This is a genomic window from Nonomuraea sp. NPDC049152 (assembly GCF_040648355.1).
GTDB lineage: Bacteria > Actinomycetota > Actinomycetes > Streptosporangiales > Streptosporangiaceae > Nonomuraea.
The window spans coordinates 1-56423 of sequence record NZ_JBEZDO010000006.1 but is presented as its reverse complement, the minus strand read 5'-3'; the positions used below and the strand labels follow the sequence as shown (position 1 = coordinate 56423).

The 56423-nt window shown below is 70.6% G+C and carries 50 protein-coding genes, 2 pseudogenes and 1 riboswitch; of the genes and pseudogenes, 24 read left to right on the top strand and 28 right to left on the bottom strand.

Going from position 1 to position 56423, the window contains the following annotated elements; genetic code table 11:
* The first annotated feature begins 43 nt into the window (after window positions 1-43).
* Both AB0B45_RS13510 and AB0B45_RS13505 read left to right on the top strand, forming a co-directional pair.
* Window positions 44-547 (top strand): helix-turn-helix domain-containing protein, encoded by a 504-nt coding sequence (locus AB0B45_RS13510; RefSeq protein ID WP_358129560.1) that lies wholly within the window; start codon window positions 44-46, stop codon window positions 545-547.
* An 81-nt stretch (window positions 548-628) separates the two neighbouring features.
* Window positions 629-2335: a protein kinase gene (locus AB0B45_RS13505; protein ID WP_358129557.1), complete on the top strand. Its 1707-nt coding sequence runs from the start codon at window positions 629-631 to the stop codon at window positions 2333-2335.
* Window positions 2336-2341: 6 nt separating this feature from the next.
* On the opposite strand, the gene AB0B45_RS13500 is transcribed toward AB0B45_RS13505, so the two are convergent.
* From AB0B45_RS13500 to AB0B45_RS13490, 3 genes are read right to left on the bottom strand one after another with little or no spacing between them, the layout of a single operon-like run.
* Complete coding sequence (locus tag AB0B45_RS13500) at window positions 2342-4528, bottom strand: bifunctional polysaccharide deacetylase/glycosyltransferase family 2 protein (protein ID WP_358129554.1); 2187 nt, start codon at window positions 4526-4528, stop codon at window positions 2342-2344.
* On the bottom strand, window positions 4525-5061 hold the full coding sequence (locus AB0B45_RS13495) for a hypothetical protein (RefSeq protein WP_358129551.1): 537 nt from the start codon (window positions 5059-5061) through the stop codon (window positions 4525-4527). Before AB0B45_RS13495 ends, AB0B45_RS13500 begins: the two co-directional genes overlap by 4 nt.
* 11 nt (window positions 5062-5072) lie before the next feature.
* Window positions 5073-5561 carry a MarR family transcriptional regulator gene (locus AB0B45_RS13490; protein WP_358129549.1) on the bottom strand — a complete coding sequence of 163 codons (489 nt, stop codon included), beginning with the start codon at window positions 5559-5561 and terminating at the stop codon, window positions 5073-5075.
* Between the two features lie 53 nt (window positions 5562-5614).
* Here AB0B45_RS13490 and AB0B45_RS13485 point away from each other — a divergent pair, with 53 nt between their 5' ends.
* A complete protein-coding gene (locus AB0B45_RS13485; protein WP_358129547.1) occupies window positions 5615-6004 on the top strand; it encodes a PPOX class F420-dependent oxidoreductase in 390 nt (129 codons plus the stop codon).
* On the opposite strand, the gene AB0B45_RS13480 is transcribed toward AB0B45_RS13485, so the two are convergent.
* From AB0B45_RS13480 to AB0B45_RS13470, 3 genes are read right to left on the bottom strand one after another with little or no spacing between them, the layout of a single operon-like run.
* Window positions 5994-6869, bottom strand: coding sequence for a PfkB family carbohydrate kinase (locus tag AB0B45_RS13480; RefSeq protein ID WP_358129544.1), 876 nt, complete (start codon window positions 6867-6869; stop codon window positions 5994-5996). The genes AB0B45_RS13485 and AB0B45_RS13480 overlap by 11 nt on opposite strands.
* 38 nt (window positions 6870-6907) lie before the next feature.
* Window positions 6908-7933 (bottom strand): LacI family DNA-binding transcriptional regulator, encoded by a 1026-nt coding sequence (locus tag AB0B45_RS13475; RefSeq protein WP_358129542.1) that lies wholly within the window; start codon window positions 7931-7933, stop codon window positions 6908-6910.
* A 10-nt stretch (window positions 7934-7943) separates the two neighbouring features.
* Entirely contained in the window at window positions 7944-9449 is a 1506-nt protein-coding gene (locus tag AB0B45_RS13470; RefSeq protein WP_358129539.1) for a glycoside hydrolase family 13 protein, read from the bottom strand.
* 370 nt (window positions 9450-9819) lie between these two features.
* Here AB0B45_RS13470 and AB0B45_RS13465 point away from each other — a divergent pair, with 370 nt between their 5' ends.
* Window positions 9820-11103: an ATP-binding cassette domain-containing protein gene (locus AB0B45_RS13465; RefSeq protein WP_358129536.1), complete on the top strand. Its 1284-nt coding sequence runs from the start codon at window positions 9820-9822 to the stop codon at window positions 11101-11103.
* 84 nt (window positions 11104-11187) lie between these two features.
* Here the strand turns inward: AB0B45_RS13465 and AB0B45_RS13460 are convergent, their stop codons facing one another.
* Window positions 11188-11805 carry an amino acid-binding protein gene (locus AB0B45_RS13460; protein ID WP_358129534.1) on the bottom strand — a complete coding sequence of 206 codons (618 nt, stop codon included), beginning with the start codon at window positions 11803-11805 and terminating at the stop codon, window positions 11188-11190.
* 184 nt (window positions 11806-11989) lie between these two features.
* Between AB0B45_RS13460 and AB0B45_RS13455 the strand changes: the two genes are divergently transcribed.
* Window positions 11990-13150 (top strand): thiolase family protein, encoded by a 1161-nt coding sequence (locus AB0B45_RS13455; RefSeq protein WP_358129532.1) that lies wholly within the window; start codon window positions 11990-11992, stop codon window positions 13148-13150.
* Entirely contained in the window at window positions 13147-13797 is a 651-nt protein-coding gene (locus tag AB0B45_RS13450) for an SDR family oxidoreductase (RefSeq protein WP_358129529.1), read from the top strand. Before AB0B45_RS13455 ends, AB0B45_RS13450 begins: the two co-directional genes overlap by 4 nt.
* A gap of 6 nt (window positions 13798-13803) precedes the next feature.
* Here AB0B45_RS13450 and AB0B45_RS13445 read toward each other — a convergent pair whose 3' ends face one another.
* Genes AB0B45_RS13445 through AB0B45_RS13425 form a run of 5 tightly spaced genes read right to left on the bottom strand, consistent with a single transcriptional unit; the run spans window position 13804 to window position 20590 of the window.
* The gene (locus tag AB0B45_RS13445) at window positions 13804-15045 is read right to left on the bottom strand and encodes a right-handed parallel beta-helix repeat-containing protein (RefSeq protein ID WP_358129528.1); all 1242 of its coding nucleotides are present in this window, start codon (window positions 15043-15045) and stop codon (window positions 13804-13806) included.
* A gap of 59 nt (window positions 15046-15104) precedes the next feature.
* Window positions 15105-16892: a glycoside hydrolase family 13 protein gene (locus AB0B45_RS13440; protein WP_358129526.1), complete on the bottom strand. Its 1788-nt coding sequence runs from the start codon at window positions 16890-16892 to the stop codon at window positions 15105-15107.
* A gap of 9 nt (window positions 16893-16901) precedes the next feature.
* The gene (locus AB0B45_RS13435) at window positions 16902-17741 is read right to left on the bottom strand and encodes an ABC transporter permease subunit (protein WP_358129524.1); all 840 of its coding nucleotides are present in this window, start codon (window positions 17739-17741) and stop codon (window positions 16902-16904) included.
* Window positions 17738-19306: an ABC transporter permease subunit gene (locus AB0B45_RS13430; protein WP_358129521.1), complete on the bottom strand. Its 1569-nt coding sequence runs from the start codon at window positions 19304-19306 to the stop codon at window positions 17738-17740. Before AB0B45_RS13430 ends, AB0B45_RS13435 begins: the two co-directional genes overlap by 4 nt.
* Window positions 19307-19309: 3 nt before the next feature.
* Window positions 19310-20590 (bottom strand): maltose ABC transporter substrate-binding protein, encoded by a 1281-nt coding sequence (locus tag AB0B45_RS13425; RefSeq protein ID WP_358129519.1) that lies wholly within the window; start codon window positions 20588-20590, stop codon window positions 19310-19312.
* A gap of 278 nt (window positions 20591-20868) precedes the next feature.
* Here AB0B45_RS13425 and AB0B45_RS13420 point away from each other — a divergent pair, with 278 nt between their 5' ends.
* From AB0B45_RS13420 to AB0B45_RS13410, 3 genes are all read left to right on the top strand, one after another.
* Window positions 20869-22374: a glycoside hydrolase family 13 protein gene (locus AB0B45_RS13420; RefSeq protein ID WP_358129516.1), complete on the top strand. Its 1506-nt coding sequence runs from the start codon at window positions 20869-20871 to the stop codon at window positions 22372-22374.
* A 92-nt stretch (window positions 22375-22466) separates the two neighbouring features.
* Window positions 22467-23603: an FAD-dependent oxidoreductase gene (locus AB0B45_RS13415; protein WP_358129513.1), complete on the top strand. Its 1137-nt coding sequence runs from the start codon at window positions 22467-22469 to the stop codon at window positions 23601-23603.
* Between the two features lie 113 nt (window positions 23604-23716).
* Window positions 23717-25045, top strand: a complete 1329-nt coding sequence (locus AB0B45_RS13410; protein WP_358130253.1) for a HAMP domain-containing sensor histidine kinase — start codon at window positions 23717-23719, stop codon at window positions 25043-25045.
* Between the two features lie 29 nt (window positions 25046-25074).
* On the opposite strand, the gene AB0B45_RS13405 is transcribed toward AB0B45_RS13410, so the two are convergent.
* A complete protein-coding gene (locus AB0B45_RS13405; RefSeq protein ID WP_358129510.1) occupies window positions 25075-26406 on the bottom strand; it encodes a cation:dicarboxylase symporter family transporter in 1332 nt (443 codons plus the stop codon).
* A 105-nt stretch (window positions 26407-26511) separates the two neighbouring features.
* Here AB0B45_RS13405 and AB0B45_RS13400 point away from each other — a divergent pair, with 105 nt between their 5' ends.
* The 5 genes from AB0B45_RS13400 to AB0B45_RS13380 all read left to right on the top strand — a co-directional run bounded on the left by AB0B45_RS13400 (window position 26512) and on the right by AB0B45_RS13380 (window position 33113).
* Complete coding sequence (locus AB0B45_RS13400; protein ID WP_358129507.1) at window positions 26512-28065, top strand: sensor histidine kinase; 1554 nt, start codon at window positions 26512-26514, stop codon at window positions 28063-28065.
* Window positions 28062-28736 carry a response regulator gene (locus tag AB0B45_RS13395; protein WP_358129504.1) on the top strand — a complete coding sequence of 225 codons (675 nt, stop codon included), beginning with the start codon at window positions 28062-28064 and terminating at the stop codon, window positions 28734-28736. Before AB0B45_RS13400 ends, AB0B45_RS13395 begins: the two co-directional genes overlap by 4 nt.
* Window positions 28737-28818: 82 nt before the next feature.
* On the top strand, window positions 28819-30879 hold the full coding sequence (locus AB0B45_RS13390; RefSeq protein WP_358129502.1) for an N-acetylneuraminate synthase family protein: 2061 nt from the start codon (window positions 28819-28821) through the stop codon (window positions 30877-30879).
* Between the two features lie 6 nt (window positions 30880-30885).
* Window positions 30886-31848, top strand: a complete 963-nt coding sequence (locus AB0B45_RS13385; RefSeq protein ID WP_358129499.1) for a glycosyltransferase family 2 protein — start codon at window positions 30886-30888, stop codon at window positions 31846-31848.
* A complete protein-coding gene (locus tag AB0B45_RS13380; protein WP_358129497.1) occupies window positions 31845-33113 on the top strand; it encodes an alpha-2,8-polysialyltransferase family protein in 1269 nt (422 codons plus the stop codon). The genes AB0B45_RS13385 and AB0B45_RS13380 overlap by 4 nt, the downstream gene beginning before the upstream one ends.
* Before the next feature lie 128 nt (window positions 33114-33241).
* On the opposite strand, the gene AB0B45_RS13375 is transcribed toward AB0B45_RS13380, so the two are convergent.
* Window positions 33242-34411 (bottom strand): DUF6716 putative glycosyltransferase, encoded by a 1170-nt coding sequence (locus tag AB0B45_RS13375; RefSeq protein WP_358129495.1) that lies wholly within the window; start codon window positions 34409-34411, stop codon window positions 33242-33244.
* Window positions 34408-35376 carry a hypothetical protein gene (locus tag AB0B45_RS13370; RefSeq protein WP_358129493.1) on the bottom strand — a complete coding sequence of 323 codons (969 nt, stop codon included), beginning with the start codon at window positions 35374-35376 and terminating at the stop codon, window positions 34408-34410. The genes AB0B45_RS13375 and AB0B45_RS13370 overlap by 4 nt, the downstream gene beginning before the upstream one ends.
* 69 nt (window positions 35377-35445) lie before the next feature.
* On the opposite strand from AB0B45_RS13370, the gene AB0B45_RS13365 reads away from it, so the two are divergent.
* Both AB0B45_RS13365 and AB0B45_RS13360 read left to right on the top strand, forming a co-directional pair.
* On the top strand, window positions 35446-36270 hold the full coding sequence (locus AB0B45_RS13365) for an aldo/keto reductase (RefSeq protein WP_358130250.1): 825 nt from the start codon (window positions 35446-35448) through the stop codon (window positions 36268-36270).
* Between the two features lie 92 nt (window positions 36271-36362).
* A complete protein-coding gene (locus AB0B45_RS13360) occupies window positions 36363-37322 on the top strand; it encodes a Gfo/Idh/MocA family oxidoreductase (protein WP_358129491.1) in 960 nt (319 codons plus the stop codon).
* Here AB0B45_RS13360 and AB0B45_RS13355 read toward each other — a convergent pair.
* The gene (locus AB0B45_RS13355) at window positions 37303-37743 is read right to left on the bottom strand and encodes a hypothetical protein (RefSeq protein WP_358129488.1); all 441 of its coding nucleotides are present in this window, start codon (window positions 37741-37743) and stop codon (window positions 37303-37305) included. The genes AB0B45_RS13360 and AB0B45_RS13355 overlap by 20 nt on opposite strands.
* A 130-nt stretch (window positions 37744-37873) precedes the next feature.
* A riboswitch (cyclic di-AMP (ydaO/yuaA leader) is annotated at window positions 37874-38008 on the top strand.
* Between the two features lie 15 nt (window positions 38009-38023).
* On the opposite strand from AB0B45_RS13355, the gene AB0B45_RS13350 reads away from it, so the two are divergent.
* From AB0B45_RS13350 to AB0B45_RS13340, 3 genes are all read left to right on the top strand, one after another.
* Window positions 38024-38731 carry a CHAP domain-containing protein gene (locus tag AB0B45_RS13350; RefSeq protein WP_358129485.1) on the top strand — a complete coding sequence of 236 codons (708 nt, stop codon included), beginning with the start codon at window positions 38024-38026 and terminating at the stop codon, window positions 38729-38731.
* A 159-nt stretch (window positions 38732-38890) separates the two neighbouring features.
* Window positions 38891-39013 (top strand): hypothetical protein, encoded by a 123-nt coding sequence (locus AB0B45_RS13345; protein WP_358129482.1) that lies wholly within the window; start codon window positions 38891-38893, stop codon window positions 39011-39013.
* 586 nt (window positions 39014-39599) lie between these two features.
* Window positions 39600-40370, top strand: coding sequence for an SDR family oxidoreductase (locus AB0B45_RS13340; protein ID WP_358129479.1), 771 nt, complete (start codon window positions 39600-39602; stop codon window positions 40368-40370).
* Window positions 40371-40655: 285 nt separating this feature from the next.
* Here AB0B45_RS13340 and AB0B45_RS13335 read toward each other — a convergent pair whose 3' ends face one another.
* From AB0B45_RS13335 to AB0B45_RS13315, 5 genes are all read right to left on the bottom strand, one after another.
* Window positions 40656-41654, bottom strand: coding sequence for a DMT family transporter (locus AB0B45_RS13335; RefSeq protein WP_358129476.1), 999 nt, complete (start codon window positions 41652-41654; stop codon window positions 40656-40658).
* A gap of 261 nt (window positions 41655-41915) precedes the next feature.
* Window positions 41916-42455 carry an RNA 2'-phosphotransferase gene (locus tag AB0B45_RS13330; protein ID WP_358129474.1) on the bottom strand — a complete coding sequence of 180 codons (540 nt, stop codon included), beginning with the start codon at window positions 42453-42455 and terminating at the stop codon, window positions 41916-41918.
* A 65-nt stretch (window positions 42456-42520) separates the two neighbouring features.
* Window positions 42521-43507, bottom strand: coding sequence for a hypothetical protein (locus AB0B45_RS13325; RefSeq protein ID WP_358129471.1), 987 nt, complete (start codon window positions 43505-43507; stop codon window positions 42521-42523).
* A gap of 4 nt (window positions 43508-43511) precedes the next feature.
* On the bottom strand, window positions 43512-44474 hold the full coding sequence (locus AB0B45_RS13320; RefSeq protein ID WP_358129468.1) for a hypothetical protein: 963 nt from the start codon (window positions 44472-44474) through the stop codon (window positions 43512-43514).
* Between the two features lie 78 nt (window positions 44475-44552).
* Window positions 44553-45236 carry a GntR family transcriptional regulator gene (locus AB0B45_RS13315; RefSeq protein WP_358129466.1) on the bottom strand — a complete coding sequence of 228 codons (684 nt, stop codon included), beginning with the start codon at window positions 45234-45236 and terminating at the stop codon, window positions 44553-44555.
* A 101-nt stretch (window positions 45237-45337) separates the two neighbouring features.
* Here AB0B45_RS13315 and AB0B45_RS13310 point away from each other — a divergent pair, with 101 nt between their 5' ends.
* Window positions 45338-46621 carry an MFS transporter gene (locus tag AB0B45_RS13310; protein ID WP_358129463.1) on the top strand — a complete coding sequence of 428 codons (1284 nt, stop codon included), beginning with the start codon at window positions 45338-45340 and terminating at the stop codon, window positions 46619-46621.
* A 423-nt stretch (window positions 46622-47044) separates the two neighbouring features.
* Window positions 47045-47287 (top strand): hypothetical protein, encoded by a 243-nt coding sequence (locus tag AB0B45_RS13305; protein ID WP_358129461.1) that lies wholly within the window; start codon window positions 47045-47047, stop codon window positions 47285-47287.
* A 1-nt stretch (window position 47288) separates the two neighbouring features.
* On the opposite strand, the gene rbsD is transcribed toward AB0B45_RS13305, so the two are convergent.
* Complete coding sequence (gene rbsD, locus AB0B45_RS13300; protein WP_358129458.1) at window positions 47289-47678, bottom strand: D-ribose pyranase; 390 nt, start codon at window positions 47676-47678, stop codon at window positions 47289-47291.
* Window positions 47679-47845: 167 nt separating this feature from the next.
* Here rbsD and AB0B45_RS13295 point away from each other — a divergent pair.
* Window positions 47846-48229, top strand: a pseudogene (locus AB0B45_RS13295) (transposase); the annotation flags it as partial.
* A 269-nt stretch (window positions 48230-48498) separates the two neighbouring features.
* On the opposite strand, the pseudogene AB0B45_RS13290 reads toward AB0B45_RS13295, so the two are convergent.
* The 6 genes and pseudogenes from AB0B45_RS13290 to AB0B45_RS13265 all read right to left on the bottom strand — a co-directional run.
* A pseudogene (locus AB0B45_RS13290) lies at window positions 48499-48669 on the bottom strand (PfkB family carbohydrate kinase); the annotation flags it as partial.
* A gap of 2 nt (window positions 48670-48671) precedes the next feature.
* Window positions 48672-49622 carry a D-ribose ABC transporter substrate-binding protein gene (locus AB0B45_RS13285; protein WP_358129455.1) on the bottom strand — a complete coding sequence of 317 codons (951 nt, stop codon included), beginning with the start codon at window positions 49620-49622 and terminating at the stop codon, window positions 48672-48674.
* Between the two features lie 14 nt (window positions 49623-49636).
* On the bottom strand, window positions 49637-50578 hold the full coding sequence (locus tag AB0B45_RS13280) for an ABC transporter permease (RefSeq protein WP_358129454.1): 942 nt from the start codon (window positions 50576-50578) through the stop codon (window positions 49637-49639).
* Entirely contained in the window at window positions 50568-52073 is a 1506-nt protein-coding gene (locus tag AB0B45_RS13275) for a sugar ABC transporter ATP-binding protein (protein WP_358129452.1), read from the bottom strand. Before AB0B45_RS13275 ends, AB0B45_RS13280 begins: the two co-directional genes overlap by 11 nt.
* Window positions 52067-53068 (bottom strand): LacI family DNA-binding transcriptional regulator, encoded by a 1002-nt coding sequence (locus AB0B45_RS13270; RefSeq protein ID WP_358129449.1) that lies wholly within the window; start codon window positions 53066-53068, stop codon window positions 52067-52069. The genes AB0B45_RS13275 and AB0B45_RS13270 overlap by 7 nt, the downstream gene beginning before the upstream one ends.
* A 96-nt stretch (window positions 53069-53164) precedes the next feature.
* Window positions 53165-54454 (bottom strand): MFS transporter, encoded by a 1290-nt coding sequence (locus AB0B45_RS13265; protein WP_358129447.1) that lies wholly within the window; start codon window positions 54452-54454, stop codon window positions 53165-53167.
* A gap of 171 nt (window positions 54455-54625) precedes the next feature.
* On the opposite strand from AB0B45_RS13265, the gene AB0B45_RS13260 reads away from it, so the two are divergent.
* Entirely contained in the window at window positions 54626-55393 is a 768-nt protein-coding gene (locus AB0B45_RS13260; protein ID WP_358129444.1) for a hypothetical protein, read from the top strand.
* Between the two features lie 42 nt (window positions 55394-55435).
* Complete coding sequence (locus AB0B45_RS13255) at window positions 55436-55993, top strand: GNAT family protein (protein WP_358129442.1); 558 nt, start codon at window positions 55436-55438, stop codon at window positions 55991-55993.
* Window positions 55994-56423 lie beyond the last annotated feature (430 nt).

The following is a 56423-nucleotide window of genomic DNA, read 5'->3' as shown; positions in this document are numbered from 1 at the left end:
AACGCAGGGTCGGTCCGGATATCCAACGCAGTAGTCTGAAGGCATGACGAAAGCCCGCCCCTGCTCGATCGCGGACACCCTCGCCGTGGTTGGCGAGAAGTACTCTCTGCTGGTGCTGCGCGAGGTGTTCTTCGGCGTGCGGCGCTTCGAGTCGATGGTGCGCAACATCGGCGCTCCCCGCGACATCCTGGCGGCGAGGCTGCGCAGGCTCGTCGAGGCGGGCGTGCTGGAGAAGGTCGCCTACAGCGACAGGCCGCGCAGGTACGAGTACCGGCCGACGGAGGCGGGGCTCGACCTGCAGAACGTGCTCCACCTGCTGCGCCAGTGGGGCGACAGGCATCTGGCCGAGACGCCGCCCGTGGTGTTCGAGCACTCGTGCGGCGCGTCCTTCGACGCGGTGGTGACGTGCGCCTCCTGCGGCGAGGCAATCAGGCCCGGATCGCAGACCGCCCACTTCCAGGTCGAGGGCTGGGGCCTGGCAGGCGAACGCCCCGCCGACGCGGCCGCTGGAGCGCAGTCGAGCCCCTCGCAGGCCGTTCTCGGTTAGAGTTCCGGGTGAATACGGTCATGCCGGGCGAAGGACGGTCGGTTGGGACGGCGGGAGCACGAAAGCGAGGGGGCAGCGACGGTGGGATCGCCGCTGGCTCCTGAGGACCCGGTCTCGATCGGGCCCTACCGGCTCGAGAGCCGCCTGGGCTCGGGTGGCATGGGCACGGTCTTCTTCGCGCTGGCGCCCGACGGGGCCAAGGTCGCGGTGAAGGCGATCAGGCGCGATTTCGCCGCCGACCCCGTCTACCGGGCGCGCTTCCACGAGGAGGTGTCCAACGCGAGGCGCGTGGCCTCCTTCTGCACCGCCCGCGTGCTGGACCACGGCGACGACGACGGCCTGCTCTACCTGGTCACCGAGTACATCGACGGCGTCTCGCTCGAGGACCATCTCATCGAGCACGGCGCGCTGTCGCCCTCGGTGCTGCACTCGGCCGCGGTCGGGGTGGCGGCGGCGCTCACGGCGATTCACGCGGCGGGCCTGGTCCACCGCGACCTCAAGCCCGCCAACGTGATGCTGACGCTCGCGGGCCCCCGCGTGATCGATTTCGGCCTGGCGCGTTCCACGCAGGTGGGCTCGCGGCACACCAACGTCGGCCTGGTCATGGGCACGCCCGGCTGGATCGCCCCCGAGCAGGTCTTCGAGGGACGCACCAGCCCCGCGGCCGACGTGTTCGCGTGGGGCTCGCTGATCGCCTACGCGGGGCTCGGCGGGCACCCGTTCGGATCGGGCGACGCCTACGTGATGGCGGCGCGCGCCCGCACGGCCCCGCCCGACCTGCGGGGGCTGCCCGCGCCGCTCGACCGGCTGGTGGCCGCGGCCATCCACCCCGATCCCGCGCGCCGTCCGCAGGCCAGGGAACTGCTGCTGGAGCTGGTGGGCGCGCCCGACGTGGCGGGGGCGCAGCTGGCGGCCACCCGCCACCTGACGAACTCCTGGAATCCCGCCGATTTCGGGGTACGGCAGCCGCCGCCCCCTCCCGGCTGGACCCCGCCGCCCGACCACCGCCCCGCCGGCGCGCCGCACGCACCTCCTCCGCCGCCGCCGCGGGCCCATCAGGGTCCGCCCGCTCGCGGGCCGCAGCCCGTGGCGCCCGACCGGCAGCCGCGGCCGCCCGCGCCGCAGATGCCGCAGGTGCAGCAGGTGCCGCCCGCGGAGACGACGATCCCGCCCACGCGACGCGGGCCGATCCCGCCCGCCGCCAATCCGGCCGAGACGACGGGCCCCGGGTCCCTGGCCGCCTACAACCGCACAGGGCAGGGGCCGCGCCCGCCGTACCAGGCGACGGGGCAGGGGCCGCTGCCCCGCCCGCCCGCGCGCAGAGGCGGGGTGCTCACCGGGTGCCTGGTGGCCGCCGCCGTGGTGGTGGGCCTGGCACTACTGCTGATCATGGCCATGGCGTGGATCTTCAAACCGGCCGCCATCGGGGCGGAGGGCCCCGTGCAGGACGGCAAGCTGCGCTTCACGGTGGTCGGGCACAAGTGCGCGAAGGCCGCGAAGGCCGCGACCGTGCGCGTGTGCAGGGTCACGCTGAAGGTCAGCAACATCGGCCAGGAGGGCAGGGTCCTCTATCCGGGCCAGCAGAAGCTGCTCGACGACGACGACGTCCCGCACACCGCGGCCAAGCTGCTCGACAAGGCGGGCAAGGAGATCCAGCCGATCAGGATCGGCCCCGGCGAGTCGTTCACCGGTGGGCTGGTGTTCGAGCTGCCGAAGGCGGCCGACGCGGCCGAGGTCGAGCTGCACGACTCCGGCCTGAGCCGCGGCATCAGGGTGACGCTCGGCTAGCGCGCCTCATGGCGCCGCCTGTCGCGGGAGCGCTCCGCCGAATGTGCCCTCCCTTCGCACCGTGTGCCAGCGCAGCCGTACCCCGAGTATCGCGGTGGCCAAGGACTGGATCACCACGAGGTACATGAGCTGCCGATACACGAACTGCTGTAGAGGCAGCACCCACAACGCGGAGGCGCGCTCACCGTCGAGCCGCAGCGCGTACCAGCCCGTCAGTGCCTGCACGACGACGAATCCCGCCCACACCGCGACGACGGGGAGCGGGTCGCCGACGGCGGTGTTGTAGAGGGCCATGAGATCGACGACCGGTGCCAGCAAGGGCAGCACCACCTGGAACAGGGTCAGGTAACCCAGGCAACGCCGCCCGAACGGGCCGCGCTCGATCAGCGCGCGCCGGTGCTTCCACATCGCCTGAAGGGTGCCGTAGCACCATCGGTAGCGCTGCTTCCAGAGCTGGCCGAGCGAGTTGGGCGCCTCCGTCCATGCCAGCGCCTTCTCCTCGTAGACCACGCGCCATCCCGACCTGCACAGCGCCATCGTCAGATCGGTGTCCTCGGCCAGGGTGTCGACACTGACCCCGCCCAGCGCGACCAGGGCCGATCGGCGGAAGGCCCCGATCGCCCCCGGCACCGTCGCCATGCAGTCGAGCAGTTCGAAGGCGCGCCTGTCGAGGTTGAAGCCGATGACGTACTCGATGTGCTGCCAGCGTCCGATCATGCCCCGCCTGTTGCCCACCTTCGTGTTGCCGCTGACCGCGCCGACCGCGGGATCGGCGAGCTGACGCACCAGATGCCCGATGGTGGCGGGCTCGAAGACGGTGTCGCCGTCCACCATGACGAGCAGCTCGTGGCGGGCGTGCGCGATGCCGGTGTTGAGCGCCGCCGGTTTGCCGCCGTTGGGCTGTCGCACGACCCTGACGTTGGGCAGGCCCAGCGCCGCGGCGAGATCGGCGGTCGCGTCGGTGGAGCCGTCGTCGACGACGATCACCTCCAGCTCGCCCGTATAGCTCGTCCGCACGAGCGACAGCACGGTCGCCTGAATGCCCGCCTCCTCGTTGTAGGCGGGCACGATCACGGTCACCGGAGGTGGCGCTTCCCAGCGCGCGACCCCTCTACGGCGTCTGCCTCGCCGGGTTCTACGGGCGTGCATCCACGCGAGCGCCGCGAAGAGGCCCAGCCGCGCCAGGGTGAGCGTGCCCGCGGCGAACAGCACCCACGACAGCGCGGCGGTGAGCGTGCCGGCGGCACGCTGGGCCGTGTTGAGGGCCCAGCCGGTGAAGCGCTCCACCCCTGCAGCCGGTTGGTGCGCGGACGGCATACCGAGGGCGCCCGTCACGGTGACCGCCCGGTATCCCCTACTGCCGAGTTCCTTCAGTGCCAGGTCCAGCCCCTTGACCGTCCGGCTCCGGTCGCCGCCCGAGTCGTGCATCATGACGATCGCGCCGCGCCCCTTGGCGGGAAGCGCGCTCTTCGCGATCCGTCCTGCCGTCACCTGACTCCAGTCCTTGGTGTCCAGGTCCGTCAGCGCGATCAGATATCCCTCTGCGGCGACGGCGCGCAGGCTCTGCCACTGCGGCTGCGTGACGGCCGCGGGGGTCGAGGAGTACGGCGGGCGGACGAGGGTGGTGTGCAACCCTGTCGCGCCCGCCAGCGCCTTCTGCGTCAAGGAGAGCTCCAGCCGCAGGCGCCATCCGGGAACGGCCGTGAGGTCGGCGTGGGCGTAGGTGTGGTTGCCGATCTCGTGTCCCTCGGTGACGATCCGCCGCGCGAGGTCCGGGTACCGGGCGACCTTCGAACCGACGGTGAAGAAGGTCGCCTTCGCCCCATGGCGCCTGAGCACGTCGAGGACCTGCGGCGTCCAGGTGGGGTCGGGTCCGTCGTCGAAGGTCAGGGCCACGCTCCTGGCGGGCGGCCTGGCGCTGGCCGCCGCACCCGCCGTGAGGTTCAGCACGGGGCCGCCTCGCCGTACCCCTTCCAGCTCGGGCGTGGAGACGTCGATCGCGGGCGGAGGCGTCTGCGTTTCGCCGACGACGTTGGTGACGTAGCCGTTGAGCACCAGCGCGCAAGCGATCAGAACCATCCCGACGGCGAGGAGGAGCCAGTGGCCGCGGGGGTCTGCCGCCTTCGCGCTACCCATGGTGATCGTCGGGTCCGCGGCGCCGGCGGCGCGACGCCTGTCGGTGGGAACGCTCACCCCTTCGGGCCCTTCGTCCTGTCGGGGTCATGACCCGGTGGCGTCTTGCCGTCCAGGCCAGGCGGCGTTTCAGGGGCGGTCGGCTCGGCCGTGATGGTGGGATCGGATACCGGGTCGGGCCGGGCGCTCGGGGCGGAGGGCGACTCGTCGTGTCCTTCGACACCGTTGGAAGGTCGTGCCATCCGCACGCTCTGCTCGGGCCGAGACGTGCGCGAGGGTGTGGGCGGCCGCTCGGCGCTGGGCGTGGGCCGGATCCTGGCACGCGTCGCGGTCGGCGTGGGCGACTCGCGCGTGGCCTTGCTCCTGGACGGCTGCGGCGAGGCCGTGTCCTCCGCCGGTGAGCCACCCCCCGGCCAGCCGCTCACCGAGAGCGTCGTGCCGGTGAACAGGCCGCCGAGCACGACGACCAGCAGGGCGAAGGCCAGCGAGCTCGCGACGATGGAACCAACCATGATCAGCCGCCTGCGGCGGCCGCTGTGGTCGACGAACACCGCCTGTGGCGGGGGTGTGGAACGGTGGCGCTGAGAGGACACGCCGAGCGATCCTAGTGACCCTCGGTCACGTGTTGGGAACATCCGGGTTCATTGCGTTCTTCCGGGCCCGCTGAGGGCGCCAAGGCGCGCCCGAAGCGGGTCAGCAGATCGCGTAGCAGGTCGCGCTCTTCCGACGTGAAGGCGGCGGCGATCCTGCGCTCGATCGTCACGGCGGCGGCGTCGGCCAGCTCCAGCGCCCGCCTGCCCTCGTCGGTGAGGTGGGTCTCGAGCATCTGGCGGTGCCACGGGTGCGGACGGCGCTCGACGAGCCCGCGCTCCATGAGGTTCTTGAGCACGACGTTGGACGCCTGAGGGGTCACCAGGCACTGCCTGGCCAGGGCCGCGTTGGAGATGCCCGGATTGCCGGCCAGCACGAGCAGGGCCGCGTACTGCGGCACGGTGAGGCCCGCCTTCTTGACGGCCGCGTGCTTGGCCGCCATCAGCAGCTGCTCGGCGCGTTTCACATCGAGCCCGAGGCGCTCCTCAGCCGGCATTCCCATGCCCGAACTATACAGACATTGAGAACCATCAATACTTTGATAGTGTGCGCGCCATGAGTGTGATTCCAGACAGCCATCTCGATCTGCTGACCCGGCCGCTGTTCGCCCACCTGGCGACGTTGATGCCGGACGGGACGCCCCAGGTGACGCCGGTGTGGACGATCTGGGACGGGGAGTTCCTCCGCTTCACCACCACCACGGACCGGCGCAAGGGCAAGAACGCGGCCGAGCGTCCTTCGGTCAGTCTGTCGATCAACGACCCCGACGCGCCGTACCGCTACCTGGAGGTGCGCGGCGTGGTGGAGCGGGTCGACCCCGACCCCGAGGGCGACTTCTTCGACGTGCTGGCCAGGCGGTACGGATTGGACTACGAGCGCCCCGTGGGCGACGCCGAGCGGCGGGTGGTCCTGGTCGTGCGCCCGACCAGGTGCACTAAGCAGTAGCCGCGCGGGCCAGCAGCGTGTCCTCGGTGATCGGGTTCTCGTGCGTGCCCTCGGAGACGCAGGCGTGGGCTCCCGCGATGGCGCCGAGGCGCGCGCACGCCTCCACGAATTCGCCGCGCAGCATGCCGTACAGGAAGCCGGAGACGAAGGCGTCGCCCGCGCCGTTGGAGTCGGCGACCGGTGCCGGCAGCGGCGCGGCGGGGAAGGCGCGCACGTCGCCGTCTCCCGTCAGGACCAGGCAGCCGCGCGCCCCGTCGGTGCAGACGACGGTGTGGGCGCGCCCGTGGCGCCTGATGTGACGCATCGTGGCGCGCGGGTCCTCCAACGCGGTGGCCGACAGGAAGACCAGGTCGGAGCCGTAGGCGAAGTCCTTGTGGTAGTCGGACAGGCCGTCCCAGTCGTGCAGGTCCGTGGAGATGGGGACGTCGGTGAGGTCGGGGTAGACGTGGCGGGCGAAGTCGGTGATCGAGACGTGCACGTGGCGGGCGGGGTGCAGGTAGAGCTCGCGCGGCAGCCGCTCCCCCTCCACCTGGCGCGCGTCGAAGAGCGAGGTGCGCCGGCCGTCGGGGCCCACGAGCAGGAGGCTGCGCCTGGTGCCCGCGGCCGCCGGCGCCCACGCGAAGTCGACGCCCTTGGCTGCCAGGTGCTCCCTGATGAGCCTGCCCTGGGGGTCGTCGCCGATCAGGTCGGCGAACCTGGTCCGCAGCCCCAGGGCGGTGCAGCCGAGCGCCACACCGGCCCCCGTGTTGCCGATGCGGTCGACGACGGGAGGCACGTGGTAGGTGTCGGCGTATGGCAGGGGCAGCGCGGGCACGTAGGCGGTGGAGTCGATCCCCGCGCCACCGATGACCAGCACGTCGTACATTTCTCGACCTCCAGGAATTCGGCCTTCGGCGAGCCGCGTCAGCGGTTGACCAGTGGCCCCGAGCCCGTCGAGCCGCGGACCACGAGCTCGGGCTGGAAGATCAGCTCGAGGTGCCGTCCCGGCGTCCCGTGGACCTCTTCCAGCAGCGTCTGCACGGCCGCCGACGCCATCGCCCCGATCGGCTTGCGGACGGTGGTCAGCGGCGGATCGGTGAAGGCGATCAGCGGCGAGTCGTCGAACCCGACCACCGAGACCTCGCCGGGCACCGACCTGCCCCGTTCCCTGCACGCCCTGATCGCGCCCAGCGCCATGAGGTCGCTCGCGCACACGATGCCCGTGCAGCCGCGGGCCAGCAGCTGCGCGGCGGCGGCCTGCCCGCCCTCGACGGAGAACAGGGAGTGGGCGATCAGGTCGTCGACGTCGTGGACCCCCAGCAGCTGGGCCATCGCCTGCCGGTAGCCCTCGATCTTCCTGATCACCGGCACGAACCTGCGCGGCCCCAGCGCCAGGCCGATGCGCTCGTGCCCGAGATCGACCAGATGCTGGACGGCCAGCCTGGAGGCCAGCCTGTCGTCGGGCGAGATGAACGGCGCGTCGACGTTCTCGTTGTAGCCGTCGACCAGCACGATCGGCAGCCCACGGTCGGTCAGCCGGGTGTAGCGGTCCATCCGCGCGGTGGTGTCGGCGTGCAGGCCCGAGACGAAGACGATGCCGCTGACGCCCCTGTCGACCAGCAGCTCGGTGAACTCGTCCTCCGGCGCGCCGCCGGGCAGCTGCGTGCACAGCACGGGCGTGTAGCCGTGGTGCGTCAGCGCCTTCTCGATGGCCTGCGCGAACGCGGGGAAGATCGGGTTGTCCAGTTCGGGCGTGACCAGCCCGATGAGCCCGTTGCTGCGCTGGCGCAGCCGCTGCGGCCGTTCGTAACCCATGAGGTCGAGCGCGGTCATGACGGCCTGGCGGGTCGCGGAGGAGACCCCCGGCTTGCCGTTGAGCACCCGGCTGACGGTGGCCTCGCTCACCCCTGCCTGGGCGGCGATGTCGGCGAGACGGGCGTGACCGTTCATGGTGGACACTTTACGCACCCTTGGCCCGCCACCACGTGGTGGAATCGGGAGCGAGACGGCCCTGCTCGACGGGGCCGCTGGACAGGATCGGCCGGCCGTCGACGGCGTGGGCGACGGGCTCGCCGGTGAGGTTGACCGTGCAGACGAAGCCGTCGTCGCGGCTGAAGACGAGCGTGCCCGCGGGCGAGTCGTGCCAGCGCAGCTCGCCCGACACGGTACGGCGCAGCCGCAACGCCTCCCTGTAGAGGGAGAGCATCGAGCCGGGGTCGCCGGTCTGCGCCTCGACCGAGAGGCGGCCCCAGTCGCCGGGGACCGGCAGCCACGGGCGGTGCCAGCCGTAGCCGTCGGAGGAGGTCCACGGCAACGGCACCCTGCAGCCGTCGCGGCCGCTGTCGGGGTCGCGCAGCCGCTGGGGGTCGAGACAGACCTCGGCGGGCAGGTCGAGCACCTCCGGCAGGCCGAGCTCCTCGCCGTTGTAGACGTAGGCCGAGCCGGGCAGCGCGAGCATGAGGAGCGCGGCGGCGCGGGCCCTCTCGAGGCTGCCGAAGCGGGTGACGTGCCGCTTGACGTCGTGGTTCGACAGCACCCACGTGGAGGGCGCGCCGACGGAGTCCGCCGTCTCCAGCGACTCGGTGATCACCTCGCGCAGTGCGCCTGCGTCCCATCGCGCGTTGAGGTAGTGGAAGTTGAAGGCCTGGTGGAGCTCGTCGTCGCGGACGTAGCGGGCCAGCCTGGCCGGCGTGGGCGCCCACGCCTCGGCGACGCCGATGCGCTCGCCGGGGTAGGAGTCGAGGACCTTGCGCCACGAGCGGTGGATCTCGTGGACGGCGTCGTTGTCGAAGTACGGCACGACGTCGTTGCCGATGAGGCGGACCTGGTCGGAGTGGCCGATGTCGGGCAGCCCCTCCGGCTTGACCATGCCGTGCGCGACGTCGACGCGGAAGCCGTCGACGCCCAGGTCGAGCCAGAAACGCAGGACCGACTCGAACTCGGCGCGCACCTCGGGGTTGTCCCAGTTGAGGTCGGGCTGCGAGGAGTCGAACAGGTGCAGGTACCACTGACCGTCCTCGACCTGCGTCCACGCGGGCCCGCCGAAGATCGACTCCCAGTCGTTCGGCTCGTCGCGGAAGATGTAGCGGTCGCGGTTGAGGCCGCGCAGCGCCTCCTGGAACCACGGATGGGCGGAGGAGGTGTGGTTGGGCACCACGTCCACGATCACCCTGATGCCCAGGCCGTGCGCCTCGTCGATGAGCGCCTTGGCGTCGGCCAGCGTGCCGAACAGCGGGTCGACGTCGCGGTAGTCGGCCACGTCGTAGCCGAAGTCGGCCATCGGCGAGGTGTAGAAGGGGGTCAGCCAGATGGCGTCGACACCCAGGTCGGCGAGGTAGCCCAGGTGGTCGCGCACGCCCATCAGGTCGCCGACGCCGTCCGCGTCGCCGTCGGCGAAGCTGCGCACGTACACCTGGTAGATCACCGCGTCCCGCCACCAGCGGGTCGGTGTCGAAGAGTGGGTCATGTGACGTCCCCCGGAACAACTAACAGGTCCCGCCGCACGACAGGACCACTACATATGAAAGGGCTTGCCGCAAGTTTACGCAAGCCTTTCCAAAGTGGGATTTTTCGCAATAAGTCAAGGCAGGGGATGGTTGCGGGCATACCCAAACCCGACCAGGGAGAGCACGAAAGTCGGCGGCGCCGGGGCTGGGCTTGAATCAGGAACGCGACGGTTACAGATTTTTCATGTCAAGTCTGGACAGCGCAGTGAACACGCGATGTACTACCTCAACATTCAGCCCCGTCACAGGTGACGTCTCATGCCCGCCAAGCAGCGATGACTCCCTCAGCCCCGGGAGTCTGATGCGTATCGACAAGCGTGGAGCAGACCCATGAGCACGGTCGTCCTGGACAAGGTAACCAAGGTCTACCCCGGGGGATACCTGGCGGTCGACCGGCTGAACCTGCGTGCCGCCGACGGGGAGTTCCTCGTCCTGCTCGGACCGTCGGGTTGCGGCAAGTCGACACTCCTGCGGATGATCGCGGGCCTGGAGGAGGTCACGGACGGCGACCTGTGGCTCGACGGCCAGCTCGCCAACCACCTGCCCCCGCGCGACCGCGACGTCGCGATGGTCTTCCAGAACGGCGCGCTCTACCCCCACCGCACCGTGCGCGGCAACATGGCCTTCCCCCTGGAGATCGCCAAGGCCGACCCCGCGCTGGTCAAGGAGCGCGTGACGGAGCTGTCCAAGGCCTTACACATCGACGAGACCCTGGACCGCAGGCCGGGCACCCTTTCCGGCGGTCAGCGCCAGCGGGTGGCCATGGGCCGCGCCATCGTCCGCCAGCCGAAGATCTTCCTCATGGACGAGCCGCTGTCCAACCTCGACGCGGGCATGCGCACCGAGCTGCGCATGGAGATCTCCTCGCTGGTCCGCTCGCTCGGCGTCACCACCATCTACGTCACGCATGACCAGGTCGAGGCGCTCACGCTGGCCGACCGCATCGCCATCATGAACAGGGGCGTGCTGCAGGACGTCGGAACTCCCGGCCAGATCTACAACGACCCCGCGACCGCGTTCGTGGCGGCCTTCCTCAGCTCCCAGCAGCTCAACCTGCTGCCCGCGACCGTGCGGACGCCCCAGAACCAGTACGTGCTGCTCGACTTCGGCCCCCACCAGCTGGTGATCCCCTGGAGCGACCCCAGGGCGTACGCGATCTCCCAGCACACCGGCGGCCAGATCATCGTGGGGCTGCGGCCCGACGGGCTCGCCCCGGTGGCGGAGTCGTACGACGGGCCGAGCTTCTACGGCAGGGTCAGGGCGCTGGAATACCACGGGCACGAATGGCTGGCGTACGTCGAGTGCGGGGTGCCTGCGGTGGCCGTGCCCGAGCCGCCCGACCCCAGGCGCAACGCCAACGGCCACCAGAACGGGAACGGCGGGCTGCGCGGAATGGTGCGGCGGCTGTTCGGGGCGCCGGAGGAGGAGCACGCGGAGCAGGAGCAGGTCGGCCACAACCTGCGCGACGGCAGCCACCGCAGGGCCGACCTGATCGTACGGCTCGGCGTACGGCCCGCGTGGCGGACCGGAGACCCCGCCAAGATCGGCGTGGACATCAGCAGGCTCATGCTGTTCAAGCTGGACGGCGCGCGCATCGACCCGCCTCGCCGCTGAGTCGCCCTCCGATCGCCCTGGTGATCGGGTTGGGCCCGCGCGGGTGGCGGCCGCTGCCCTGAGACCCGCGCGGGCGGCCGGCGGTCAGTCGGCGACCGGCTCGAAGCGAGCGGCCACGCGAGAGACGACCTCGACGATGCGTGCGGCGCGGTCGAGTTCGGCCCGGTGGAAGGGCGGGCCCTCGGAGCGGGCGACGACGACGTGCATGGCCGTGCTGGCCACGGGGAGGACCATCAGGCGCTGTTCGCCTGTCACGTGGGAGGCGGCCCTGAGCGGCAGTTCCCCCAGCTCGAAGGCGGGGGGCGCGGCGGGGCTGGCGTGCCGTACGACGCCGTCGGCCATGGCGAGCGCCCATTCCCCTCCGCACAGCGAGGGCAGGGCGTCGACCATCGTGGCGAGCCCGCGCGCGGGCTCGGTCGCGACGTGCAGCAGGAGATCGTAGTCGGGTGCCGAGCCTGGGACCTCCCTGGTCGGCCACACGCCCTCTATCCGCATGCCGGGAACGGCCGACAGCTTCTCGCGCACTGACGCCGGGGTGGCGGTGCCTGGCCACGACACGGTGAAGTCGTCGACCGCTCGGCCCATCTCGCGTTCGAGGACGGTCACCTGGAGTATGTCGGCTCCAAGCGCGCCGAGCGCCTTGGCGATCTGACCCAGACCGCCTGGGCGGTCCGGCAATGAAACCCTGAGTCTCAGCAACATCGCATCTCCCCCTTTCGAAGGCTCAACACAGTGCCGCAGGGAGATTTCGCGCGCGTTTCCGGGCTATGTACAGAATGCTGCCCAATCACCCGTTTTGTCGACAGTTGGGCGATGGACGCCCCCGAGTGCGTTGGAAAATCAAATGGTAGAGTGCATCCAGTTTTCCAACTAACTAGGAGGCGCGATGCGTGACGCCGTGATCGTGCAGGCCGTACGGACGCCCATAGGCAAGGGCAGAGCCACCGGCGCGCTGGCGCACGTCCACCCTGTCGAGTTGCTGGCGCACACCCTGCGGGCGCTGGTCGAGCGCAGCGGTGTGGACCCCGCACTCGTGGACGACGTGATCGGCGGATGCGTCGACCAGGTCGGCGAGCAGGCGATGAACACCACTCGCTACGCGTGGCTGTCGGCGGGCTTTCCCGACGAGGTGCCCGCGGTCACCGTGGACAGGCAGTGCGGGTCCTCCCAGCAGGCGGTCCACTTCGCCGCCCAGGGCGTCATGTCGGGCGCCTACGACCTGGTCGTCGCGTGCGGCGTGGAGTCGATGAGCAGGGTGCCCATGTGGTCGAACGTGCCTCAGGGCACCGACCCCTTCGGTCCCGGCATCGCCGCGCGCTTCCCCGAGGGCCTGGTCCCGCAGGGGATCAGCGCCGAGCTGATCGCGGCCAAGTGGGGCCTGACCCGTGAGGCGATGGACGCCTTCTCCATGGACTCGCACCTCAAGGCGGCCGCCGCGGACTTCTCCGCCGAGATCGCCCCGATCGACGGCCACGACAGGGACGAGTCCGTACGGCCCGGCACGACGATGGAGGTGCTCGCCGGGCTCAAGCCCGCGTTCGCCGACCCCGGCTACGCCGAGCGCTTCCCGCAGATCAACTGGTCGGTCACGGCGGGCAACACCAGCCCGACCAACGACGGCGCGGCCGCCGTGCTGATCGCCAGCAGTGAGACGGCGGCGAGGCTCGGCCTGCGTCCGCTGGCCAGGCTGCACTCCTTCGCCGTGACGGGCTCCGACCCGCTGCTCATGCTCACGGGCATCATCCCCGCCACGGAGAAGGTGCTCAGGAAGGCGGGCCTGAGCCTGGCCGACATCGACCTGTTCGAGGTCAACGAGGCCTTCGCCAGCGTCGTGCTGGCCTGGCTGCAGGAGACCGGCGCCGACCCCGCGAAGGTCAACGTCAACGGCGGCGCCATCGCGCTGGGCCACCCACTCGGGGCCAGCGGCGCGCGCATCATGACCACCCTCGTCAACACCATGCGCCAGCGGGGCTCCCGCTACGCGCTGCAGACCATGTGCGAGGCCGGCGGCCTCGCCAACGCCACCATCCTGGAGCGGATCCAATGAAGATCGACGGCAGTGTCGCCCTGGTCACGGGCGCCAACCGCGGGCTCGGCGCGGCCTTCGCCCGCGCCCTCGTCGAGCGCGGAGCGAAGACCGTCTACGCGGGCGTCCGCGACCCCTCGACGGTGACCGACCCGGGGCTGGTCCCCGTACGGCTGGACGTCACCGACCCGGCCCAGGTCGCCGCGGCCGCCGAGCTGTGCGGCGACATCGACCTGCTGATCAACAACGCCGGGGTGCTCGGCACGCCCGAGCGGGAGATGGCGACGAACTACCTGGGCGTGATGGCGATGAGCCGCGCCTTCGCCCCCGTGCTGGCGCGCAACGGAGGCGGCGCGCTGGTCAACATGCTGTCGGTGCTGTCGTTCCTGACGTTTCCCCAGGTGGCCACCTATGCGGCGTCCAAGGCCGCCGCGTGGTCGCTGACGAACGCGCTGCGGATGGAGCTGCGGGAGCAGGGCACGCTGGTGGTCGGCGTCCACGCCGGCTACATCGACACCGACATGGCGGCAGGCGTGACGGTGCCCAAGCTGGCCCCCGCCGAGGTGGCCGCGCTGGCGTTGGACGGCCTCGAGGCCGGCCTGACCGAGGTGCTGGCCGACGAGCTGAGCAGGACGGCCAAGGCCGCACTCTCGCAGCCACCTTCCTGAGACGGCTCAGTGCTGGTAGGCCCCGGCGTCGGGTGCGGCGCCGAGGGCCTTGCCCGCGAAGTCCTTGGTGATGGCGGTGCCGCCGAACCACACGGGGCTCAGCACGGCGGCACGGCCCAGCGCGGGCGAGCCAGGGCGCAGGCGCAGGTCGGTCTTGGAGACGAAGCGCGGGTCGGCGATCACCGACTTGGGGCCGAGCGTGAACCGCTTCCTCCTGCCCTGGTAGACGCTGCCCGCGTCGTCCGCGCCCTTCCCATCCTCCCAGCCCATCTCGCCGCCGACCGCGATCACGTTGTTGCGCAGCTTGAGGATGTCGGGCGCGCACCCGTCGTGGCACGACCAGCCGATGGTCTTGGCCGCGGGCAGGGAGACGGAGTTGTGCACGGCGAGGGTCCCCTTCACGGGCCCGACGATGTGTCCCGAGCCGCGCGTCACCAGGAACGAGCCCAGCTTGCGGCTGGAGGTCACCACGTTGAAGGCGAACACGTTCCCCGTCGCCGTGCTGCCCTTCCGCGCGCCGAGCTCGGTGAAGGTGACGTTGTCGCGGGAGAGGTTGTGCGTGATCCTGTTGCGGTCGCCGTTGAAGATCTCGATGGCCGCCCCGTCGAAGCCGTAGTCCTTGCTGCTGGCGTAGCTACCGGTGATCGTGTTGCCGGTGATGAGGTTGTCGTCGCCGTTGACCAGGACGCCGAAGGCTCCGGAGTCGTTGTCGCCGCCGTCGTCGTTGACGCTCATCCGGTCGTTGCCGGTGAGCGTGCTGTTCCTGATCGTGTTGCGGCTGCCCTCGGGGGTGACGTGCACGCCCGCGATGTTGCGGTCGGCCGCCACGCCGGTGAGCTCGTTGCCGTCACCGCTGATCTCGAACCCGGCCCACTGGCAGTTGCTGGCCCTGATCCCCTCGACCTTCCAGTGGTCACCGGTGATCACGACGCAGGCCTGCTCCTGGCCGCTGAGCTTGGGGGCGGCGCCCGTGCCGTACGGCTGGAGCGTGATCGGCCTGGCCGCGGTCCCCTTGGCGGCGAGGGTCAGCGTCTCGCTCCAGCCACTGCCCCGCTTGAGGTTGACCGTGTCGCCGGGCTTGAGAGTGGCGGCGTTGAGCGGGGCCAGGCTCTTCCACGCCTTGGCGGCGCTGGTGCCCGCCGCCGCGTCGTCGCCCGCCTTGGAGTCGACGTAGTACGCCGTCCCCGCGATGTTGCTCTCCAGGTGTCCGGCGGGCAGCAACAACAGGGCCACGACCAGCGACTTCATCGGCGCACCACTCATCTGGTTGAAAGACGAACCTTAGGTAGGTGCATACCGTAGCGTGATCAGCCACGCACGGCGAGACGCCATACCTTGAAGGATGGCCCTTCTCCCGGTAGGACCAGAGAGTCAAGGTCGTCGGCGTCGTGGACGCCGCGTGCCGTGCCCTCCAGTGGCAGGGTGACCGGCTCGCCAGGCGCCCTGCGCGCGCACACCAGCAGCGACTCGACCGGGGTCTCCCTCAGGAACACCAGGCAGTCGGCGGAGACGTGCGCCCAGCGCAGCCCTCCCCTGCGCAGCGCGGGCTCGGCCCTGCGCAGGCCCAGCAGCGCGCGGTAGGCGGCGTGGGTCTCCTCGTCGCGGTCGGCGGGCCTGTTCCACGGCATCGGGGTGCGCGAGTACTCGCCGTTGTCGCCGGTGAGCCCGAACTCGCTGCCCGCGAACACCATCGGCGTGCCGGGCAGCGTGGCCTGCAGGCCGAGCGCGACCAGGTGCCGTTCGGGCGAGCCCGTGACGGTGCGGATGCGAGGCGAGTCGTGGGAGTCGAGCAGCTGCCAGGAGTGGACGAGCGAACGCCACGACATGTGCGCGGCGAACTCCCTGAAGGTGGCGACGGTCGCCGCGCCGTCACGGGTGGGCACGCCGCCCGGAACCCCGAGGAAGTGGGTCAGGCCGAGCGACTCGCCGCGCAGCCACGCCCACACCGGGCGGGTGAAGCCGCCGTAGTTCATGGTGCCGTGCCAGCCGTCGGCGTCCAGGTCGGCGGAGGCGTCGTGGTTGTGCTCGGCGATGAAGGCGGCGCCGCGCGGCCTGAGCAGCCTGGCGACCTCGTGGTTGTGGTCGTCGGCGCCACGCCTGCCCGTCATGTTCGCCACGTCGACGCGCCAGCCGTCCAGCGGTCCCAGCCACGTGGAGAGCACGGCGGCCATCCTGTCGCGGACGAGGTCGCTGCCCCAGTTGAGCTTGGGCAGCGTCTTCACGCCCCACCACGACTCGTACTCGCCGCTGTCGTCGTCGAAGTAGTACATCTCCCGCTCGGGCGCGTCGACGTCGGAGACGGCGGCGGTGAACCACTCGTGCGAGTCGCCCGTGTGGTTGGTGGTGATGTCGCCGAGCAGCCGCATCCCGCGCTCGTGCAGCGCGGCCGAAAGCCGCTCCAGCGCCTCGTCGCCGCCGAGCAGCGGGTCGACGGCGTCGAAGCGCGCCGCGTCGTAGCGGTGGTTGGAGCGGCCGGGGAAGATCGGCGTGAGATAGACGGTGTCGGCGCCGAGCGCCTGGATGTGGTCCAGGTGCTCGACGATGCCGTCGAGGTCGCCGCCGTAGAACTGCTCCTGGGTGCCTGGACCCTGCCCGATGACCTCGTCGGTGTCCCACTCGGCGGGCAGCGCCCACGCGGGGGGCTCGCCGCGCTCGCGCGAGCGGGCGAACCGGTCGGGGAAGATCTGGTAGACGATCGCGTCGGCCATCCAGGCGGGCGGCGCCTCGTGGGCGACGAGCCTGAAGTCGGTCGAGTCGGTCACGTCGTGACCGGTCAGGCCGCGCGCGGTCAGCCACCGCTGCCCGCCGGGCGACAGGAGCAGGAAGCGGTACGGCACGACGGGGTTGACGGCCGTGATCGTCGCCTTCCACCAGGTGTCGGCGGTGCCGTACCCGCCGAGGCCCTGCCTGGACGGGTCGGGCGCGGCGGCGCTGTAACGCGGCTCGCCGTCCTGGACGGTGCGGACGTGCACCGCCTCAAGCGGGAAGCCCGGGGGAACGCGCAGCCACACCGTCACCTCCTCCCCCAGTGCCGGGGCGAGAGTGGAGACATAGAGGGGCGAGCCGTCGTGGTGCGGCTGGTGGAGCAGGTGCACGGAGCGTCCTTAGCCCTTGACCGCGCCCGCGGTCAGTCCTGAAACGATGAACTTCTGCAGCCAGAGGAACACGCTGACGGTCGGGACGGCGGTGAGCAGCGTGGCCGCGGCGAACATGCCGAAGTTGGCGTTGCGCCCGTCGCCCGCGATCATGCCGTACATGCCCACGGCCAGCGTCTTGCTCTCGGGATCGCGCAGGAAGATGTTGGCCATCAGGAACTCGCTCATCGTGCCGATGAAGGCCAGCAGCGCGGTGACGGCGAGGATGGGTGTGACCAGCGGCAGGATGATCTTCCAGAAGACCTGCGCGTGGGTGGCGCCGTCGACCGTGGCCGACTCGTCGAGCTCCTTCGGGATGGTGTCGAGGAAGCCCTTCATCAGCCAGGTGTTCACGCCGAGCGCGCCACCCAGGTAGAGCAGCAGGATGCCCCACGTGGTGTTGAAGCCGAACGCCGGGTACAGCTCGGTGACCCTGGTGAAGATCATGAAGATCGTCACGATGGCCAGGAACTGCGGGAACATCTGGATCAGCAGCAGCGCGAGCAGGCCGACCCTGCGTCCGGCGAAACGCATGCGGCTGAAGGCGTAGGCGGCGAACATCGACAGCAGCAGGCTCGCCGAGGAGGCCGCGAGCGCGATGAACACCGAGTTGATGAACCAGCGGCCGAAGGGGTAGATGTCGGAGCCGAACAACTTGACGAAGTTGTCGAGCCCCGCGCCGTTCGGCAGCAGGTCGGAGGAGGCGAGCGTGCCCAGCGGGTTGATCGCCGCCGAGACCACGAACAGGATGGGGAACAGCGCGAACGCGCACACCAGCAGCACGTAGGCGTGCCGCAGGGCCAATTTCATGCGTACACATCCTCCTGCTTGCGGGTCCGCCTGAACGTGATCGCCGAGATGGTGGCGACGATGGCGAAGATGAACACCGACATGGTGGCCGCCAGGCCGAACTGCGCCGATCCCGTGCCGAACGCGAGCCTGACCGTGTAGCTGATCAGCAGGTCGGTGCCGCCCACCGTTGGGCTGTCGGCGGGGAAGGGCCCGCCGTCGGTGGTGAGCGCGATCGCGTTGTAGTTGTTGAAGTTGAAGGCGAAGGAGGAGATCAGCAGCGGGCTGAGCGCCACCAGCAGCAGCGGCAGCGTCACCTTGCGGAAGGCGTAGGACGGCGGCGCGCCGTCGATGGAGGCCGCCTCGGTCAGCTCGCGCGGGATCGCCTGCAGCGCGCCGGTGGTGACCAGGAACATGTAGGGGAAGCCCAGCCACAGGTTGACCAGGATGACGGCGACCTTGGCCGACACCATGCCGCCCATCCAGTCGACGTCGAGCCCGAACAGGTTGTTGATGAGGCCGAAGTCGCGGTTGAACATGTCGCGCCAGACCAGCAGCATCGCGAAGGCGGGCATGGCGTAGGGCAGGATCAGCACGATCCGGTAGATCTTGGTGCCGCGCATCCTGGGATGGTGCAGCGCCAGTGCCACGGACATGCCGAGCGCGAAGGTGGCCAGCACCGACAGCAGCGCGAAGGCCACGTTCCAGGTGAACATGCCGAGGAAGTGGGCCGAGAGCGTCGGGTCGGTGACGACGCGGGCGAAGTTGGCCAAGCCGACGTTGACCTGCCAGCCCTGGGCGAGGTGCTCGCCCTTGGCGTTGACGAAGTAGCCCTGCGACTCGTCGGCCTTCCAGGTGTCGCCGTTGCCGTTGACGCAGTCGCAGGCGGCGTCGTAGGCCAGCGCCGCCCTGCCCTCGACCGCCCTGCTCAGGCCGTTGGCCTTGATCAGCCCGCCCTGCGTGGGCACGGCCAGCTCGGCGATCTGCTTCGCGCGGGCGGCGGCCTCCTGCGTCTTGAGCACGGTGTAGCCGGGCGCCTCGAGGACCTTGCCCGTCACGCCGAGCTTGGCGCCCTGGACGGGGGCTAGCCCGTCGGCCGTGCCCGCCTGTACCTGCTTGGTCTTGGGGTCGACCAGCAGGAAGACAAGCGCGTCGTCCTTGAGGGCGGCGCTCAGGCCGTACTCGGGCGAGCCTGGCGCCTGCCGTACGGAACCCGTCTCGATCGCGGTGATCGCGGCCGCCTTGTCGCCGCGGTGGCCGTCGCCGAAGTTGGTGAACGAGGTGCTCACGGTGTAGAGCACGGGGAAGACCTGGAAGGCGATCAGGAAGAGCGTGCCGGGGACCAGGTACTTGGCCGGCACGAAGCGGCGGGTCAGGTAGAGGTAGCCGATGACCGCGCTGGCCAGGCCGAGCAGGGTCAGCGAGACCCACGACTCGGCCGCGACCAGCGGCGGCACGGCGTAGAGGAGGATCGCGGCGGCCACGGCCAGCACGGCGATCCTGCTCACCACGAACGCGGTCGTCAGCTCGCGACGGGGCCGCGGAGTGGACCTGACCTCCGCGGCCTCACGCACGTCCAGGGACATCGGCTAGTTCTTCAGCGAGCCGTCGATGGTCTTCTGCGCCGACTCCGCGGCCTTGACCGGGTCGCTGCCCTTGACGACGGCGGCCTCGGCGATGCCGAACGGCTCCCAGATGGCCGACATCTCGGGGATGGCGGGCATGGGGATGCCACCGCTGCCGGCCTCGAGGAACTTGCCCGCGTCGGGGTCGTTCGCCTTCACGGCCTCCAGGGCGGCGGTCAGGGCCGGCGGCCGCGGGTCGGCGTCGTACAGGGCCTTGGCGACGTCGGCGTTGGTCACGTAGTTGGTGACGAACTCCTGGGCGAGGGTCTTGCTGGCGCCCTTGGAGGCGACGAAGAAGGACTGCACGCCCACGAACGGCGTGGCGGGCTTGCCGTCCTTGAAGCCGGGGACGGCGCTGATGTCGTAGGCGACGCCGCTCTTCTTGACGTCGGCCATGGCCCACGGACCGGAGACGAGGAAGGCGCACTTGCCGCCCGCGAACGACGGGATGCTGTTCTCGTTGGTGAGCGAGGTCTTCAGCGCCGCGTCGCCCTTCTCGCCGAGCTTGGCGAGCTTCTCGAAGGCGGCCTGCGACTCCTTGGAGCCGACCAGCACCTGCTTGGGGTCGGGGTCGCCGCCGGAGGTGGTGCCGAAGATGGCGCCGCCCGCGGAGGAGAAGAGCGGGTAGACGTGGTAGGCGTCGCCCTTGGCGGTGACGGGCAGGCAGAGCACCTCGTCGACCTTGCCGGCCTTCTTCAGCTCCTTGCCCTTGGCGATCACGTCGTCGAAGGTGGCGGGGGCGTCGGGGGCGAGCTTGGTGTTGCGGATCAGCGCGACGTTCTCCACGGCGTACGGCGCGCCGTACACCTGGCCGTTGAAGGTGACGGCCTTGAGCGCGATCGGCGAGAAGCTCGCCTTCTGCTCCTCGGTCAGGTTGACGGGCTCGATGGCGCCGTTCTGCACCAGGTTGCCGATCCAGTCGTGCGCGCCGATCATGACGTCGGGGCCGCTGCCCTGCTGGGAGGCGGTGAGGAAGGTCTGCTGGTTGTCCTTGCTGATCTCCTTCACCTCCACCGTGACACCGTTCTCCTTGCCGAACTGGTCGGCGAAGGGCTTGAGCGCCTTGGTGCGGTTGGGGTCGGCCCAGATCACGAGCTTGCCGCTGCCCTTGTCGGCGGTCGCCGAGGCCGTGGCCGAGGTCGCCGAACTCGGCGCCGCAGACGGCGCGGGCTCTGAGCCGCCGCACGCCGCGGCGCCGAACGCCACAGTCGTCAGCGCGGCCACACCCAGTGCTCGGATGCGCATGGGACCCTCCTGAGGTCAAGCGGCGCATGTGGGGGAGCGCCGCTGAAAGATCCTGAAACAGCCGCCTTTGCGGCTTATGTTTCGGGGACGTTAGCGAGTCTTTGCAAGAATTGGAAGAACTTGCGTAAGAGAGTTACCTCACCGCTACCTGCCACGAAGCGGCATATGGGGGACGTCCAAGACGATCGACGCTCTTGCAACTTTCCGAAACTTGCGCTTGACCATCTTCACGCGGGATCCTCTTTCCGACATCGTGGACATCGGGGAAGGACGGCTCCATGCTCGGCAACGACGACTGGTGGCGCGACGCTGTCGTGTACCAGGTGTACCCCCGCAGCTTCGCCGACGGCAACGGGGACGGGACAGGCGATCTGATCGGGCTTCGCGAGCGCCTGGGATACCTGTCGGAGCTCGGCGTGGACGCCATCTGGCTGAGCCCCTTCTACACCTCGCCGCTCAACGACGGCGGCTACGACGTGGCCGACTACCGTGACGTCGACCCGCGCTTCGGCACACTCGCCGACTTCGACGCGATGATCGCCGACGCTCACGCGCGGGGCATCAGGGTGCTCGTGGACATCGTGCCGAACCACACCTCCTCGGAGCACCCGTGGTTCAAGGCGGGGCTGCGCGACCGCTACATCTTCCGCGACGAGCCGAACGACTGGGAGTCGATCTTCGGCGGGCCCGCGTGGACGCAGGTCGAGGACGGTCAGTGGTACCTGCACCTGTTCGACCCCACCCAGCCTGACCTCAACTGGGAGCACCCCGCCGTCCGCGAGGAGTTCCGCGACGTGCTGCGCTTCTGGCTGGACAGGGGCGTCGACGGGTTCAGGATCGACGTGGCCCACGGCATGGTCAAGGCGGAGGGGCTGCCGTCGGTGGGGCACAAGGACGGGCGCCAGGCCGAGATGCTGGGCGACGAGAGCGTGCCGTACTTCGACCAGGACGGCGTGCACGAGATCTACCGCGAGTGGCGGCCCATCCTCGACTCCTACCCGGGCGGCCGGATGGCGGTCGCCGAGGCATGGGTCTCCTCCCCCGCCAGGCTGGCCCGCTACATCGGCCCCGACGAGCTGCACCAGGCGTTCAACTTCGAGTTCATGATGGCCGCCTACGGCGCCAAGTCCTTCCGCGACGTCATCGACAAGGCGCTGGCCGAGGCGGAGCTGGTTGGCGCGCCGACGACGTGGGTGCTGTCCAACCACGACAAGCCGCGCCACGTGACCAGGCACGGCGGCCTGGCCCGCGCCCGCGCCGCCACCCAGCTGATGCTGTCGCTGCCGGGCTCGGCCTATCTCTACAACGGCGAGGAGCTCGGCCTGCCCGAGGTGCTCGACCTGCCCGACGAGCTCAAGGAGGACCCGGCCTTCCTGCGCACGGGCGAGAGCCGCGACGGGTGCAGGGTGCCGCTGCCGTGGACCGCCTCCGACGGGTACGGCTGGCGGCGGCCGTGGCTGCCGATCCCCTCCACCTGGGGGCCGCTGAGCCGCGAGGCGCAGGAAGGCGACCCCGATTCGACGCTCGCCTTCTACAGGACCGCGCTGCGGCTGCGCAAGGAACACCCCGCGCTCGGCGGCGGCGAGCTGACCTGGATCGACTCGCCGAAGGACGTGCTGGCCTTCCGGCGCGAGCCCGGGCTGCTCGTGCTGGTCAACTTCGGCGAGGTCCCCGTCCCCGTGACGGGCCGGGTGCTGCTGTCGAGCGGTCCGCTGGCCGCCGACGGCTCGGTGCCCTCGGACACCGCGGTCTGGGTCGCCACGCAGGAGAGCCCGCTCGGCTGAGCCGGGCCCCACGCGGACCCGAGCCTCATGACTGAGCGATACTGCCGATCGGGTCAGGCGGGTGACGGTTTCGCGAAGGAGGACGCGCGGGCGTGGAGACGCATGACGTCGTCGTGATCGGGGCCGGCGCGATGGGCTCGGCGGCCAGCCGTGCCCTGGCCGCCGCGGGCCGCCAGGTCGTGACGCTGGAGAAGTACGAGCTCGGCCACGACCGCGGCGGCTCGCACGGCGGGACGAGGCTGTTCAGGCTCGCCGTCGACGACGAGGACTACCTGCTCGGGGCGCGGCGGGCCGGGCGGCTGTGGGCCGAGCTCGAGGACGAGTCCGGTCAGCGGCTGCTCGAACTCACCGGCGGCCTCGACCATGGCGTCGACGAGCGGACCGTCGAGGCGTTCGGCTCCCTGTTCTCCCGCCATGGCCTGGCCCACCAGGTGCTCGACCCGGGCGAGGCCGCCGAGCGGTGGCCCGGCATGCGCTTCGAGACCCGCGTGCTGTACCAGCCGGGGTCGGGGCGGCTGCTCGCCGACCGCGCCGTCGCGGTGATCCAGCGGCTGGCCCGCGACCGCGGCGCCGAGTTCCGCCCCCGCTGCCCGGCGACGTCGCTGCGGGTCGTCAGGTACGGCGACGGCGTCGCCGACGGACTGGTGGAGCTGGACACGCCGGACGGCGCCGTGCGCGCCCGACAGGTCGTCGTCACGGCGGGACCGTGGGCGCCCAAGCTGCTCGGCGGACACGTCGAGCTGCCGGACATCGTGGCGACCCAGGAACAGCCCAGGTTCTTCGCCCCGCACCGAGGCGGCGATCCGTGGCCGAGCTTCGTGCACTGGCGGCAGGGCCGTGACCGGCTCTCGGCGGCCGGGGCGTACGGGCTGTTCGAGGAGGGCTCCGGCGTCAAGGTCGGGCTCCACGGCACCGGCCCCGTCGTCGATCCCGACCGTCGCGACTTCGCGCCCGAGGCGCGGGCCGACGAGGCGTTGCTGGCCTACGTCAGGGACTGGTTCCCCGGGCTGGACGCCGACGACTCGGTGCCGATCAGCTGTCTGTACGACAACACGGCACGCGACACGTTCGTGATCGACCGGCGGGGGCCGGTCAGCGTCGCCACGGGCTTCTGCGGACAGGGCTTCAAGTTCGTCCCGCTCGTCGCGCGCTATCTCACCGACCTCGTCACGGGTGAGGGATCGGTCCCTGACTCCTACGGACTGGCGGCCCACGCCCTCCGGATCTGATCGCCGGGGCGGGTGCCGTCCGCGTCGGCGCAGCCGTAAAGGATGACCTAATCTTTCCCTCTTTGCGGCATTTGGGAAAGTGGTCGCTCGTTAACCTCGTGGGCGTGTCACGCATGTGGGCGAGCTCCCTCCGCGGACGGGTCACGCTCATCGCTGTGGCCGTCGCGGTGTTCGTTCTGGTTCCCGCCGGGACCGGGGGGGTCGCCGTGACGCGGTCCGCCGTGACCGCGGGGGCGTGGAAGGACACCAGGGACGCCGCCGCCGCCGTCACCGCCTCGCTTCGCGAAGGACACCTGGTCACCGGCACGATCCCCGTCACCATCGACCAGGTGGACCTGCTGCAGGTCGTCACCAGGGGAGGCAGGGTGGTGGCCAGCAGCAGCGCGGCCGCGCACCTGCCTCCGCTTGCGAACGTCATGCCGCCGCCCGGCAGGCGCGCCTTCAACCTGGCCACCTGCGGAGCGGCGGGCTGCGTGCACCTGACCGCGATCAGGCTTTCGATGGCCCCCGACTCCGTGGTGGTCTACGCGGCGCAGCCGACGCCCAGCCTGCTGACCACCCGCACGCTCGAGATCGCCATCGCCGCCCAGGTGGCCCTGGTCATAGCGCTCGTGGGCTGGGTGACGTGGCTCGTCGCCGGTCGCACGCTGCGCCCCGTGGCCACGATTCTCACCGAGCTGGACGCGGTCAACGCCACCGACCTCAGCAGGCGGGTGACCGTACCGCCTGGCGAGCACGAGGTGGCGCAGCTGGCCAGGTCGATCAACAGTACGCTCGACCGGCTCGAACGCTCCGCCGAGCAGCAGCGGCAGTTCGCCTCCGACGCCTCGCACGAGCTGCGCACCCCGATCGCGGGGCTGCGCGCGCAGTTGGAGAGTGCCCAGCTCTACCCCGACGACACCAGCCTGGAGACGCTGGTGGACAGCGCCCTGCACGACACCGACAGGCTCGAAGCGATCATGACGGACCTGCTGCTCCTGGCCAGGATCGGCTCGCGGGTGGACGTGGTCAAGGAGCGGATCGACCTGCCTGAGCTGGTGCGCGAGGAGTTGGCCGGCCGCGTGGACAAGATTCCCGTCCGGCTCGAGATGACCGAGGGCCTCGTGGTCGAGGGCGTCCTGACACAGCTGCGCCGCGCGCTGACCAACCTGCTGGACAACGCCCAGCGCCATGCCGAGAGCTCGGTGGCCGTGTCGGTCCACAAGGTCGACGGCTACGCCGTGCTCGCCGTGCAGGACGACGGGGCGGGGATCTCGCCCGCCGAGCGGGAGCGGGTCTTCGAGCGCTTCACCAGGCTGGACGCCGCCCGCAGCAGGGACGCGGGCGGTACCGGTCTCGGCCTGGCGATAGTGCGTGACGTGGCGGTGGCGCACCGCGGGGACATCAAGGTGGACGACAGTCCCCGCGGGGCGCGCTTCGTGCTGAGGCTGCCCCTGGCATGAAGGGCGCCCGCACTGTCGGAAGGGGCCGGTCAGACGGCCGTCATCTCGCGTTCGTCGGCGGGCGGCTGCTCCTCGTCCTGCTTTTCGTCCAGCAGCGTCGCCTCGTCGAAGGGCACGTGACCGGCGAGGACCTCGACGGCACGCTCCCTGTCGAACTCGCCGGTCCAGGTGCCGATCAGCACGGTCGCCACGGCGTTGCCCGCGAAGTTGGTCAGCGCCCTGGCCTCCGACATGAAGCGGTCGATGCCGACGATGAGGCCGACGCCGTCCACCAGGTCGGGCCGGTGGGACTGCAGGCCGCCCGCGAGCGTGGCCAGGCCCGCGCCCGTCACGCCGGCCGCGCCCTTGGACGCGATGATCATGAAGACCAGCAGCGAGATCTGCTCGCTGATGGCCAGCGGCGCGCCGGTGGCCGAGGCGACGAAGAGCGTGGCCATGGTCAGGTAGATCGCGGTGCCGTCCAGGTTGAAGGAGTAGCCGGTCGGCACGGTGATGCCGACCACGGGGCGGGAGACGCCGAGGTGCTCCATCTTGGCGATGAGCCTGGGCAGCGCGGACTCGGACGACGACGTCGACAGGATGAGCAGGAACTCCCTGCCCAGGTAGCGCAGCAGCGACCACAGCTTGATCCTGGCGACCGCCCACAGCAACGGGCCGAGGACGAGGCCGACGAACAGCGCGCAGGTGGCGTAGAAGCCGATCATGATGACCGCGAGCGACTCCAGCGCCTTCACCCCGGTGGAGCCGACGACCGCGGCGATCGCGCCGAACGCCCCCACCGGCGCCGCCCACATGATCATGGCGAGGACGCGGAACACGAGCCGCTGGATGTGCTCGATGCCCTTGAGGATGGGCGCACCCTTGCCGCCCATGGCCTGCAGCGCGAAGCCGACCAACAGCGCGACGAGCAGTGTCTGGAGCACCTGACCCTCGGTGAAGGCCGACACCAGGGTGGTCGGGATGATGCCGAGCAGGAAGTCGACCGTGCTCGACTCCCCGCCCTTGGCCGCCTCCGCCTCCGCGGCCTGCTTGGCGGCGTCGGTCAGCTGCAGTCCGGCACCGGGGTCGAGGAGGTTGCCGACGACCAGCCCGATGCCGAGCGCGGCCGTGGACATGAGCAGGAAGTAGCCGAGCGCGAGCCCGCCCACCTTGCCCACCTTGGCGGCCTGGCTCACCGAGCCGACGCCGAGCACGATCGTGCAGAAGATGATGGGGCTGATCATCATTTTGATCAGCGCGACGAAGGCGGTGCCGAGAGGCTTGAGCTCCTTGCCGACCTCCGGCGCGACGAAGCCGACGATGATGCCGGCGACCACGGCGAGGATCACCGCCAGGTACAGGTACCGCGTGCGGTCACGCATGGGGCAACTCCTTGAACGCTTGTCTGCTGGTTGTGCGAATATGCGCCCAGGAGTGACACAGGTCACTATTGCGTAAGTTTCGTTCACCGGAGAGAGGAGGCGTCGGTGCGGAACTGGAGTCTGGCCAGGCAGATGCTGGTCCTCCAACTGGCGGTCGTGGTGGTGACGCTGACGGGCGCGGTGGCGCTGACGCTGATCCAGACCGGCGAACTGCTCACCGAGGAGGCCGGAGGCAGGGCGCGGGCCGTCGCCGTGAGCGTGGCCAACTCACCCGACGTGCTGTCGGCGCTGGGCGACGCCGCTCCTTCCGTACGGCTGCAGCCGTACGCCGAGCGGGTGCGCACCGCCACGGGCGTGGACTTCGTCACGATCATGGACACCCGTGGCCGCCGGTACACCCATCCCAACCCCGGGCTGATCGGTGGGCTGTTCCTCGGCCACATCGACCGCGCCCTGCGGGGCGAGACGTTCACCGAGACTTACACCGGCACGCTCGGGCCCTCGATGCGGGCGGTCACGCCGGTGAAGGGCGCGACCGGCACCGTGAAGGCGCTGGTCAGCGCCGGGATCACGGTCGAGCGGATCGACGCGAGGCTGCGCGAGCAGATCTCGTGGGCGGGCCTCGCGGGCGCCCTCGGGCTCGGGGTCGCCGCGGGCGGCACGTGGCTGGTCGGCGACCGCCTGCGCCGCCAGACGCACGGGCTCGGGCCCGTCGAGCTGGGGCGCATCCACGAGCACCACGACGCGATCCTGCACGCGGTGCGGGAGGGGTTGCTGCTCGTGGCCAAGGACGGCACGCTCACGCTGTGCAACGACGGCGCCCGGACGCTGCTGGGCCTGCCGCCCGACGCCGAGGGCCGCCACGTCACCGACCTCGACATCGCCGACCTCGTCGCCCCACTCCCGCCCGCACTCCCCCAGGAGCCGGAACCGGCGTCCGGGCCAGGAGCCTCCGACCCGCGGGAGGCGGCGCTGGAGGGCAGGGTGCACCTCGTCGGCGAGCGCATGCTCGTCGTCAACGTCGCCTCCAGCAGACTCGGCACCGTCGTCACCCTCCGTGACCGCACCGAGCTCCAAGCCCTCACCGGCCAGCTCGACGCCGAACGCGGCTTCGCCGACTCGCTGCGGGCCGCCGCCCACGAGTCCGCCAACCGCCTGCACACCGTCATCACGCTGGTCGAACTGGGCAGGACCGAGCAGGCCGTCGCCTTCGGCACCGCCGAGCTCAAAGCCGCCCAGGAGCTCACCGACAGGGTGGTCGGCGCGGTGCGCGAGCCCGTGCTCGCCGCCCTCCTGCTCGGCAAGTCGGCCGAGGCCGCCGAGCGGGGCGCCGAGCTGGTCATCACCCCCGACAGCGAGCTGGACGACCTGGGCCTCGACCCCCGTCAGGTGGTGACGATCGTGGGCAACCTCATCGACAACGCGATCGACGCGGCCGGCAGGGTGGAGGTGCACCTGCACGCCGACCGGGAGAGCTTCGTCATCAGGGTGGCGGACGACGGCCCCGGCCTCGCCGACACCGCCGCGTTCACGAAGGGCTGGACGTCCAAGGGCGACGGCCGCGGGCTCGGCCTCGCCCTCGTCGGGCAGGCGGTGCGGCAGCTCGGCGGCACGATCGAGGTGGCGGGCTCCACCTTCACGGTGAAGGTGCCCCTATGACGGGCGCGACGATCACGGTGCTGATCGTCGAGGACGAGGAGATCACCGCCGAGGCCAACCGCGTCTACGTGGAGCGGGTGCCCGGCTTCACTGTGGCGGGCGTGGCCAGGTCGGGCCGGGAGGCGCTGCGCTTCCTGAGGACCACGCCCGTCGACCTGATCCTGCTCGACTTCTACCTGCCGGACATGCACGGGCTGGAGGTGTGCAGGGCGGTCAGGGCCGCGGGCCTGTCCTGCGACGTGATCGCGGTGACCTCGGCCCGCGACCTGGCGGTGGTGCGCAGCGCGGTGTCGCTCGGCGTCGCGCAGTACCTGCTCAAGCCGTTCACCTTCGCGACCCTGAGGGAGAAACTGACGCGTTACGCGGAGTTCAGAGCCGGCGAGGGCGAGGTGACGGGGCAGGGCGACGTCGACAGGGCCCTCGCCACGCTCAGGGGAGGGCCCTCGGGGCTGCCCAAGGGGATGACGCAGGACACCCTGGACGCGGTGGCGGCCGAGCTGCGCAAGGCGGCCAAGAGCGCGCAGGCCGTGGGCGCCGCGATCGGCGTCTCGCGGGTGACCGCGCGACGGTACCTGGAACACCTGGTGGAGACGGGCGCGGCCGACAGGGTCCCGCAGTACGGCGGGGTGGGCAGACCGGAGCTTCTCTACCGGATCCGCACGCAACGTTAAGGGGGAGTTCAGCTCCGATCCCCGGCACGGTCGGATGACGTGGCTAGCTTCCTTGGCACCCCAAGCAATTCAAGGAGCCACGTTGCGAGTCCTCGCCGTCATTCCCGCCCGCGGAGGTTCGGCGGGCATTCCCCTGAAGAACCTCGCCCAGGTGGGCGGCGTCCCGCTGGTGACGCGCGCCGTCAAGGCCGCGCTGCGCGCCGAGCTGGTCGACCAGGTGGTGGTCAGCACCGACCACGAGGGGATCGCGAAGGCCGCCCGCGAGGCGGGCGCCACGGTCGTCGAGCGGCCCACCGAGCTGAGCGGCGCGAGCGCCTCCAGCGAGTCGGCGGTGCTGCACGCGCTCGACACGCTGGGCGGCGACCCGGAGATCGTCGTGCTCGTGCAGTGCACGAGCGCGTTCATCGACCCCTCCGACCTGTCGGAGGCGGTCCGCAAGGTGCTGGACGGCGAGGCCGACGCGGTGCTGTCGGGCGCGCCGAACCACGCCTTCCTCTGGACGCCCGAGGGCGCGGGGATCAACCACGACCGCTCGACGCGGCAGATGCGCCAGGACAGGCCCGCCGAGTTCCGCGAGACCGGCGCCTTCTACGTCATGCGCACGGCCGGCCTGCGCGAGCACGGCCACCGCTTCTTCGGCGAGGTCACCGTCCAGCCGGTGCCGACCCGCCACGCGATCGAGATCGACGACCCCGAGGACCTGGAGATCGTCAGGGCGCTCGCGCCGCTCGTCGACCTGCCGGAGCCGATCGACGTCGACGCGGTCATCACCGACTTCGACGGCGTGCACACCGACGACCGCGCCTACGTCGACTCCGAGGGACGCGAGATGGTCCTGGTGAGCCGCGCCGACGGCATGGGCATCTCGCTGCTGCGCCGTTCGGGCGTGAAGCTGCTGGTGATGTCCACCGAACAGAACCCGGTCGTCGCCGCCCGCGCCCGCAAGCTGGGCGTGCCCGTCCTGCAGGGGCTGGCCGAGAAGCGGACCGTGCTGCGCGACTGGCTGACGATCGAGGGCCTCGACCCCGCCCGCGTCGCCTACGTGGGCAACGACGTCAACGACCTGGGCCCGATGTCGCTGGTCGGCTGGCCGATCACGGTGCCCGACGCGCACCCGAGCGTGCGGGCGGCGGCGCGGGTCGTGCTGACCAGGGCCGGCGGCGACGGCGCCGTCAGGGAGCTGTGCGAGCGGGTGCTCGCGGCCAGGCCCGAGGTGCGGGAGCCGGCCGCCCCCGCCCCCCTGACCAAGGCGTCGCTGCGGGTCGGCCGGCCGAAGCCGGTGGCCGTCGGCGACCTGCTGGTCGGCGACGGCGAGCCGGTCTACGTGATCGGCGAGATCGGCATCAACCACAACGGCGACATCGACATCGCCCGCAGGCTCATCGACGTGGCGGCGGACGCGGGCTGCCAGGCGGTGAAGTTCCAGAAGCGCACGCCCGAGATCTGCGTGCCGGTCGAGCAGCGCTCGCAGATCAGGCAGACGCCGTGGGGCGAGATGACCTACCTGGAGTACAAGGAGCGCACCGAGTTCGGTCGCGAGGAGTACACCCAGATCGCCAAGTACTGCGACGAGCGTGGCCTGCACTGGTTCGCCTCGCCGTGGGACGTGCCCTCGGTGGAGTTCCTCGAGGAGATGGACGTCCTCGTCCACAAGATCGCCTCGGCCAGCGTCGCCGACCACGAGCTGCTGCGCGCCCTGGCCGCGACCGGCAAGCCGCTGATCCTTTCGACCGGCATGTCCACGCTTCAGGAGATCGACCAGGCGGTCGAGATCCTCGGCACCGACAAGCTGATCATGATGCACGCCACCTCCACCTACCCGCTGCCTCCCGAGGAGGCCAACCTGCGCACGATCACCACGCTCAAGGAGCGGTACGGCGTGCCCGTCGGCTACTCGGGTCACGAGCGCGGCCTGCAGGTCTCGCTGGCGGCGGTCACCCTGGGCGCGGTCACCGTCGAGCGGCACATCACGCTCGACCGCACCATGTGGGGCTCCGACCACGCCGCCTCGCTGGAGCCCGCCGGCCTCGAGCACCTGGTACGTGACATCAGGATCATCGAGCAGGCCATGGGCGACGGCGTCAAGCGCGTCTTCCCCGGTGAGGAGGCGCCGAAGGCCAGGCTCCGCAGGGTCACGGTGTAACGACGCGTGATCACCCTCTCCGTCGTCGTACCGGTCCGCGACGGCGAGCGCTTCATCCCTGACGCGCTCGCCTCGCTGGCCCGCAACACCCGGCGTGACTTCGAGTTCATCGTCGTGGACGACGGCTCGGTCGACGACACGGCCGCCATCGTCTCCGAGTCGGAGGTGCCGGGACTGTCCCTGGTGCGCAACCCCGCCCCCGTCGGGCTGGCCGACGCGCGCAACACGGGGCTGAAGCTCGCCTCGGGCACCTACGTCACGTTCATGGACGGCGACGACTGGCTCGCCCCCGGGTACCTGGCCGACCTCGTCGCGGCGATCGACGGGCTCGGCTGCGACTTCGTCCGGGTCGACCACGTGCAGGTCGAAGGGCGTAAGCGGGTGGTGCACCGGGCCCCGGAGGCGCGCCGGGGCCTGGTGTTCGACCCGCGCGACGCGATCCTGCCCGCGAGCGTCAGGACGATGGTCGACTACCCCTACGCGTGGGCCGGGATCTACCGGCGCGCGCTGGGGGACCTGTTGCGTTTCCCGGGGTCGCTGCACACCGCCGAGGACAGGCCGTGGATCTGGCGCCTGCACAGGCAGACGGCCTCGTTCGGGGTGGTGTCGCTGGCGGGGCTGTTCTACCGCAGGGGTGTGTCGGGGTCGCTGACCCAGATCGGCGACGAGCGGCAGTTGCACTTCTTCGACGCCTTCGAGCTCGTCTTCGAGGACCTGGAGCCCGAGTTCATGCCGAAGGCGGTGCGCAACTTCTGCGCGTTGTTCGCCCATCACCTGGAGATCGCCGACAGGTTCACGCCCGAGCTGCGGCACCGGTTCGAGGCGCGGGGGGCGGCGATGGTGCGGGCCCTGCCCGCCGAGCTGGTCGCCGACGCCGTGCCGCGCATGTCCGTCGAGCGCGAGCAGACGCTGCGCGCGCTGCTGCCTGAGATCCCCGCCGGGGTGCGGGTACGGAGGGAGGAGCCGTGACGCGGGTTTTCTACGCCTCTACGCTGTTCGGGGCGATGTCGCTGGCGGCGGCGATCGACGCGGGCCACTTCGGCGAGGGCGGGCGCAGGCTGCTGATCGTCTCCACGAACACGGCCGTCCCCGAGGTGTCCACCCCTCTGGACCAGACGCCGGGGTTCGCGGCGCTGCGCTCCCGCTTCGACGAGGTGCGTTCGTGGAACGAGCTCATCGCGCCGCTGCATCCTTCCGACTGGAAGGCGCGCATCATCGAGGTGCCGATGATGAGCAGGCTGATCAGCGCGTCGTTAGGGCTGGACACGGTCGAGGAACTGGTGCTGGAGTCGATCGCGGTGCCGCCGGCGCGCACGATCGCGGGCCTGGTGCGCGACTGCCCCATCACCGTCTACTCCGACGGGCTCATGAGCTACGGCCCCACCCGTGACCCGCTGCCCGCCGAGATCTTCCGGCGCGTCACCCGCCTCCTGCACCTGGACCTGGTGCCCGGACTGAGGCCGCTGCTGCTGTCCGAGTACGGCGTGCCGGCGACCACCCTGTCGTCCGAGTCGTTCCTCTCGGTGGTGGGGCAGGTGGCGGGCACCGCGCCCGACATGATGGCGGGCGAGGCGATGATCCTCGGCCAGTACCTGTCGTCCCTCGACATCGTCACTCCCGAGGAGGAGCACGGACTGCACGAGGCGATGCTGCGCGGGCTCGTCGCGCGCGGGCACAGCAGCGTGGTGTTCAAGCCGCACCCCGCCGCCGGTCGCCGTCACACGCAGTTGCTGCGGGCCAGCGCCGACAAACTCGGCGTACGGCTCGTCGTGGCGGGCGAGAGCGTGCCGGCCGAGGTGTGCTTCGCGGCGCTGCGGCCCTCGCTGGTCGTGGGCTGCTTCTCGACCGGGCTGGTGACGGCTTCGCGCTACTTCGGGCTCGAGGTGGCGGCGCACGGGACGTCGATGGTGCTGGAGCGGCTCTCGCCGTACGAGAACAGCAACAGGATCCCGGTGACGGTCGTCGACGCGCTGCTGCCCCAGCTGGCCGCCGACGGGTCGCTGGACTCGCCGCCGCCGGTGGACATCTCCGACCTGGTGCGGGCGGTGGGGTACTGCATGCAGAGCGAGACCTATCCCGAGCTGCGCCCGGTCGCGGAGTCGTTCATCGGCGAGCACGGCGTCGGCCGGTACTTCAAGCGGCAGCGGCTGGGGGCGATCGGGCTCCTGCCGGAGGGGGAACGGCCGGGCACGCTGAGCCGTATCCGCCGCCGCCTGTCCCGCACCCTCGGCTGACCCGCCCCCGTCCCCTCCACCGCGAGGCGGGAGACCGCGCCACGTCCGGTCTCCCGCCTCGCGCGGTGGAGGCGAGAGAGCGGGCGTGGTGCGGTGCGGGACCCGTCTCGGTCGGGCACGCGCTGGGGTCAGGTGAACGACCTGATGTAGCGGCGGACCCTGCGCTTGGCGCGGTAGCCGGCCCGCAGCACCTGGGGCGGCACCTCCACCCGCAGGCGGGCGCGACGTCGCGCGGCCACGTGTTCGGGCCCGTCGAGCAGGGAGCGCGCCGGCATGCGCGGCCCGATGACCAGCGCGGTGAGCAGCGCCACCCAGTCGCTGCGGCCGGCGGGGTGGAAGTAGTTCTCCGCGCACCACTCGGGCGACGGCGAGCGGAACGCGCCGCCGGCCACCTCGTCGAGCGTGCCGAGGACGCCGCTGCCCTCGAACACCAGGTTGATCATCTCGGCGCTCACCCCGAAGTCCGACAGGACCAGCAGCGGCACCTCTTGAGCGATCGCCTCCAAGGCGGCGGTGGAGCTGACGGTCACGAACCCCGCGGCCTGGGCCAGGTGCTCGTGCATCGGTCCTGCCGCGAACCTGACCGCCCCTTCGAGGCCGAGCTCCCGCCACAGCCGCTGGTAGTGGTAGCGCTCGTTGTGCGTCTGCCGCTCGTCCTCCAGTGCCCGCAGCTTGACCACGACGTCGAGGTCGGGCCGGGCGGCGGCGAGCGCGGCCAGGGAACGCAGGATCAGCTCGCGGTCCTCGCGCCGCCCCGGCACCTTGGCCTGGGTGGCGAAGACCACGCGGTCGCCGCCGTCGACAGTGGGGACGTCGCGCAGGAAGGGCAGCCTGGCCAGGCCGAGCGCGCCGCCGCCGCCGAGGCGTGCGGCCAGCTCACCGAACTCGGCGACCTCCCTGCCGCTGTGGACGACGAACAGGTCGCAGCCGCTGCGGAACAGCCACGCCTTCTCCGTCGCCGGCACCGAGATGCCGGGCAGCCCGGTGACGAAGACCGGCCTGGGCCGCAGGCCGTCGAACACCTCGGCGACCAGCACGTCCACGACGGGGCCCGTGCACGCCACGAGGATCGCGTCGGGACGTATCCGCTCCGCCGTACGCCTGAGTGCTCTGGCCGACAGGACGGGGACGGCCGAGGCCCTGGTCCCCGCGACCGCGGCGGCGATCTGCTCGGGCGAGGGGGTGATCGGGGTGCGCACGACCGCCAGCTCCGTCACGCAGTCGGGAGGCAGGTCGTCCAGGAGGCTGGCCGCCCACTTCAGGTACGAGTCGGAATCGGCCAGGGCCAGGACCTTCAACTGGGCACTCCCGTGAACATCTGCAGGTGGGAACGGAGGGAAGGCGCCGCGCGGCTGGTCCACCAGTCGTCGGGCACGTGCACGGGCTCGACGGCGACGCCGCGCGGGGAGAGCAGCACCCGCAGCGAGCTGATCGCGGTCGAGGGAAGGCTGACCACGCGCTGCCCGGCGGACAGGCCGCGCAGCGTCAGCTCGGCGGGGACGCCGGGGGCGTGGACGGTGATGCCCGGCCGCTCACGGATGATGGCCAGGTCGACGGGGTCCTCGCGGCGGTGCGGGTAGTAGGCCAGCGGCTCCTCCGCGGCCAGCCCCGTCAGCCAGCGCAGGTAGTGCTCGCGGTGCACCAGCCCGTTCCTGACCAGGGAGGTGCCGAGCACGACGGTCCGCTCGGAGGGGCCCGGCGCGCTCATCGGCTGCTCACGCAGCCAGGCGAAGTCATGGCGCTCCAGCCCGACGCCCGCCTGCCGGACGGCCTCTGCCAGCCCGCCTTCCACGGGAAGGGCGGTGAAGACCGACAGCGCGCCCTTGCGGGCGGTGCCGCGCAGCCTGCGAGCGGCCAACAGGCCGAGGGTGTTCCGCCACGTGCTCGGGGTGGCGCGGGCCCGAAGCAGCGGCTTGACGGGGCGGGCCGACAGCAGTTCGAGCAGCCTGATGGTGGCCAGGCCGTCGTCGACGATCACGACGCGGCCCGGACGGATCGTGACCCAGCGCAGCTGGACCCTCCCGGAGAAGGCGTCGCCGACGGCGTTGAGCCTGCGGGGCATGCGCTCGCTGGGCTGGGCGAGCTCGAGCCCCTCTGGCAGGTCGAGCCTGACCAGCTCACGCCTGGTGGCCGCCAGCGGGCGCAGCCCGGCGCGCGGCACCACCAGCGTCCGGTCTCCCAGCAGCCCGGCGTGGTGGGCCTCGACGGCGCAGAGCATCTGTAGTGGCGACTCCACCCAGGCCACGGATTCCTGTTCGTTCACGACACGCGCAACGCTAGGACGCCCACTCGAAGCGCCAGCTAACGCGGAGTGAACAATGGAGGCATGAACATGAACTCGCTGCTGCTCAACACCGACGGTGTTCAGATACCGCAACTCGGCTTCGGCGTCTGGCAGGTCCCCGACGACGAGGCGGAGCGAGCCGTGTCCAGCGCGATCGAGGCCGGCTATACCAGCATCGACACCGCCAAGCTGTACTACAACGAGGAGGGGGTCGGCCGCGCGATCGCCCGCTCGGGCGTGCCGCGCGAGAAACTGTTCATCACCACCAAGCTGTGGAACGACGAGCACGACAAGGCCGAGGCGGCCTTCGAGACGAGCCTGTCGAAGCTGGGCCTCGACCATCTCGACCTCTACCTCATCCACTGGCCCGTCCCCGCGCAGGACAAGTACGTCCAGGCGTGGAAGTCGATGGAGCGGCTCTACAAGGACGGCAAGGTCCGCGCGATCGGCGTCTCGAACTTCACGATCGAGACCCTCGAGCGGCTGATGAACGAGACCGAGATCATCCCGTCGATCAACCAGATCGAGCTCCACCCCAACTTCCCCCAGGCCGAGCTGCGCGCCTTCCACGAGGCCAACGGCATCCTGACCGAGGCGTGGAGCCCGCTCGGCCAGGGCAGAGGGCTGCTCGACGACCCCGCGCTGGCCACGCTGGGCCACAAGCACGGCAAGTCGCCGGCCCAGGTCGTGCTGCGCTGGCACATCCAGCTCGGCAACGTGGTGATCCCCAAGTCGGTCACCCCTTCGCGGATCAGGGAGAACATCGACGTCTTCGACTTCACCCTCGACGCGGAGGACATGGCGGCGATCGGCGCGCTGAACAAGGGCACGCGCCTCGGCCCCGACCCCGCCACCTTCAACTGGATGGGCTGAACCGCCCACCGGGTACGGCCTGCGCCCCCAGGCGCGGGCCGTACGCGTGTCCGAGGTGATGGGAAGATCGATCGCCGACAGAGAGGACTCTCATGCGTGACTTGGGTTGGGGAATCGCGGCCACCGGCGGGATCGCCAGGACGGTCGGCGCGGTGATCGCGGCGGAGCCCGGCATGCGGGTGGCCGCGGTGGGCTCCCGCGACCAGGGCAGGGCGGCCGAGCTGGCGGCGACGCTCGGCGCGGACTCGGCCTACGGCTCCTACGCGCGGCTGTGCCAGGACCCGGCCGTGGACGTGGTCTACGTGGCCACGCCGCACGCGCAGCACCTGGAGGTGGCCGAGGCGGCCATCGCGGCGGGCAAGGCGGTGCTGTGTGAGAAACCTCTCACCGCGAGCCTGGCCGACGCCGAGCGGATGGTGGAGCTGGCCAGGCAGGCGGGCGTGTTCCTCATGGAGGCCATGTGGATGCGCTTCAACCCGCTGATCAGGGGGCTGCTGGCCGAGGAGCGGTTCGGGGCGCTGCGCTCGGTGCACGCGTCGTTCGGGTTCGTCATGCCGTACGAGGAACGGCATCGGCTGTGGGACCCGGCGCTCGGTGGCGGAGTCCTGCTCGACCTGGGGATCTACCCGTTCGGGTTGGCGCAGCTCCTGCTCGGCGAGCCGGCTGAGACGCATCTCACAGGTTCGCTCGGTCCCTCGGGCGTGGACGCCGAGGTGGGGGCGCTGCTGACCTACGAGGGCGGGGCACGGGCGCTGCTCGACACGTCGTTGCTCAGCCCGCTGGCCAACACCGCGACCGTGGTGGGGACGGGGCTGCGGGCCGACATCGCCGCGCCGTTCTGGGCGCCGCAGCGGATCCTGTTGTCCGGGCCGGGCGTGGAGCCTGAGGAACTCGTCCTCGACCCCGCCATGAACGGCTATGCCGAGGAGGTGCGCGAGGTGCGCCTGGCGCTGGCCGAGGGCAGGACGGAGAGCGCGATCATGCCGCTGGACGAGAGCCTGGCGATGATGCGGATGCTGGAGGACGCGCGGATCAGGCTAGGCGCTCGTTAGCGCGGGCGGCGGCCTCCTCGTGCCCTGAGCCCGCGGCCATGCGGAAGTGGGCCCGTGCCCGCGCGGAGCGGCCCTCCCTGTCCTCCAGCAGGCCCAGGTTGAACATGGCGCGCGGGGCCGCTTCCGCGTGGCCCGATTCGATGGCCTTGCTGTACCAGCGGCGCGCCGCATCGGTGTTCCCGCAGCAGTCCTCCAGGACGCCGAGGTTGAACATCGCCCTGGGCGTGGCGGCTCTGCCGTACCAGTGGCGGGCCTCGTCGAGATGACCGCTCTCGTCCTCGATCAGCGCCAGGTTGAAGGCCGCCCGCTGGGCGGCCGCCGGATGACCGGATTCGACCGCCAGCAGATACCATCGCCGGGCTTCGTCCGGACGGTGTCCGTCTTCCAGCAGCCCCCTGTTGAACAGGTCCTGTGGCGACATGACCCGACCGTAGATGATCGCCAGACCTTTATCAATTTGTAAGCTACTTGCCTCATGTATTACCTTAGGCTCACTCAAGGCATAAACCGGGCAATCCGGACATAGCCAGACATTGCAATCATCACAGGTTCACCTGTGACCGCTGAATCCGCTCCATGCGGAACCGGGGACCCAATCTCTCTGGGGTGAATCGGCACACCGTGCCGTAGGGCAGCTTCGCGTCCGAACCCGTCAGCTAACCCGGTAAGCGGCAGGAAGCTAGCAAGGAGTTCCCCTTCTTATGGCAAAGCACAGCCGTAGCCGTGCCCCGAAGCTCAACTACGCGCATGCCGCGCTCGGCGCAGTCGTCATCGCCGGCTCGCTCGTACCCAGCCACATCGCCCAGGCCGACAAGCTCCCGCTTGCCGACGGCCCGCGCGTGGCCGCCCTCGCCAACGCTCCCAAGGAGGACGCGGGCAAGGTCAGCACCACCAGCACGACCCAGGCCAAGGCCATGCCGTCCGCCGCCGCCGTCCTCGCCGAGGCCAAGAAGCAGATCGGCATCAGGGAGAACTCCGCCGGCGGTGGCACCAAGTTCCAGAACTGGTACGTCAACTCGCAGCGCGCCAGGGAGACCGTCGCCAGGGACGGCGGCAACGTCCGCGCCTACGCCAACGCCGCGTGGTGCGCGATGTTCGTCTCCTGGGTCGGCGAGCAGACCGGCGCCCGCCCCCAGGTCGGCTGGGACGCCTACACCGTGGCCCACGCCAAGTGGTTCAAGGCCAACAAGCGCTGGGGCCAGACGCCCAAGCCCGGAGCGGTCGTCTTCTTCTCCTGGAGCGGCAGCAAGGCCCTCGACGACATCAACCACGTCGGTTTCGTCCAGAAGGGCAACGGCGACGGCACGATCACCACGGTCGAGGGCAACACCGGCAACGGAGCGGTCGAGGAGCGCGTCCGTCCGACCTCGCAGGTCGTCGGGTACGGCTACCCCAACTACTCCAGCTGACAATCCGTTCACACCCCCCAGGCCCCGTTGCCAGGATGGCCCGTTGACCGATACACGATTCAGCGGGCGCGTCCCTTCGGTGACCGGGGCCCACCACGGGGTCGGATCCGCCGCCGCCAAGCCCTCGCCGGGCAGGCGGACAGCCTGAAGGCCGACCTCATGGATCCCACCGCGACCACCCCCCTGTTCCACCACGCGGAGAAGGTGTTCGGTCCCGTCGAGCCCCTGGTGAACAACGCCGGCGGACGGATGCGGAACACCTTCCTTCCCGACACCCCCTGACGCCTACGGCCGCCTGGCTCCGTGTTCACGAGACACACGCCCGGCAACTCGCCGTGGCCGCCATGGCGTCCGCCCTGCCGATCGCAGAGTTCACGCGGGCGACCTGGCCAGACCCACCAGGCAGGGGCAGCGGGACCTGACCAGAACCGCCAGACACGGCACCGCCACCTGGCGGGACCGCCAGATAGGGCGGCCTCCTCATCGGCCCGACGTCCGGTGGCCCCTGGGCTTCATCCCCGACCGAGGTCTCCGAGGCTCGCCCAACGGTGCCGCCCGCGTTCCGGAGCCATCGACCCACGAGGCGGCGACACCCCCGGCCCCCAAACCACCCCCCGCTCCCCCAAGCAAGCCACCCCCGGTCTCCAAACCACCCCTCGGGCGCCCTCCCCCTTGCCACGCCCTTCAGCCCGCGAGCCTCTCAGCCCGGCAAGCCCTTCGGCCCGGCAAGCCCCTCAGCCCGGTGAACTCCTCAGCCGGTGAAGTCCTGGGCCGGTGAGCCGTCGGTGAGCGTACGGTGAGCCGCCGCCGCGACTGTTGAGCCATCGCTGGATCCGCCGAGGACCAGCCAACTGAGCGAGGAGCGGAGATGGACGTTCTGACCGGCAAGACAGCGCTGGTGACGGGTGGATCGCGGGGAATCGGCCGGGCGGTCGCGCTGCGGCTGGCCGCCGAGGGCGCCCTGGTCGCCGTCCACTACGGCGGCAACGACGCCGCCGCCAAGGAGACCGTGGCGCGGATCGAGGAGGCAGGCGGCCGGGCGTTCGCCGTACGGGCCCGGTTCGGCGAGGACGGCGCGGTGGACCGGCTGTTCGAGGGCCTGACCGCGGGACTGGCGGGGAGCGGGCTGGACATCCTGGTCAACAACGCGGGCATCGGCTCGGGCAACCCGATCTCGCAGGTCACCCAGGAGGAGTTCGGCAGGCTGCTCACGATCAACGTCAGCACGCCGTTCTTCGTGATCCAGCGCGCGCTGCCGCTGCTGAACCATGGCGGCCGCGTCATCAACATGGGCTCGACGGCCAGCCGGTTCGCGGTCTCCACACAGATCGGCTACACCATCAGCAAGGCGGCGCTGGAGTCCATGGCCCCGTCACTGGCCAACGAGCTCGGCGGGCGCGGTATCACGGTGAACACGGTCGCGCCCGGCGCGGTGCGGACCGACATGACCGCGGGCTACACCTCCATCCCCGAGGTGGTCGCCGGGCTCGAAGCGATCACCGCGCTCGGGCGGCTCGGCGAGCCCGAAGACGTCGCCGACGTCGTCGGCTTCCTCGCGGGCCCGCAGGGCCGGTGGGTGACCGGCCAGACCATCGACGTCTCGGGCGGGACCTACCTCGGCCCGATCGCCCTGGCCTGATCGCCGCCGCTCCAGCCGCGCACGGGAATGGGTGTCCGTCAGGTGCTCACCGGCGGGCGGCATACCCGGGGGGAGAGGACCATCCGAACGGCGACGACGCCGTCGACAAGGTCCGCCGCGTGGTCGACGGTTTCCTGACGCCCGGCCACTGACCAGTCGTCCGCCCGGCCGCCGCGAGCGGCCGGAGCATCGGGGCCCGTTCGTGACCCATCGCCCGCCGGCGCCGACGGCTGGGACCGGTCCTGGGCGGGCGGCCGGAGCTCCCGAAGGAGTCGAAGCTCGGGTTCAGAGGAACATGGCACGGCCGAGCCTGCTGTCAGCGGGCCGGCCCACTGTGACGGGGAGCCGTACGACCTGGAGCACGCCTATGAGGATCAGGGCGAAGCCCGCGACCTGGCCCAGCGGAGGCCATTCGCCGCGTGCCGCGTAGACGTAGGCGAACCCGGCGACGGTCTCGACGTTGATGAGCATCCCCGCGGCGGTGGGCGACAGCCGGGCCGAGGCGACGTTCCACAGGCCCGTGGCCGCCCACGACACCACGATGCCCAGCACGAGCACGGCGAGGACGAACGTGGGCAGGCCCGGCGTCTCGCCTGAGGGGTGGGGGTCGGGCGAGAGTTCCCCCGACAGCGCGGCCACGGGGAGTCCTGCCAGGGTGACGACGCCGGTACCGAGGCCGATCACCGTCGACCACGCCCCGCCGGGCACCTCGCGGTGGCGGCTCAGGAAGCGGGCGTTGGCCAGGCCGTACCAGGTCCACAGGAGGACGGCGCCGACGGCGGCCAGCAGGCCGAGGACCTTGAGCCCGACCGGCCGGTCCTCGGTGGGGGCGGAGCCGCTCAGCTCCAGCGTGTTCACGACGGCCAGGCCGATCGCCACGAGTGTCACCGGCATGACGAGGGAGCGCCAGCGGTAGGCCCCCGACAGCACGTTGCCGAGCAGCGCCACGGTGACCGGGATGCAGCCGATGACGATGTCGGTGACGGGCGCGCCGACCAGCTCGATGCCGAGGACGAGTAGCAGGTAGTACAGGACGTTGCCGGTCAGCGCGAACGCCAGGGCCACACCCCAGTGCTGCCGCAGCAGACGCCACAGGACGCGGCCGCCGAAGGCGAACAGCACCAGGGAGATCAGGCCGTAGGCCAGGTACCTGCCGACCGTCACGGCCACCGGGCTCCAGCCGGGCAGGAGCACCGGTATCAGGAAGGCCAGGCCCCAGATGAGGCCTGCCAGCGTGCCCGCGGCGAAGCCGACGGACTGCTCCCTGCGGGTGAAACTCCTCATGCGCACGCTCCCAGGCAGCCCGGGACCAGGTGGTCCCGGGGGTTTCCGTTCAGCGTGGGCGTCCACGCTCTCGGGCGGCGTCTTCAGCTCGGAGAGGGCAGGCTCTCCCGAGCCATACCCTCGGCGGCGGCGATGACGCGATCCGTGCGTGCTGCTGGACAGCGCGCTCGCGGAACGTGCCGTCGGCCCGTCCGAGGCGCACGAGGAGCTGTGCGAGCGGTACGGCCTGGGCCGCTACGGCTTCCATGTCGGCGTCACCGGTCAGCCGGGGAACAGCAGGAACTCCGGCGGCACGGTGTCGGTGAGCCACACCCCGTTGGCACTGACCATGAACGCGTGCCCCGCCGTGTGCATCTCCCCCGCCGACACGACCAGCACCACGGGGACCCCTCTTCGCGACCCCACCCGGACGGCCGTCGCCCTGTCGGCGGACAGGTGGACGTGCCGCCGGGACATGGGCAGCAGCCCCGACCGCCTGATAGCGGCCAGGCTGCGGCCCACCGTCCCGTGGTAGAGCACGTGCGGCGGCTCCACCGGCGCCAGGCCGAGGTCGACGCGCACCGAGTGTCCCTGGCTCGCCCTGATGCGGTCGCCCGCGACGGCGTACCGCCGCTTGTCGTTGTCCGACACCACCGTGTCCAGCTCGGCCCTGGTGATGGGGAAGCCGTGCAGGGCCGCGGCGGTCAGCAGGTCGTCGATCTTCACCCAGCCCTGCTCGTCCAGCGTGATCCCGATCGCCGCGGGGTCGTGGCGCAGGTGCCTGGCGAGGTACTTGGAGATCCGCACGGTCCTGTCGGTCATGCGGGCATTGTGCCGACCGCCCGCCGTCCCCCGCAAAGGGGTTACGGCGGGCAGTGGCGCGCGCCTCAGCCGCCGCAGGCGGCGAAGACGAACGTGTCCTTGAGCATCGAGTAGGTGTCGCGCACCCTGGTCGCGCCCGAGGTCGGGTCGTGCTGCAGGACGGTCATCCTGGTGGCCTTGCCCTCGGGGTACTGCGAGACGTGCAGGGTCACCTGGTTGTCGCCGGTCCAGTCGACCTTGTGGACCGTGCCCTCCTTGGGCAGCTTGATCGCGTGCCCGCCGAGGACCTGGCTGGTGGCCAGGTCGTAGAGCGTGACCTTCGTCCCCCCGACCAGCACCGCGAGCGTCTTGCCGTCGGCGTTGAGCGCGTAGGGGCCGTTGGCGGCCACCAGCTGCGGCGGCGTGTCGCTCAGCAGCCGCCTGCCCGACAGGTCGTAGACGTGCAGCTCGACCACGGACTCGTCGCCGTCCATGCTGGCCAGCACCCTCTCCCCGTCGCCGCTGAATCCGACGAAGGTGCTGAGCTTGGGCAGTGTGCCGAGCCTGCCGCCGGTGGCGGTGTCGAACAGCTGCACCCTGCCCGCGATGACCGCGAGCCTGGCCCCGTCGTCGGACAGCTGCAGCGTGACGTCGTACTGGTTGGTCCTGGCCGGCAGCGCGTCCGCGGGCAGCGGCTTGACGCCGCCCTTCATGGTGCGCACGACCAGCCGTCCGGCCTTCGTGAAGTAGGCGACCCTCGTGCCGTCGCCGGAGACCGCGATGGGGGCGACCGCGTAGTCGACGGGCTTGCCGTCGGCGCCGACCGCGCGCAACTGGGCGTCCTTCAGCAGCGTGACCTCGCCCTTGTGGGAGACCAGCCGCCAGGTGCCGCAGGGCACGACCTCGCCGCCCTTCTTCGGGCAGCCTTGGGCGGAGGCGTAGCGGATGGCGTCGCCCCTGCTGTCGCCGTGGCTCTGTCCGTGGTCGTGGCCGGGGTCGGCGTACGCGGCCGCGCCCTGCACTCCGAGCATCGCCATGGCGACCGCGATCGCCGCCAGGATCCTGAGCTTCATCTCGTCACTCTCCCGCCGTCAGCCAGGCGTAGTTCCTGGCGATGACCGTGAACGTGTCGACGGGCTTGACCGCGCCCGTTCCCGTGTCGACGGTGAGCACCCGTACCACCGTCGGCTTGCCGTCTCCGCCCGACTGCACCTTCACCGTCAGCTGGTCCTCGCCGGTCCACTGGGCGTGGTAGACGACGGTGCCCTTCTTCAGCCGCAGGTCCACCGCGGCCGCCAGCCGATCGGTGCTCAGGTCGTACAGGCGCAGCTTGGGCTGCGCGCCCGCGAACACCGCCACCGTGCGGCCGTCGGCCGCCAGCGCTCGCGTCGAGGCGTTGATCACCACCTGCGGCGGAACCTGCGCCACAGTGCTGCCGTCCGCGCCGAGGGCGACGAGCGTGGTGGTGTTGTCGGTGTTGTAGCGCAGGGCGAGCGCCTCGTCGCCGTCGCCGCTGAACCCCTCGAGATCGTCCCCCGCCGGCAGCTTCACGATCTTCCCCGTGGCCACCGTGACGATCTTGCCGGGCTCCTTCTCACCGGTTTCGCTGTACTCCAGCAGGACCCTGTCGCCCGAGGGCGACAGCCAGACCCGCACGATGTCCGTGCCGAGCCTGGTCAGCGACTTCGGCAGCAGCGTCACCCGGCCACCCGACGTCCTGCGTACGGCGAGGCGGTGGTCGCTCTTGCGCTCGTAGACGATCCACTCGCCGTCGGCGCTGATGGCGAACTTGCCCGTCTCCTCGGTCTTGCGTCCGTGGGCGTCCACCGAGGTGGCGGCCGCGTCGGCGACCTTGATCTGCCCCCCGGACCTGAGCCTGACGCGCCAGGCGCCGCAGGCGTGGCTGATCTCGTCCTTGTCGTCGCACGAGCCCACCCACGCGACCCTGGCCGTCCCCGCGCTGTCGGCGTGGGCGATCGCGGGCAGGCCGGCCGCGGCCACCGCGACCACCGCCGCCGCCCCCAGAAGTGTCCTTCGCATAGTGCCTCTCCTCCTTTACCGGGTTGGACTCCCGATGGGACGGAGAGGTTGGTCACAGGTGGGACACGGACTCGGCCGTCAACGCGTGGTGGGCGCGTCCGAAGGCTCGTAGGCGTGCAGGAGCAGCCGTTCGGCGTCGTCGAGGTAGAGCTCGAGGAAGGTGGCCGCCTCGTCGGCGCGCCCGGCGGCCATCAGCTCCAGCAGTTGCCTGTTGCGCACGACGAACGGCTCGTGCAGCGCGCGGGGGTTGTGCATGACGTGGAAGACCAGGCGGAGCTCGGCCAGCAGCTGCCGCATCGCCTCGTTCAGTCGCGGGCTGCGGTGGAGTGCGACCAGCGCCTGGTGGAAGCGGCTGTTGGCGGTGCCGACGTCCTGCCAGCGGTCGGCCACGGCGGATCGCTCGGCCTCCTCGACCGTCTCCTTGATCAGCGCGAGCGCCTCGGGGGAGGCGGCGCGCCGTACCGCCGCGCCTTCGAGGACCCTGCGCATCTGGTAGAGGTCGGAGACGTCGGCGGCCGACAGGACGCGGACGAAGACGCCCCGGTTGAGCTTGTGGTCGAGCAGCCGCTCGTGCCCCAGGAGCCTGAAGGCCTCGCGCAGGGTGTTGCGGGAGACACCGAGAGCACTGCCGATGGCCTCCTCCGACAGTCGCTGCCCGGGGGCGAACAGGCCCTCGATGATGTGCTCGCGCAGGATGTCGGCCACCCGTTCGGCCGTGCTGCTGCGCCCCAGACGCACCCGTTCGTGTTCAAGCGCCGCCACCGCGTTATCCACAACTGACAGGGAATCATCGAACAAAACTCTTGTCGAATTGTTCAACGATCCTTAGATTCAGAGGAACACCCCCCTCCCATCTAGGAGCGATGACAATGCACCAGACGCGGCGAGTGATCCTCGCCAGCCTGATCGGCACGTCGCTGGAGTGGTACGACTTCTTCCTCTACAGCACGGCGGCGTCGCTGGTGTTCGGCAAGTTGTTCTTCCCGACGTTCGACCCGGTCAGCGCGACGCTGCTCGCCCTGGTCACCAACGCGGTCGCCTTCGTGGCCCGCCCGCTCGGCGGCGTCGTCTTCGGCCACTTCGGCGACAAGGTGGGGCGCAAGACGGTGCTCGTGGTCACGCTGCTGGTGATGGGCGTCTCGACCTTCCTCATCGGCGTGCTGCCCACCTACGACGCCATCGGCGCGGCCGCGCCGATCCTGCTCGGCACGCTGAGGTTCGTCCAGGGCCTCGGCCTGGGCGGCGAGTGGGGCGGCGCGGTCATCATGTCCATGGAGCACGGCGACCCGAGACGGCGCGGCTTCAACGCCAGCTGGCCGCAGGTCGGCGTGCCCGCGGGCTTCATCCTGGCCACTGCCCTGCTGGGCCTGCTGGACGCCACCATGTCCGAGACCGCCTTCCTGTCATGGGGCTGGCGGGTGCCGTTCCTGCTGTCGGGCGTGCTGGTGCTGGTCGGGCTCTGGGTCCGCGTGAAGATCACCGAGTCGCCGCTGTTCGCCGAGGTCGAGCAGAAGGGCGTCAAGGCCAGGATGCCGCTGCTCGAGGTGCTGCGCACGCACCCGCGCGCGCTGCTGTCGGCCTTCACCGCCCGCATCGGCGTGGACGTGGCCTTCTACACCTTCACCATCTACATCCTGCTCTACATCACGACCGTGCTGCACATGGACCGCTCGGTCGGCCTCAACGCGGTCCTCATCGGCTCGGCCTGCCAGCTGGTGCTGATCCCGCTGTTCGGCGCGCTGTCCGACAGGTACGGCAGGCGCACCGTCTACCTGGCAGGCGTGATCGGCGCGGCCATCTGGGTGTTCGTCTTCTTCCAGCTGCTCGACACCAGGTCGTTCCCGCTCATCGTGGTGGCCGCCGTGGTCGCCCTGGTGACCCACGCGGCCATGTACGGCCCGCAGGCCGCCTTCATCGCCGAACTGTTCAGCACCCGCCTGCGCTACAGCGGCGCGTCGATGGGCTACCAGGTGGCCGGCATCGTCGGCGGCGGCATCGCGCCGATCATCGCCCTCCACCTCTACACCACCTACAAGACGACCACCGCCGTGTCGATCTACGTGGTGATCGCTCTGGCGATCACCGCCTTCGGCCTCGCGATCGCGCCCAAGAGCGAGGACGTGGACAGGCCCGTTCCCGTCGGATAGCCGCGAAAGGGACGTGGGCGGCGGCTGCCACCGCCGCCCACAAGGGAGGCTCGCGTGAGAATCACCCTGATCGCCGTCGCCGCCGTGGTCGCGTTACCCACCCTGCTCGGCCTGGCCGGCGGCTTCGAGAGCACCAGCGGAGGCCAGGTGTCGTGACCGTGCCGAGCAGCGACGGGGTCAATCTCGGCATCGAGGGCGCGCTCCACTTCACCCTCACCCTCGATCCCGCGACGCTGAAGACCTTCGACGACAAGTACGGCACCCGCACCTACAGGGGCGGCCTCTACGCGTGGGAGGGCGAGGAGGGCTGGGCCGCCTTCTTCGGCCAGGCCGTCAGGCCGGTCATCGACAACGCGCTGCGCGTCCAGATCGGGAGCATCTGGGTGGCGACTACCTCACGGGCTGCGCTTCACGCTGGCCCGCGTGACGCTCCCCTCGACCGTGCAGCAGGCGGTGGACAGGTCGCTGGCCGCCAACGCCGCCGTCTCCGAGGCGCAGGCCAAGGTCGCGCAGGCGAAAGCGGAGGCCGAGGCGAACAGGGCCAGGCAGGACGGCTACGACACCTGCCCCGCCCGCGCGGAGATCGAGAAACTCCGGTCGCTGCCGCAGGGCATCACCGTCTACGCGCCCGGCAACCCGCAGTCGGTGGTCGTCCCCTCGAGATGACTCAGAAGTAGACGCCGCAGCGCAGGATGACGTTGGCGTACGGCCTGGCCTCCCCCGTCCGCACCACGAGCCTGACCTCCTTCGCCATGCGCTTGAGCTCCTCGTGCGGCACGTGCTCGAGGCCGGGCAGCCGGTCGGCGAGCATGGCCGCGCAGGAGGGGTTGGCCTCGGCCACCTCGCCCGCGGCCACCGCGCCCTCGACGACGAGCTCGGCGAGCAGCCCGTCGAGCACCTCGGCGAAGGACGGCACGCCCGGCAGGAAGGCCAGGTCGACGGTCTCGACGCTGGGCGGGATGGGCATCCCGCTGTCGCAGACCAGCACCTGGTCGGTGTGGCCGAGCCTGGCCAGCTGCCCCGCCAGGGCGGCGTTGAGTATCCCCGTGCGCTTCACTGAACCTCCCGGAGGATGCTCCGGCCTTCAGGCCGGAGAGGAATCCGGGTCCCGTCAGGGATGGCCCGGCGCAGCCAGGACAGCCCCGAGCACGGCGCGCGCAGGACACCACCACGTCCCTTCGCCTTTGCCTTACACATGCCTCTCCTTAACGTAAAGTGTGTCGTGTGAGGACGGCGTACAGGTGCCGGACCTACCCTGACCCCGAACAGGCCGCGGTGTTGAATCGCACATTCGGATGCGTTCGCCTGGTATGGAACAAGACCCTCGCCGAACGGCACCGCGCCTTCCACGCCGACGGCGTGAAAACCTCCTACAAGCAGACCGACGCCGCCCTGACCGAGTGGAAGAAGACCCAAGACCTCGCGTTCCTGAGCGAGGTGTCGTCGGTTCCGTTGCAGCAGACGCTGTGCCACCAGCACACCGCGTTCGCCAACTCCTACGCCGGACGGGCCAAGTACCCCCGGTTCAAGAACCGCAACTCGCGGCAGTCCGCGCACTACACCCGCTCGGCGTTGCGCATGGCCAACGGCGAGCTGCGGATCGCCAAGACCCCCACGGCGGTCACCTCCGACGGGGACCGCATCGCCAAGGTGCGCCGGGCCGACACCATCGTGATCGAAGACCTCGCGGTCAAGAACATGGTGAAGAACCGCAGCCTGTCTGCGGCGATCTCGGACTGCGGCTGGGGCGAGTTCCGGCGTCAGCTCGAGTACAAGGGAGGCTGTCGCCGCGGGGCCAGCCGCCAGACGAGTGCGCCGCTGTAGGCATCGCCCGCGCCCGTGGTGTCGACCGCCTCCACCTCGGAGCTCCCGGTCCTAAGCAGGGCCGCGTGCCCGCCGAGCCTGGCGGCGGCGACGGCCTGGTTGGCGCCCTTGCCGCCGGGGAAGGTGTCGAGGTCGGAGCCCAGCACGGTCTCCCCCGGCGCGGGCCGCCGCGCGACCCGCACCACCAGGTCGGCGTTGACCGACCCCACGACCACTACGTCCATGGTCAGCTCGCGAACTCGGTGATGTTCTCCTTGGTCGCGACCTTCACCGGCACCCCCACGACCTTCTGGATGCTCTCGCCCTTGGCCGCCTTGACCGCGTTCTCGATGGCCTGCTGGCCCAAAAGCTTGGGCTGCTGGGCGACGCTCGCGGCGAGCGTGCCCGCCTGGATGGCCTTCAGCCCGTCGGGAGTGCCGTCGAAGCCGACGACCTTGACCTCCTTGCCGGCCTTCGCGCCCAGAGCCTTGATCGCGCCGAGCGCCATCTCGTCGTTCTCGGCGAAGACGCCGGTGATGTCGGGGTGCGACTGCAGGAGGTTGGTCATGACGTCCAGGCCCTTGGTGCGGTCGAAGTCCGCGGGCTGCTGGGCCACCACGTGGATGTTCGGGAAGGCCTTGATGCCCTCGGCGAAGCCCTTGCCCCTGTCGCGAGAGGCGGAGGTGCCCGGGACGCCCTGGAGCACCACCACGTTGCCCTTCTCCCCGATCTGCTTGGCCAGCTCCTGCCCGGCCAGCTTGCCACCCTCGACGTTGTCGGAGGCGACGGTCTGCGCGACCTCGGCGCCGTTGACGCCGCGGTCGACGGCGATCACCGGGATCTTGACGCGGTCGGCCGCCTTGACGGCGGGCGCCGCCGCGTCGGAGTCGACCGGGTTGATGACGATCGCCTTCATGTTCTGGCTGGTGAAGTTCTGGACCTGGTTCACCTGCTGGGAGGCGTCGTTCTGGGCGTCGGTGACCGTCAGCGCGGCGCCGAGCTTCTTGGCCTCCTCCTCCGCGCCGGCGCGCAGCTGGACGAAGAAGGGGTTGTTCAGCGTGGACACCGACATGCCGATCTTGATGTCGCCCGCGCCGCCGGAGGCGGTGGACCCGCCGGAGCCGCCCGAGCCGCCGGAACCGCAGGCGGCGAGACCGAGTGCGAGCGCGGCGCCTGCCGCGATGATGCCGAGTTTCATGATGGTGCTTCCCCTCAGTTGGCTGATCTGCGGCGCAGGGTGTCGACGAGGACCGCGAGCGCGATCACCACGCCGATCACGACCTGCTGCCAGAAGGCGGAGACGGACAGAAGGTTGAGGCCGTTGCGCAGGACGGCCAGGATGAGCGCGCCGACGAAGGTGCCGAAGGCGCGGCCCTTGCCGCCGGACAGGCTCGCCCCGCCGATGACGACGGCGGCGATGGCGTCCAGCTCGTACCCGGCCGCGGCCTGCGGCTGGGCGGAGGCCAGGCGGCTGGCCAGGACGATGCCCGCGACCGCGGCGAAGCCGCCCGACAGGGCGTAGGTGACGAGCTTCTGCCTGTCGACCTTGATGCCGGACAGCCTGGCGGCCTCCTCGTTGCCGCCGATCGCGTACATCGCGCGGCCCGCATAGGTGCGGTTGAGGATGACCGCGGCGATGACGCCCATGACGACCATCACCAGGACGGGCACCGGCAGGTAGCCGCCGATCGTGTCGCCCACGTGGGAGACCGCGTCGGGCATGGCGATCGGGCTGCCCTGGGAGATGACCAGCGCGAGGCCTCTGGCGATGCCGAGCATGGCCAGGGTGGCGATGAAGGGGGGAAGCTTGCCGTACGCGATGAGCGCGGCGTTGACCAGGCCGCACACGACGCCGACGGCCAGCGCGATCACCGTGGCCAGCGGCCACGGCAGGCCCGAGGTCGTGGACAGGTAGGCCAGCGTGATCGCCGACAGCGCGGCGACGGAGCCGACCGACAGGTCGATGCCGCCCGTGATGATCACGAAAGTGGCGCCGAAGGCGAGGATCGCGGTGACGGCCGCCTGCACGCCCACGTTGAGCAGGTTGCTCACGCTGAGGAAGTCGCTGGACAACAGCGACAGCGCGACGGCCAGGACCACGAGCGCGACGAGAGCGCCGTTCTCCGAGAGCCAGGCTCTCGTCTTACTGGACACGAGTACCCTCCACCTCGGTGACGGCCAGCGCCATCACCGCGTCCTGTGTCGCCTCGTCGGCGGGGAGCTCGCCGACGAGCCTGCCTCTGGCCATGACGAGCACCCTGTCGCTCATGCCGATCACCTCGGGGAGATCGCTGGAGATCATGAGTACGGCGTGGCCAGAAGCGGTGAGTGAGTTGATCAGTTGGTAGATCTCGACCTTGGCGCCCACGTCGATGCCGCGCGTGGGCTCGTCGAGGATGAGCACGCTGACGTCGGCCAGCAGCCACTTGCCGATGACGACCTTCTGCTGGTTGCCGCCGGAGAGCGTGCGGACCTCCTGGCCCAGGCCGCTCATCCGGACGCCGAGCTGTCCCGCGACCTTGGCCGCCGCCGTGCGCTGCCCCGAGCGGTCGACGAAGCCGCCGCGGGTGGCCCTGCCGAGCGTGACCAGGCCGAGGTTCTCGGCGATGTCGGCGCCGAGCACCAGCCCCTGGCCCTTGCGGTCCTCAGGCACCAGGCCGAGGCCCGCGGCCATCGCCGCGTCGATGTCGCCGTGACGCAGCCGCTTGCCGCCGACCGTGACCTGTCCCGCGTCGTAGCGGTCCGCGCCGAAGATCGCCCTGGCGACCTCGGTACGGCCCGCGCCCACCAGCCCCGCGAGCCCGACGACCTCGCCCGCGCGCACCTCGAAGGAGACGTCCTCGAACGCGCCGCGCCTGGTCAGCCCCTCCACCTTGAGCAGCGGCTGCCCCGGCTCCTCGGCCTCGCGCGGGTACTGCTGGTCGATCGGCCGGCCCACCATGAGCCTGACCAGCTCGTCCTGCCGCGTGTCGGCGGGCACCTCGGCCACCGAACGGCCGTCGCGCAGGACCGTCACCGTGTCGCCGATCTGGGCGATCTCCTCCAGGTGGTGGGTGATGAACACGACGGCCACGCCCTGGTCGCGCAGCTGCCTGACGATCGAGAACAGCTTCTCGACCTCGCTGGTGGTCAGCACGGCCGTCGGCTCGTCCATGATGAGCACGCGCGCGTCCAGCGCCAGCGCCTTGGCGATCTCGACCATCTGCATGCGGGCGATGCCGAGCGAGCCGATCCTGGTGCGGGGGTCGATGTCGAGGCCGACCCGGTCGAGCAGTTCCTTGGCCTTGCTGTGCATGGCCTTGACGTCGACGAAGCCGTACCTGCGCGGCGGGCGGCCGAGCGAGAGGTTCTCCCCGACGGTCAGGTCGGGCACCAGGTTGAACTCCTGGTAGATCGTCGCGATGCCGAGCCGCTGCGCGTCGCCTGCCGTACGGATCTCCACGGGTCGACCGTCGAGCAGGATGCGCCCCTCGTCGGGATGGTAGGCGCCGGAGAGCATCTTGATCAGGGTGCTCTTGCCCGCGCCGTTCTCGCCGAGCAGCACGTGCACCTCGCCCGTGCGCAGCTCCAGGTCCACCCCATCGAGCGCGAGGACGCCGGGGAACCGCTTGCGCAGGCCCTCGACCCTGAGGATCTCCTGGTTCAACATGCACCCTTCCTCTCGCAGGACCTGCGGATGACCAGCTCGGCGGGGAGCGCGATCGACTCGGCCGCCCGCCCCGCGGCACGGTCGAGCAGCAGCTGTACGGCCCTGCGGCCCAGCTCCGCGGTCGGCTGGGCGATCGCGGTGATCGGCGGGTCGACGTGGACGAACCACGTCACGTCGTCGAAGGAGGCGACGGCCACGTCGTCGGGGATGCGCAGGCCTCTGGCCCTGATCTCGTCGAGTCCGCCCAGCGTCATCAGGTTGTCGCCGAAGAAGATCACTTCTGGGGGTTCGGCCAGGTCGAGCAGGTGTCGGGTGATCGCCCTCCCGCTGCTCTCGCGGAAGTCGCCCGCGGCCAGATACTCGGGCCTGACCTCGAGCCCCGCCTCGGTCATCGCGGTGACGAACGCGTCGGTCCGCTCGCGGCCCGTGGACAAGGTGGCGGGACCTGAGGCGAAGGCGATCCTGCGGTGGCCCATCGACTTGAGGTGCGCCACGAGGTCGGCGATCGCCTGGGCTCCGTCGGCGCGCACGTACGGCACGTCGAGGCCGCTGATCGTGCGGTCGAGGAAGACCAGCGGCCTGCCGGTGGAGACGAGCTCCTGCACCAGCGGGGTGACCTCGGCGGTGGGGCAGATGAGCAGGCCGTCGACGCGCTGTCCGACGAGCGTGCGCACGTAGTGGTCCTGCTCCTCCGCCCGCTCGTCGGCGTTGCCGATGATGACGGTGTAGCCCGCGCGCCTGGCCTCGTCCTCCACTCCCCTGGCCAGCTCGGTGAAGAACGGGTTGAGGATGTCGCCGATGATGAGGCCGAGCGTCCTGGTGGCCTCGGTCCGCAGTGAGCGGGCGACGGCGTTGGGCACGTAGCGCAGCGCGGACATGGCGGCGTAGACGCGATCGCGGGTCTCCGCGGTGACCGACGGGTTGTCGTTCAGCACGCGGGACACCGTGGCGACCGAGACGCCCGCATGTGCGGCCACGTCTTTGATGCGTGCCATGCGCCCTCCATGAAATCGATTACATCACCATAGGTAATCGATTACATGGAAGTAAACGGCAAAAACTCGTGACCCGCGTCACATTTGTCCGAATATTTAGGCAGATGTCGCGGCGGCTTTAGCCGTACTCCAGCGGCCTCGGAAAGCGACCATGGACACGAGGAAGACGACCTGGCCCGCGAGGGCGACCAGCAGCCACGTGCCCCAGCCGCCCACGGCGACCACCTGCGGCGCCACCAGCAGCAGGACCACGATCATGATGCGGACCACCATGCCCCAGATGCCGAGCGCGGCCCCCTGCAGGCGCGGCTCGACGTCCTCGGCGTCCTCGGAGAAGTTGGCCATCCACGGCACGTAGGCGACGCCGAGCACGAGGAACAGCGCCGCGTAGACGGCGGTCACCACGCCGCCCGAGGCGCCCTGGCCGATGAGGGCGACGAACGTGCCGAGCGCCGCGATCGTCAGCACCGTTCCCACCAGCGTGAACGGCTTGCGCAGCTGCAGCCGGTCGGACAGCCGGCCCACGACGATCACCGCGACGGCGTTGAGCACGATCCCGAACGCGACCACGCCGTTGGCCTGCGCGGCGGTCATCCCGAACGAGTCGACCATGATGGTCTGACCGAAGATCGCGAAGGTCCAGTAGAGGATCTGCCAGCCGGTGTTGCCGAACACGTGCGCCCACAGATGGGGGTGTCTGAGCAGCTCGCGCACCTTGCCCGGGTCGATCTTCTCCTCCGCCGCCACCTCGGACTCGGCCGTCAGCACCCGCGCCCTGAGCGCGGCCGAGGGCTCGGCGATCTGCCAGATGATGATCGCGCACAACAGCAGCGAGATCCCGCCCATGATGATGGCCTGCGACTGCCAGGCGTTGTCGAAGATCGGCAGCGTCACACCGGCGATCGCCGAGGCCAGGAAGGAGGCGCCGACCGGGCCCCACGTCCAGAACCCGAAGGCCTGCGCCCTGCCCATCCGGGGCGAGAAGTCGCGCACCAGGCTGGCGGTGATCGTGATGGCCGCGCCCTCGATGAACAGCATCAGGCAGCGCACGAAGAACAACTCGCCGACGGTGTCGACGGTGGCCAGCAGGAAGTTGCACGCGGCGGTGACGGTGAGCGTCGGCACCAGCAGCGTCACCCTGCCCCACCGGTCGGACAGGACGCCGCCGATTCCCGCCGACAGCCCGCCCACCAGCACGGACAGTGCCGCGATCAGGCCGTAGACCTGCAGGGACATGCCGAGATCGGCGCGGAGGAGGGGAAGGATCGTGGCGAGAGTGATCTCGAAGTTGGCCACCAGGCTCGCCAGGACGGCGACCGCCAGCAACCTGATGCGGCGCGCGCCGACGGGGTAGACGGTGAGCTCGCGGACGTAGAACGGTTTCATACCCAACCTCCATGCGGCGGAAGGTCGCTCTAGAACCCGCTTCTACTATTACGAGGTGACATCACGATGTGATCTCGGTCACCTGACTGGCTGGTGAGACTGGTGAGGTTGTAATGCAATCGCCGCCGTTTTCGAGCACACGGCTTTCCAAATAGCCATAAACTCCGCGCCGTGAGCCTGCCTGTACGTGAACGTTCCCCCCGGCCCGGCGGCGGTCGCCACCGCCGGCCCGTTCCCACGTCCCTGCCGCCGGACGCCCCCGTCCTCGTGCTCGTCAACCCCGGCGACACCGGTGACCTGGCCGCGGAGATCGCCGCGCTGGTCCGGGTCGACAACCCGCACATCGAGGTGCGGCTGGCCACGCTGCATGACCTGGCAGACCAGCTCCCCCAGGATCGCGGTGCGATCGTGGTGCCGCTGACGCTCTGGTCCGACCCCCGCGTCACCGAAGAGATCACCAAGACCATCGCCGCGACCGGCGGCGACGCCACCGTCACCGACGCCCTCGGCCCTCACCCGCTGCTGGCCGAGGCCCTGCACATCAAGCTCGCGGAGAAGGAGCTGGCCAGGGCCGACCGCATGCGGCTGCTCAGCGTCTCCAGCCCCGTCGACGCCGTCATCCTCGGCACCGTGGGCGGGGAGCATGCCGTACACGCCGCGCAGGCCACCGCCGTCCTGCTGGCCTCGCGCCTGACGCTGCCCGTCGTGGCGGCCTCGCTCGACAGCGATCCCGGCGTGGCCGTCGCCGCCGAACGCCTGCGCGCCGCCGGCGCCGCCCGCCTGGCCATCTCGCCCTGCCTGATCGGCCACGAGACCGACGCCTCCGTGCTCGAGTCGGCCGCCGCGACCGTCGAAGCGGGCTACGCCGACCCCCTCGGCGCCCATGGCGCGGTGGCCGAACTTGTCGCGCGTGCTTACGGCAGTCAACTGGCGACTTGACAGCACTTGTGAAGATCGTCCCATAGGCGTTACCGTCTGCGCATGCGGAGCGTCCACGTCACCGGCAAGCGCCTGGGGCTGCGCGAGGTCACGGACGAGGACGTCGACGCCCTGCACGCCGTCTACGGCGATCCCGCCGCGACCCAGCACCTGCCGTTCGACCCGCGGACCCGCGCGGAGGTCGTCGAGATCGTCGACGAGGCGGTCGCGGCGGCCTTCGCCAGCCCCCGCCGCCTGTACGTGCTGGCCGTCACCGAGACCGAGGGCCACGGCGTGATCGGCGTGGCTCGCCTGCACATCGAGGCCGATCATCCGCACAGCGCCGAGATCGGCCTCGGTCTCAGGCCTGACCTGTGGGGGCGTGGCATCGGCACCGACCTGTTCAGGCTGGTGCTGAACTTCGGCTTCAAGGACCTCGGCCTGCACCGGCTCTGGGGCGCCCGCTCTCCCGCCAACACCGCGGCCCAGCTGGCCATGCTGGTGGCCGGGATGGTCGAGGAGGGCCGCATCCGCCACCACGTGGCCACACCGGACGGGTGGCGCGACTCCATCGTCCACTCCGCCCTCTCCGACGAATGGGCCGCCGACCGCTCCCTCTGACCTGGTCTGCATAGCCGGGCCGCCCGCGCCGGTTCCTCTCAGGTCCGCCCCTGTACGGCAAGCCGGCCTGAGCGCTTCTCGCGGCACGCCGATCAGGCCGCTTCCTCAGCGCTGTGGCGCCCTTCCGCAGGTGGCCGCGCCGTACCTGCCCGGTGCGCGCCATTCGACACCGAAGCCCGACTCCTCTGCGCGCGACGGGTCCATGGCGGCCGAACAAGGGCTTTCCACATGCGTCTTTCAGGGTCACCGACAAGGCGCACGACCGCGACCGCAGGACTGCCCATGAGCGTTCGCACGGGTGGCTAACGGCCTGTCCAGACGCCCGGCCACCCCGTAATGGGGCGCGGTTTTCCCCACGGATACGGGATTCCGACAAATCACCCATACACACTGCTATTGGCATGAAAGGGATATGCAAGTCGACTCCGGT

What these genes read in the sequence shown, in the direction of transcription:
- AB0B45_RS13335 (WP_358129476.1), bottom strand. Translation starts at nt 41,654, where the DNA reads ATGAGGAGTTTCACCCGCAGGGAGCAGTCCGTCGGCTTCGCCGCGGGC.
- AB0B45_RS13340 (WP_358129479.1), top strand. Translation starts at nt 39,600, where the DNA reads ATGGACGTTCTGACCGGCAAGACAGCGCTGGTGACGGGTGGATCGCGG.
- AB0B45_RS13350 (WP_358129485.1), top strand. Translation starts at nt 38,024, where the DNA reads ATGGCAAAGCACAGCCGTAGCCGTGCCCCGAAGCTCAACTACGCGCAT.
- AB0B45_RS13270 (WP_358129449.1), bottom strand. Translation starts at nt 53,068, where the DNA reads ATGGCACGCATCAAAGACGTGGCCGCACATGCGGGCGTCTCGGTCGCC.
- AB0B45_RS13310 (WP_358129463.1), top strand. Translation starts at nt 45,338, where the DNA reads ATGACAATGCACCAGACGCGGCGAGTGATCCTCGCCAGCCTGATCGGC.
- AB0B45_RS13255 (WP_358129442.1), top strand. Translation starts at nt 55,436, where the DNA reads ATGCGGAGCGTCCACGTCACCGGCAAGCGCCTGGGGCTGCGCGAGGTC.
- AB0B45_RS13395 (WP_358129504.1), top strand. Translation starts at nt 28,062, where the DNA reads ATGACGGGCGCGACGATCACGGTGCTGATCGTCGAGGACGAGGAGATC.
- AB0B45_RS13510 (WP_358129560.1), top strand. Translation starts at nt 44, where the DNA reads ATGACGAAAGCCCGCCCCTGCTCGATCGCGGACACCCTCGCCGTGGTT.
- AB0B45_RS13480 (WP_358129544.1), bottom strand. Translation starts at nt 6,869, where the DNA reads ATGTACGACGTGCTGGTCATCGGTGGCGCGGGGATCGACTCCACCGCC.
- AB0B45_RS13360 (WP_358129491.1), top strand. Translation starts at nt 36,363, where the DNA reads ATGCGTGACTTGGGTTGGGGAATCGCGGCCACCGGCGGGATCGCCAGG.
- AB0B45_RS13455 (WP_358129532.1), top strand. Translation starts at nt 11,990, where the DNA reads ATGCGTGACGCCGTGATCGTGCAGGCCGTACGGACGCCCATAGGCAAG.
- AB0B45_RS13450 (WP_358129529.1), top strand. Translation starts at nt 13,147, where the DNA reads ATGAAGATCGACGGCAGTGTCGCCCTGGTCACGGGCGCCAACCGCGGG.
- AB0B45_RS13285 (WP_358129455.1), bottom strand. Translation starts at nt 49,622, where the DNA reads ATGAAACTCGGCATCATCGCGGCAGGCGCCGCGCTCGCACTCGGTCTC.
- AB0B45_RS13475 (WP_358129542.1), bottom strand. Translation starts at nt 7,933, where the DNA reads ATGAACGGTCACGCCCGTCTCGCCGACATCGCCGCCCAGGCAGGGGTG.
- AB0B45_RS13420 (WP_358129516.1), top strand. Translation starts at nt 20,869, where the DNA reads ATGCTCGGCAACGACGACTGGTGGCGCGACGCTGTCGTGTACCAGGTG.
- AB0B45_RS13490 (WP_358129549.1), bottom strand. Translation starts at nt 5,561, where the DNA reads ATGGGAATGCCGGCTGAGGAGCGCCTCGGGCTCGATGTGAAACGCGCC.
- AB0B45_RS13330 (WP_358129474.1), bottom strand. Translation starts at nt 42,455, where the DNA reads ATGACCGACAGGACCGTGCGGATCTCCAAGTACCTCGCCAGGCACCTG.
- AB0B45_RS13435 (WP_358129524.1), bottom strand. Translation starts at nt 17,741, where the DNA reads ATGAAATTGGCCCTGCGGCACGCCTACGTGCTGCTGGTGTGCGCGTTC.
- AB0B45_RS13355 (WP_358129488.1), bottom strand. Translation starts at nt 37,743, where the DNA reads ATGTCGCCACAGGACCTGTTCAACAGGGGGCTGCTGGAAGACGGACAC.
- AB0B45_RS13430 (WP_358129521.1), bottom strand. Translation starts at nt 19,306, where the DNA reads ATGTCCCTGGACGTGCGTGAGGCCGCGGAGGTCAGGTCCACTCCGCGG.
- AB0B45_RS13460 (WP_358129534.1), bottom strand. Translation starts at nt 11,805, where the DNA reads ATGTTGCTGAGACTCAGGGTTTCATTGCCGGACCGCCCAGGCGGTCTG.
- AB0B45_RS13410 (WP_358130253.1), top strand. Translation starts at nt 23,717, where the DNA reads ATGTGGGCGAGCTCCCTCCGCGGACGGGTCACGCTCATCGCTGTGGCC.
- AB0B45_RS13465 (WP_358129536.1), top strand. Translation starts at nt 9,820, where the DNA reads ATGAGCACGGTCGTCCTGGACAAGGTAACCAAGGTCTACCCCGGGGGA.
- AB0B45_RS13485 (WP_358129547.1), top strand. Translation starts at nt 5,615, where the DNA reads ATGAGTGTGATTCCAGACAGCCATCTCGATCTGCTGACCCGGCCGCTG.
- AB0B45_RS13265 (WP_358129447.1), bottom strand. Translation starts at nt 54,454, where the DNA reads ATGAAACCGTTCTACGTCCGCGAGCTCACCGTCTACCCCGTCGGCGCG.
- AB0B45_RS13275 (WP_358129452.1), bottom strand. Translation starts at nt 52,073, where the DNA reads ATGTTGAACCAGGAGATCCTCAGGGTCGAGGGCCTGCGCAAGCGGTTC.
- AB0B45_RS13325 (WP_358129471.1), bottom strand. Translation starts at nt 43,507, where the DNA reads ATGAAGCTCAGGATCCTGGCGGCGATCGCGGTCGCCATGGCGATGCTC.
- AB0B45_RS13405 (WP_358129510.1), bottom strand. Translation starts at nt 26,406, where the DNA reads ATGCGTGACCGCACGCGGTACCTGTACCTGGCGGTGATCCTCGCCGTG.
- AB0B45_RS13425 (WP_358129519.1), bottom strand. Translation starts at nt 20,590, where the DNA reads ATGCGCATCCGAGCACTGGGTGTGGCCGCGCTGACGACTGTGGCGTTC.
- AB0B45_RS13470 (WP_358129539.1), bottom strand. Translation starts at nt 9,449, where the DNA reads ATGACCCACTCTTCGACACCGACCCGCTGGTGGCGGGACGCGGTGATC.
- AB0B45_RS13445 (WP_358129528.1), bottom strand. Translation starts at nt 15,045, where the DNA reads ATGAAGTCGCTGGTCGTGGCCCTGTTGTTGCTGCCCGCCGGACACCTG.
- AB0B45_RS13345 (WP_358129482.1), top strand. Translation starts at nt 38,891, where the DNA reads ATGGATCCCACCGCGACCACCCCCCTGTTCCACCACGCGGAGAAGGTG.
- AB0B45_RS13320 (WP_358129468.1), bottom strand. Translation starts at nt 44,474, where the DNA reads ATGCGAAGGACACTTCTGGGGGCGGCGGCGGTGGTCGCGGTGGCCGCG.
- AB0B45_RS13365 (WP_358130250.1), top strand. Translation starts at nt 35,446, where the DNA reads ATGAACTCGCTGCTGCTCAACACCGACGGTGTTCAGATACCGCAACTC.